We start from the raw sequence: 56,367 nt of genomic DNA on the forward strand, positions 1-56,367 counted from the left end.
GGAACAGCCCGCGGCACTCCAACTCCGGCTCCTGCAAACGGTGGTGGCGGTCGCGGCCGAGAAGAACTCGACCCTCGTGCTGCCCTTCCCGGTGGAGCTGCTGCGGTTCCTGGAGCGAGCCGCCCCGGCCGCGCCCGCGGCGCCCGTGGCACCGGTGGCCCCTGTGGCACCGCAACCGGTGCAGGAGCAACTCCCGCCCGCCGAGCCCCACTCGGATCCGGAACCCGAGGGGTCGATTTCCGGACAGGACTAGTCCTCACCGGTTGCTGGCCGTTGCTCGCACGCGGTGTTTGCAGTGCGAACGGGCCTGGGATGACCGTGGACATTCAAAGCGAGGGGGCGTGCGACCCCGTTACCCGCACGACCTGAAGTCGACCTTGTGCGCTCCCTGTGAGATTCGGAAGAGTAGGCGCTCGTCAACCTACCTTTCGGCCTGTCGGGCGCTCATGACCCGCCGGGCCGACCCCCCACAGGAGGACACGAGTTGAAGCACCGACGCATACCCAGGCGACGGGCGGCCGTGGCGGGCGCGGGCATAGCCGCGCTGGTCGTCGCGGGAGTCACCTTGCAGAGTGCGAACGCCAGCGAGACCACGCAGGCCGCCGCACCCCGCACCCTCTCGGCCCTCGCGGCCGGAAAGCTCGCCTCGACGCTCGGCGAGGACCTCGGCACCGACGCGGCCGGCACGTTCTACGACGCGAAGACCAAGAGCCTCGTGGTCAACGTGCTCGACCGGGCCGCCGTCGGCACCGTCGAGGCGGCCGGCGCCAAGGCGAGAGTCGTCGAGCACTCCCTCGCCGAACTGACGAGCGCCCGTACGACCTTGAAGCAGGACGCCACCATCCCCGGCACCTCATGGGCGACCGACCCCACCACCAACAAGGTCGTCGTCACCGCCGACCGCACGGTCTCCGACGCCGAGTGGGCCAAGCTCACCAAGGTCGTCGACGGACTCGGAAGCAAGGCCGAACTCCAGCGCACCACCGGGGAGTTCAAGCCCTTCATCGCGGGCGGCGACGCCATCTCCGGCTCGGGCGGCCGCTGTTCGCTCGGCTTCAACGTGGTCAAGGGCGGCGCGCCCTACTTCATCACCGCCGGGCACTGCACCGAGGCCATCTCCACCTGGTCCGACTCCAGCGGCAACGAGATCGGCACGAACGAGCAGTCCAGCTTCCCGGACAACGACTTCGGCCTGGTCAAGTACACCTCGGACGTCGCCCACCCGAGCGCGGTCGACCTCTACAACGGCTCCTCGCAGGCCATCACCCACGCAGCCGACGCCACCGTCGGCGAGAAGGTGACCCGCAGCGGCTCGACGACCCAGGTGCACACCGGCACGGTCACCGGCCTGGACGCCACCGTGAACTACGGCAACGGCGACATCGTCAACGGCCTCATCCAGACCGACGTCTGCGCCGAGCCCGGCGACAGCGGCGGCTCGCTCTTCGACGGCGACGCGGCGATCGGCCTCACCTCGGGCGGCAGCGGCGACTGCACCTCGGGCGGCGAGACCTTCTTCCAGCCGGTCACCGAGGCGCTGTCGACGTTCGGGGCGCAGATCGGCTGACCTGTCGTACGACGCCGTTCGCGCGATGTCGTTCGCGCGACGTCGTGAAGTCCCGCCCCCGCGCGCGAGGGGGCGGGACTTCACCACGTCAACAGGCCTGCGACGAAGGGCGGTTACGGGCCGGCCGCCCCCGGCCGGTCCAGGAGGTCTTCGTGCTTCCGCCGCAGCGTCGCCGCCAGCAGGGTGACCAGGATCCCGGCGAGCGCCCACGCGGACAGCACCAGCAGCGGCCCGGTCACGGCGTTGCCCTTGAAGTAGGCGATCGAGCGCGCCACCCAGGTCCCGGCACCCGGCGGCAGCGCGGGCCCGATCGCGTTCCAGAACGGCGGCAGCAGCGGCAGCGGGAAGGCGCCGCCCGCGCTCGGGTTGCCCGCGATCACCACCAGCAGGATCGCCAGACCGATGCCCACGACCCCGAAGACCCCCTGCAGGGCGAGGGTCGCGGCCCCGACGGCGAAGGTGATCAGCGCGCCGAGCCCCCAGAACGCCATCACACTCCCCGGCAGCGCGCCCAGGATCGGCCCGACGATCACCGCGCCGCCGAGCCCGCCGACGATCGCGACCAGCGCCATCACGATCAGCCGGATCACCGCGCGGCGCGGGTTGGCGGGCCGGGCACCGGTGCTGATCGCCAGGATCGAGGCGCACAGATAGCCGCCGACGCACCAGCCCACGACCAGATAGAAGGACGACAGCCCGTCGAAGTCCTGGGACGAGGCCGGAGCCACGTCCACCACCCTGACCGTGCGCTGCTCGGCCCTCTCCAGAGTGGTGGTGATCGTCTCCAGGGTGGTGGCGAGGACCGTGCCGCCGCCGGTCGCGACCAGGAGCGTGTCCTTGATGCCGCGCGAGTCGATGACGAGAGCGCCGTCGATGTCCCGGTTCAGGATCTGCTTCCGCGCGCTCGCCGCGTCCGGCACCGTGCGCGGATCCAGCGGCGAGCCGGGCAGCTGCTTCAGCCGGGCCGCCGTCTGCTCGGCCGTGACTCCAGGCGCGACAACCCCGAAAGCCACATCCCTGGGCTTCGGGTTGTGGAGCGCGCCCACGTAGGAGGCGATGAAGAGCAGCTGAAGGGCGACCACACCGACGACGAGCAGAGTGGCCCGGAGGCTGACCGCGTCCTTCACCTCCCCGAGGAAGGACGTACGGGACGTACCGGCACCGGGGGGCTCTGTCATGTCCCCACGGTCCCGGTGGCCGGGTGTTCGCGCAGGCGGGAAGGGGCCGAACGGATGTCGTACATGCGTTCGGAAAAGTTTTTTTCCCAACTGCCCGGCCTGGGTGGGGAGGTGACGGAGTGGTGTCTGTTTCGGACGCCGGGCACCTCCCCAAGGAATCGCCAATGTGTTCGAATGTGGGTCGCCGACCGGGCTGACGTGGGTCGCTGACCGGGGCTGATGAGGTTAGGGTAATCGAACGGGCGTACGATGAACATATCGGACGGATGGCCGAAAAGGGGTGGAGTGATGGAGGTGCGGCATGGCGGGCTTCGCCCATCTGCACGTCGCGTCCGGTTACTCCGCCCGCTACGGCGCCTCCCATCCCGAGCGGCTCGCCGGCCGGGCGGCCGAGCACGGGATCGCGACCCTCGCGCTCACCGACCGGGACACGGTCACCGGTGCTGTCCGCTTCGCGCAGGCGTGCGCGAAGGAGGGGGTCCGGCCGGTCTTCGGCATCGACCTGGCGGTGGAGGCGCTGGCACCCCCGCCGCCCGCACAGCGCCCGCGCACCCCCGTACGCGGCGGCGCGCATGTGATCGAGCCGCCGCTGCGATTCGTGCTGCTCGCCCAGAACCGGGAGGGCTGGGCGCGGCTGTGCCGCATCACCTCGGCCGCCCACGCCGGCACCGCGTCCGGCGCGGCACCGGTGGTGGTGCCGTGGGAGGCGCTGCGCGAGTACGGCGGCCCCGGACTGGCCGTCCTGCTCGGGCCGCTCTCGGAGCCGGTGCGGGCGCTGTCGGTGGGTCGGGAGGACGTCGCGATGAAGCTGCTGGCGCCCTGGAAGGAGGTCTTCGGGAGGGGGGTCCGGCTGGAGGCCGTAGCGCAGAAACGTTTCGGCACAGGTCCTGGCTCCCTCCGTCTGGCCGCCCGCACCCTGGCGCTCGCCGACCGCACAGGGGTGGCTGCGGTGCTTTCCAACGCGGTCCGCTACGCCGACCCCGACCAGCACCGCCTCGCCGACGTCCTCGACGCGGCCCGGCTGCTGCGCCCGATCGACCGGCGCCGCCTGGACAGCGGGCAGCGCTGGCTCAAGGACGAGAAGGAGATGACGGTCGTGGCCCGGATGATCACCGAGTGCGCCGGAGCGGACGCCCGCCGGGCGCGCCGTCTGATGGCGGACACCGCGAGCACGGCGGAGGCGTGTGTCGTGGACCCCGTGGACCTCGGCCTCGGCAGACGGCACTTCCCGGAACCCTCGCTCTTCGGCGCCGGGCCGGAGACGGGCGGCGCGGCCGGGCTGCTGCGCCTGAGATCCGAGGAGGGCCTGGCCCGACGCGGCCTCGACCACGACCGAGCGGCACTCGACCGGCTGGAGGAGGAACTCGCCGTCATCTCCCACTGGAACTACGACGCGTACTTCCTCGCCGTCGGACAGGTCGTCGCCGACATCCGGGCCAAGGGCATCAGGGTCGCCGCCCGCGGTTCCGGCGCCGGCTCGCTGGTCTGCCACGCGCTGGACATCGCCACCGCCAACCCGCTCGACCACAGCCTGCTGTTCGAACGCTTCCTGAGCAGGCGCCGGGAGTCACTGCCCGACATCGACATCGACGTGGAGTCCGCCCGCCGCCTGGAGTGCTACGACACGATCTTCGAACGCTTCGGGAAGGAGCGCGTCGCGGTCACCGCGATGCCCGAGACCTACCGGGCCCGCAGGGCGCTGCGCGACACCGGTCTCGCACTGGGCATCGCCCCGGCCGACGTCGACCGGATCGCCAAGAGCTTCCCGCACCTGCGCGCCTCCGACATCACCAGCGCGCTCGCCGAACTGCCCGAACTACGCCAACTGGCCACCGAGGCACACCGGTTCGGCCCGCTGTGGGAACTCGCCGAAGGCCTCGACTCCCTGATCCACGGCATGGCCATGCACCCCTGCGGAGTCGTCATCAGCGACGCGACCCTCCTGGACCGGCTGCCCGTGCAGCCCACCCCGCAGGGCGACTACCCCATGGCCATGGCCGCCAAGGAGGAGATCGAGGCGCTCGGCAACATCAAACTCGACGTCCTGGGCGTCCGGATGCAGTCCGCGATGGCCCACGCCGTCACCGAGATCGAACGCACCACCGGCAACCGCATCGACCTCGACGACCCCGGGCAAGTGCCGCTCGACGACGTCTTCGCCTTCAAGCTCATCCAGGAGAGCCAGACGCTGGGCCTGTTCCAGCTGGAGTCGCCGGGCCAGCAGGACCTCCTGTCTCGGCTCCAACCCCGTGATGTGCAGGACGTCATCGCCGACATCAGCCTCTTCCGCCCCGGCCCGGTCGCCGGCGGCATGCCCGAGCGGTACATCGCGGCCCGCCACGGTGGTGCGCCCTCCTATGCCCACCCGGATTTGGAGCCGGTACTCGCCGACACCTACGGCGTGACCATCTGGCACGAGCAGATCATCGAGACCCTCCGGGTACTGACCGGCTGCGACCGGGCCTTCGCGGAGATCACCCGGCGGGCCCTCGGCGACAAGGACCAACTGCCCAGGATCAAGGACTGGTTCCACCAGAAGGCACGCGCGCGTGGCTACAGCGCGGCCGTCCGGGACGAGGTCTGGGAGACCGTCGAGGCCTTCGGGGCCTACGGCTTCTGCCGCGCCCACGCGGTCGCGTTCGCCGTACCGGCCCTGCAGAGCGCCTGGTTGAAGGCGCACTATCCGGCGTTCCTGCTGGCCGGCCTCCTCGAACACGACCCCGGGATGTGGCCCAAGCGTGTGCTGGTCTCCGACGCCCGGCGGCGCGGGGTACAGGTCCTGCCCGTCGACATCAACCGTTCGAAGGTGAAGCACGTCGTGGAGATGACCGAGCAGGAGGAGTGGGGTGTCCGGCTCGCGCTGTCCGGGGTGCGCGGTATCGGCGAGGAGGAGTGCGCGCGGATCGAGGAGGGGCAGCCGTACGGGTCGCTGTCGGACTTCTGGCAGCGGGCCCGGCCCAGCAGACCGGTGGCCGAACGGCTCGCGGAGATCGGCGCGTTGACCTCTCTGTACGACGGCCGGCTCACCCGGCGTGATCTCCTGCTCCAGATCACCGAGTTGCACCGGCAGTCCCGCAACCGGACCGCGGGGGCAGGTCAACTGCCCATGGACACAGGGGCTGTTGGGGGAGCGGAGCCGAGCGGGCTGCCGGAACTGACCGGACGCGAGGCACTGAGCGCCGAGTTGGAGACTCTCGGCATCGACGTCTCCCGGCATCTGATGGAGCATCACCACAGGCTGCTGCGCGAGATCGGCGCGACGGACGCGGCGCACCTGGCCGAACTGCGTGCCGGGCAGCAGGTGTTGGTCGCCGGGGTCCGCGCTTCCACCCAGACCCCGCCGATCGCGAGCGGCAAGCGGATCATCTTCGTCACCCTGGAGGACGGCTCGGGGCTGGTCGACCTCGCGTTCTTCGAGGACTCCCACCCGGCCTGCGCGTACACCGTCTTCCACAGCGGGTTGCTGCTGGTGCGCGGCACGGTCCAGGTGCGCGGCACCCGTCGTACCGTCGTCGGTTCCATGGCCTGGGACCTGGACGAGATCGCGGGCGCCCGCCGCGACAACGGCCCCGAGGCGGCACTCGCGCTCCTGGGCGCCGACCGCCCGCACCCGACCCCCGCCCAGCCGCACCGCACCCTCGCCAACGGCACCACCGGCGCCCGCCTGCATCCGTACGCCGACCTCCAGCCCGCCGGCACCCGCTCCGCCGACCTGAAGAAGTTCGGCCACCGCAGCCCGGGGAGCGCGGGATGACTGCGCGGCAGCGGCACATCGCCCACCTTCACCTGCACGACGTGCTGAGCGAGGCCCAGTACAACGACGCGATCGAGCGGATGTCCGGAGTCACGCCCCATGTCCAGGCCGTTCGGCCCGACGCCGTACAACTCGATCTGACGTCGGCGCTCAGGTACTTCGACCTGCGCCCGTACGACATGGTCCAGACAGCGATGATCAGACTGAAGCTCTTCTACGGCCTCGACAGCAGCGCCGGGCTCGCGGGCAACCGCATGCTGGCGGCCATGGCGGCTGATGAGTCCGCGCCCGGCGAGACCACCTGGGTCCCTGCCGAACGGGTCGCCGACTGGCTCTACCCCCGGCCGGTCACCGCGCTGCCCGGGATCGGCCGCGCCACGGCGGACACCCTGCACCGCTACGGCCTGCACACCATCGGCCAGCTCACCGACCTGCCACCGGCGACCCTGCAACGGCTCCTCGGTGCAGGCCAGGCACGGCTGTTGACCGAGCGCGCCCGCGGCCACGACCCCCGCCCGGCCGTCCCCGCGGAACCGGCAGCGCATCTGATCGCGGACCTGGCCCTGAGCCGGGACTGCCTGGACCCGGCCCAACACCACCGGGCCGTCCTGGGACTTGCCGACCGGATCGGCCAACGTCTGCGCGGGGAGCGGCAGTTCACGGGCCGGCTCACCCTCACGGTCCGCTACGCCGACCGCACCTCCACCACCCGCACCCGCGCCCTGCCGGAACCCACCGACCACTCACCCGCCCTCGCCGCCACCGCCCTGGGCCTGTTGACCTCCCTCGGACTGCAACGCGCCCGCGTCCGTGCCTTCGTGCTCCGCGCCGACGACCTGCGGCCGGCCGGGAGTGCCTACCGGCAGCTCTCCATGGATCCCGCGGACGCCCGCGCCCGCGCGGTCGAAGCCGCCGCGGACCGGGCCCGCCGACGTTTCGGACCGGGGGCCGTACGCCCGGCCGCCCTGGCCGACTGAGAACCGCCCATGGATTCAGGGGTGTTGGCGGCGGTCGTTGTTCCGCGCCCGCCAGGCCCGCACCAGCAGGAAGAGCCCGATCAGCGCGACCGCCACGCCCAGCACCGCGTACTGGCCGTGACCGGACATGGCCGAGCCGTTCATCGCGCCGGTGCCCTGCGCGATCCAGACCGCGCCGAGCGCGACGAGGATGATCCCGCCGATACCACGGACCAACATGGGCACTCCATTCCTCGTACCGGTACGTCCGCGGCGGTACCCGCCCGCGTCCACCGCTCAGCTTCGCCCCGATCGGTGCGGCCGGGGCGGTCGAAAACCTTACGGAACGGGAACGTCGTACCGACCGGGGTGCTGCCCGGACTGCTCCTGATGGGAACGAACTCCCTTTGAGCGCAGGTCAGTTGGCCCACGGCGGGACGATGCGTGTCCCGTCGGCCAGCTCCGCCTCCAGCCCGATGGACGTGGTGACCCAGGTGATCACGGCGCGGTCGGTGGGGTTCTCGGCGCCGAAGGTCGCGCCGGGGTTGATGATCAGCGTGTCGCCCGCGCCGACCCGGTCCGTGCGGCCGTCGAGCGTGATGACCAGCTCGCCCTCGAGGATGTGCAGGATCTCCTCGCGGCTGACGGTGTGCAGGGGCGCCTTGGTGCCGGCCGGGATCTCGCCGCGCCAGGCGCACAGCTCCTTGCTGCCGGTGCCGGGGCGGGCGTACGAGACGAAGCGGGCGCCGTGGATCTCGTGAGTGACGGCTTCGGTCGAGCGGATGACGGGCATGTGTGGGCCTCTCCCAAGATGGTCAAGCTGCTTGACTATATGGCTCTATGGTCAAGCTGCTTGACCGGTTCGTCAAGGGTGTTTCAATGCCTCCGTGCAGAACTCCGAGGCCATCGCCCTGTCCGCCGCCGTGCTCGCCGTCGCCGGTGAGCTCACGCAGCGCATCAATGAGGGCGTCGTCGCCCGTGGCTTCGAAGGGGTGCGGCCCGCGCACGGGTTCGCCTTCGTGCGTCTCGCCCCGGACGGCGCGACGGTCACCGATCTCGCCGCCCACCTCGGAGTGACCAAGCAGGCCGCGAGTCAGCTCGTCGAGGAGCTGGTGCGCAGGGGATATGTCGAGCGGCGTCCGCATCCCGTCGACGCGCGCGCCCGGCTGATCGTGCTCACCGAGCTGGGCTGGGCCTGCACGCGGGCGGCGGAGGAGGCCGCCGCCGACGCCGTGCGGCCGTGGGTCGAACTGCTGGGGGAGGGTGAAGTGCGCGTGTTGTGTGACCGTTTGTTGCGTATTGCGCCCTACGGTCCCATCAGGCCCACCTGGTGACTGGTTATCACTGGAAGTTTTTACTGACGCGTAACTTCACACTTCACCTACTCGCTCGTAACTTGACGAGTGAACAGCATTCTTGTGATCCGGATCACAGGGCGTAAGGCCGTCGCAACTCCCTTGAGCCGCAAGGAGATCACACGATGCTGCCCTGGAAACGAGTGCTCAGACCCCTGACCGCACTGCTCCTGACCGCCGCGGTCGCCGCTCTCCCCACCGCCGCACACGCGGCGAGCGCCCCGAGCACCGGCTGGAACGACTACACGTGTAAGCCCTCCGCCGCCCACCCCGACCCGGTCGTCCTCGTACACGGAACGTTCGCCAACAGCACCGACAACTGGCTGGTTCTCGCGCCGTACCTGGAGGCCCGCGGCTACTGCGTCTTCTCCCTCGACTACGGCCAGCTCCCCGGCATCCCCCTCATCTACGGCCTCGGCCCCATCGACAAGTCGGCAGAACAACTCCAGGCTTACGTCGACAAGGTGCTCGCCGCGACCGGCGCGACCAAGGTCGACCTCGTCGGCCACTCGCAGGGCGGCATGATGCCCCGCTACTACCTCAAGTTCCTCGGCGGAGCCGCCAAGGTGGACACCTTCGTCGGCATCGCGCCCGACAACCACGGCACCACCCTGGACGGCCTCACCAAACTCCTGCCGTACTTCCCGGGCGCCGAGGACGTGATCTCCGCGACCGCCCCCGGCCTCGCCGACCAGATCGCCGGCTCGGCCTTCCTCACCAAGCTGAACGCGGGCGGCGACACCGTCCCCGGCGTCCACTACACGGTCATCGCCACCCGGTACGACGAGGTGGTCACGCCGTACAGCAGTCAGTTCCTGAGCGGATCCGACGTGCACAACGTGCTGATCCAGAACCTGTGTTCAGTCGATCTCTCCGAGCACGCCCTGCTCGGGCTGTCGGACCGGATCGCCTTCCACGAGGTCGCCAACGCCCTCGATCCGGCGCACGCCACCACCACCAACTGCCTGTCGGCGCTGAGCTGATGGCACATCGCGGGGTCTGTCCGACCTGAGCCGCCGGACAGACCCCGCCCCCTGGACGGCCGTACTAACGGCCGTGCCGTCCACCGCCGTTGGTCGCACGGCGGCGGACCGAGGCGAACAGGGCCGCGGCGCCGAGCGCCAAAGAGGCCGCGCCGCCGATGACGAGATACGGCGAGCTGTCATTGCTGCCGGTCGCTGCGAGCTTCTGCGAACTGCCTGCGGGCTGCGGCTCGTTGACCTGGGTCGTGGCGGCGGCCGGCTCCGCCGAGGTACTCGCGTCCGTGTCCCCGTGACCGGCGTGTTCCACGGTCGACTTGTCGGCCCCGGCCGCGATCTGCTCGTCGGACGGGGCGGAGGCGGACGGCGCGGGAGTGGTCGGCGCGGGAGTGTTCGGGGCGGCCGGGGTGGGCGTCGAACTACTCGATGCCCCACCGCCGTTGGCGCCCGCACCGCTCCCGCCGAAGCTGACGTCCGAGCAGGAGTAGAACGCCTCCGGGCTGTCCGAGCGCTGCCAGATCGCGTACAGGAGCTGCCTGCCGGAGCGCTGGGGAAGGGTGCCGGAGAAGGTGTAGAAGCCGCCCGAGGCGACCGGGTCGGTGGCCGTCGCGACCGGGTGCTCCAGGTCCAGGTCGGCCCAGGCGAGCGGCTGCGAGGGGTCGTAGCCGGACTTGGTGAGGTACACCTTGAAGGTGCCCTTGTGCGGGGCGGTCACGCGGTACTTGAAGGTGTACGAGCCGCTGCTCACGCTCGTCGCCGGCCAGTCCGCGCGGGCCAGGTCGAGGCCCTTGAACTCGTCGTTGTTCGCGCTGCACAGCCTGCCGTCCGGGATCAGCGTCTGGTGCTGCCCGTTGGCGTCACCGATCCGGATGCCGTTCCAGTCGTAGAGCGCCTGCGTGCCACCGGCCGCGACCGCCGCCCTGCACGCGGCCGACTTCGGGTTCTCCGGCCCTTCCGCGTAGCACTGCGCGACCCGGCTGACCGGATCCCCCATCGAACCGTGGGCCGCCGCGGGCGCCGCGGCGAGCGCGGCCAGTACGAGGGGAGCCATACCGAGGACGGCGGCAGCGGCGGCCTTGCGGCGTGCGAGCATGGCGGAACTCCAACTCCTCGAACGGTTCGCGGCGCGGGGGACGGATCCCGTGGGGTGATCAGAAACTAGCCCCTGGAAACCGCGGAATCGCCTGCTGGAGACGGGGGAGGGAGATCCTTATGGTCGTGTTAAGGCGGGGCTAATCGGGGGCTCAGGGAGGCGGATGTCGTGAGGGTGGAGAGGTGTCGCAGATGAGCAGGCCGCAGTCCGAGTTTCATCGGTCCGAGGCGCCCTGGCGGCGGCCGGCCGGGGCGGCTGCCGGAGTGTGGGAGCAGGAGCTGGCCGTGGATCCGGTCTCCGGGGACTCCACCGTGCTCCAGCGGTACGAGCCGGGGACCGACACCAGCGCCCAGGGTGCCGTCCGGCACGACTACTTCGAGGAGGTGTACATCATCGAGGGCGACCTCACCGACCTGCGCCTCGGCGAGACCTTCACCGCGGGCATGTACGCGTACCGCCACCCGGACATGGAACACGGGCCGTGGAGGAGCGCGGAGGGTGTGCGGATGCTTGTGATCAGTACGCACACCGTCGCCGTCGGAGCCCGCCCATGACCGACGGCGTTCGCGCGGCCGTCCCCGCCGATGTACCTGCCGTGAAGGCCGTGACCGACATGGCGTACCACCACTACATCGCGCGCATCGGTGTGGTGCCGCAGCCCATGGAGGCGGACCACATGGCGAATGTGGTCGCCGGGCGGGTGTTCGTGACCGGCGACCCCGTGATCGGGCTCGTGGTGATCGAGGAGCGCGCCGACCACCTGTTCCTCGACAGCATCGCCGTCCACCCCGACGCGCACGGCACAGGGGTGGGACGGCGGCTGCTGGAGTTTGTGGACGCACGCGCGCGTGCGCTCGGGCTCCCCGAGGTCAGGCTCTACACGAACGCGCTGATGTGGGAGAACCAGCGGATCTACCCGAAGTTCGGCTACGAGGTCGTCGAGCGGCGCACGGACGGGCCGTACGACCGCATCCACTACCGCAAGCCGCTGGACTGACCGGGCTCAGCCGTCCGGCCACCAGGTGCGGGCGATGTCCTTTCGGACCTCGGGGCGCTCGACAGGGCGCTCGTCGGCCTCGTCCCGCACCCGGCGGGCGTCCGACTTCTTCAGGGGCTTCTGCACGGTTACGCGGCGCATGGCTGCCTCCTTGTGTCCACCCGGGTTCGTGTTCTCACGAGGTAGACCGTTCCCGGGAGGGTGACTCATCGACGCGGGTCTGTCTGTGGTGGCTGTCACGATGGGACTGTCAGTGGCGGGTGTCACGCTGGGCCCATGAGCGAACTTGAAGCGAACGTGGACTGGGACGCGGAGGCCCCGACCTTCGACGAAGAGGCTGATCACGGCCTGCGCGACCCGGAGATCCGGCGGGCCTGGGCGGACCGGCTGCGCGGCTGGCTGCCCGCCGCCGCGGCCGACGTCCTCGACCTCGGCTGCGGCACCGGCACCCTGTCGCTGCTCGCCGCCGAGCAGGGACACCGTGTCACCGGCGTCGACCTCTCCCCGGCGATGATCGACCTCGCCCGCGCGAAGCTGGCCGGCCGTGACGCGGCGTTCCTGGTCGGTGACGCGGCGGCACCTCCGGTGGGCGAGCAGCGCTACGACGTCGTCCTCGTACGGCATGTGCTGTGGACGCTGCCCGACCCCGCCCGGGTCCTGCGGCACTGGCGCGGGCTGCTGCGCCCCGGTGGACGGCTGGTGCTCATCGAGGGCCGCTGGGGGACGGTGAGCCCGGTCGGCATACCCGCCGACCGCCTCACCGAGCTCCTGGCACCCGTCGCCGGGCACGTGCGCGTGGAGCGGCTGTCGGAAGACCCGCTGCTGTGGGGGAAGACCGTGGCCGACGAGCGGTACGCGGTGGTCGCCATGGACTGAGCGGGCCTCACCGCAGCAGCGCGTCGAACCCGCCCGCACGGGCCAGCCCCTCCAACTCGTCGAGCGCCCCCACGGCCGCCGCCGCGGCCGTGGGGTCCGAGGCTGCCAGCCCGCTCTCCTCGAACTCGTCCTCGTCCAGGCGCAGTACGTCCGTGCCGTCGGCGGACACCCACAGGTCCAGATCGAGGTCCTCTACGACGAGTTCGGCGCCGGAGCGTGTCGCGGGGCGGGTGATGTCGCAGTACCAGCCCTTCAACTCCCCGGTGCCGTCCCGGACTTCCTTCACCGCGAACCAGCGGTCCCGCCAGTAGTACTCGGTGAACACGTCGCCGGGCTCGAAGCGCACGAAGCCGAAGTCGCGGACGCCGTCACCGGCCCACGGGGCGCGGACGGCGAGGCGGACGCCGTCGTCGGAGAGCAGCTCGGCCGGGTAACGGATCTTCGTACGGCCCGCCTTGACGAGGACGATGTCCAACTGGCCTGCGGAATCAGGTGAGTTCACGGACATGGCGCACCTCCGTGGCGCAGATCTCGTAGCCGAACCATTTGTTGATCGCGAGCATCGGGCCGTTGTCGGCGTCGTTGCCCGTGAACGCCGCCGTGCAGCCGGCGGCACGGGCGCGGTGCAGGGAGTCGTTCTTGGCGAGCTTGGCGAGGCCCCGGCCGCGGTGTGCGCGGGCGGTGCCGGTCATCGCCGAGCCGTAGCGGGCGGCACCGTCCGTGCGGGCGGCGCTGAAGGCGGCCGGGCGTCCGTCGACGAGGGCGACGGAGGTCAACTCGGCACTGAACAGGGGGTGTCGCCAGGTCTCGTCCAGCCAGGCCTCGAAGTCCGTGAGCTGGGCGTCGATGTCGCCGGGTTCGTCCAGCGTCACCTCCGTGTCCAGCTCGAACAGGGGACGCGGGTCCGCGGAGAAGTCCGAGCCCGGGCGGATCTCGACCCCGGGCGGTGGGGCCTGGAGCGAGGGCAGGACGCCGTGCGCCAGGTCCAGACGGAGGAGATGCGCGGGGCGGCTCGCGGTGTAGCCGCAGCGCTCGGCGAAGGCGCGGTTTCCCGGCTCGTCCAGGACCCAGGAGTAGAGCCTGGTCGCGCCGTGGGCGACGAGGTGGTCCTCGGCCGCGCGGACCAGCAGCGAGCCCGCCCCGAGGCGCGTCCGCCCCGGGTCCACGAAGACGTTGAGCATGCCCTGGCCGGGTTCCGGGCTGTCGTGGGCGATGTCGATCTGGGCGGTGCCGATGATCTCGCCGTTCTCCTCCGCGATCAGCTTGCGCGAGTGCGCGTCCGGGTGGGCATGCGCGAGGTCGTGGGCGATGGACTCCGGGGTGGCCAGCATGAACGGGAAGGCACGGTCGCGGACCCGGACGAAGCCCTCCAGGTCGGCTCGGACGTCGGGACGCAGGTCGCGCACGCTCACTGTCATGTCGCCGCACGCTACGGCCGAGCCGTGCCGTAGTGCCTCTCATTTTCCGGCCGGTGCGGGACAATCGGGCCGTGACCTTGAAGATCCACATCGATGACAGTGCCGCGCCCTACGAGCAGATCCGCGCCCAGATCTCGGAGCAGGCCCGGTCCGGAGCGCTGCCGGTCGGCCACCGGCTGCCCACGGTACGGGGACTGGCCGAGTCGCTCGGCCTCGCCGCGAACACCGTCGCCAAGGCGTACCGGGCCCTGGAGACGGACGGCGTGATCGAGACGCGGGGGCGCAACGGCACGCTGATCGCTGCCGCGGGCTCGGCGGCGGAGCGGGAAGCGGCGTCGGCCGCGCAGGCTTATGCGGAGCGGGTACGACGGCTCGGCCTCACGGAGTCCGACGCGCTGGCCGCCGTAGGGGATGCCCTGCGGGCGGCCTACACGGCGGGCTGAGGAGAGTTCGGCACCGCCGGGACGCGCCGTCGGGGCTGAGCGCCGTTGCGGGGGAAACAAGTGCCGGCCAGATGGAGGCGTTGGACTGCTTACAAGTACAACCCGGCGTCCGCCCCCTCCCGTTGGTCCGGTACCGACGTCGGCTGGGTGCCCCGGCGCAGCGCGTACAGTTCCGCCAGCGTCGCGCCCTCGCGGCCGATGCCCTCCTCCGTGCCGAGCCAGGCGATCGCCTCGCGGCGGGTGAGTGCGCCGACCTCGATGCGGGCGAGGCAGCGGCCGGGGCGGACGACGGCGGGGTGGAGACGCTCCAGGTCCTCGTTCGTCGTCACGCCCACCAGGACGTTGCGGCCCTGGCCGAGGAGGCCGTCCGTGAGGTTCAGGAGACGGGAGAGGGCCTGGCCCGCCGTGTGCTTGGCCTCGCCGCGGATCAGTTCGTCGCAGTCCTCAAGGAGGAGGAGCCGCCAACGGCCCTTGCCCGTCGTGTCGTCCTCGCCGATCGCGATGTCCATCAGATAGCCGACGTCGGAGAAGAGGCGCTCGGGGTCCAGCACGCAGTCCACCTGGCACCAGTCCCGCCAGGAACGGGCGAGCGTGCGCAGCGCCGAGGTCTTGCCGGTGCCCGGCGGCCCGTGCAGCAACAGCAGCCGGCCCGCGATGTCCTCCGGGGTCGTCTTCATCAGGGTGTCCATCGCATTGGCCACCGGACCCGTGTAGTTGGGGCGCACCTCGTCCCACGTGCCCGCCGAGATCTGCCGGGTCGTGCGGTGCGGGCCGCGCCTGGGGGAGACGTACCAGAACCCCATCGTCACGTTCTCCGGCTGGGGTTCGGGCTCGTCCGCCGCGCCGTCGGTCGCCTGGCCGAGGACCTTCTCGGCGAGCTCCTCGCTGGTCGCCGTGACCGTGACGTCGGCGCCCCGGTTCCAGCGGGAGATCAGCAGCGTCCAGCCCTCGCCCTCCGCGAGCGTCGCGCTGCGGTCGTCGTCGCGGGCGGCGCGCAGCACGCGGGCGCCCGGCGGGAGCAGGGTCGCCCCGGACCGTACGCGGTCGATGTTCGCCGCGTGCGAGTACGGCTGCTCGCCCGTCGCGAAGCGGCCGAGGAACAGCGCGTCGACGACATCGGACGGGGAGTCGGAGTCGTCGACGTTGAGCCGGATCGGCAGTGCGTCGTGTGGGTTAGCGGACATGGGGCCATGATCCGGCACGGGGAGGCCGTGTGCACCCGCTTTCCGCAGTGCGCCCCCGAGTGTCGCCTGCGTCCGGTGCATCCGATGTGTCCGCTCCGTGTCGGCGGTGTATCCCCTCGGTCCTGTTACAAGCCTGTGCATGTGGAGCCCTGCCCCAGCATGGGGCACCGACGTTACTGTTGCCCTTGATGGGACGTCATGGGTGGAATTCGGGGGCACGACGGTGGCGGCTCACCGCGCTGCTCGGCGTGGGTGTGGCCGCACTGGCTCTGATCGTGACCCTGATCAACACGCTTCCCGGCGGCGGAAGCACCGCGGGCACCTCGCGCGACGGCGACAAGGTGCACGGCACCCCGGCGAGCCCGCCCGACGAGGACCGGCCGGAGGTCGGCTGGGGCTTCACCCACACCCAGTACAGCGCCGACGAGGGCAGCGACACCGCGACCGAGCGCGTCGAGGGGCTGCTTGAGAAGTCCCAACTCCCGCAGGACCAGGCCATCATGGGCTGGGGCGCCGACAACCCCGAGCCGGTGAAGGGGCGTTACGACTTCGGCGCCCTCGATCGCCGGATCGACTTCGTCCGCAAGTCGGGCGGTACCCCGGTGATCACGCTGTGCTGCTCGCCGGACTGGATGAAGGGCGGCAAGTCGGGCGTCGACAACACCGATTGGAGTCAGGCGTCGCTGGAGACGGCCCCGCAGCCGGACCACTACGCGGACTTCGCCGCGCTCGCCGCGACCGTCGCCAAGCGGTACCCGGACGTCACCCACTTCATCGTGTGGAACGAGTTCAAGGGTTTCTGGAACAACGCCAAGCAGCGCTGGGACTACGAGGGTTACACCCAGCTCTACAACCTGGTCTACAAGGCGCTGAAGAAGGTCAACCCGAAGATCATGGTCGGCGGTCCCTATCTGGTGATGGACAGCGTCGACCCGCGCGACGCGAACGCCTCCGGCACCTTCAAGGGCAGTTGGGGCGCGATGGACCAGCGGATCATCGACGCCTTCGACTACTGGAACAAGAACAAGGCCGGCGCCGACTTCGTGGTCGTGGACGGCTCCAGCTACACCAACGACGACGAGCTGCTGCCCAACGAGTTCGCCGCCACCGACAAACTCACCGCCGTGAGCGAGTGGGTACGGCAGCAGACGCACGACCTGCCGCTGTGGTGGGCCGAGTACTACGTCGAGCCCGCCGACGGCAACGACGACCGCAAGGGCTGGTCCGAGACCCACCGCGTCGCCGTCCAGGCCGCCGGCATGATCGCCATGGCCAAGGGCGGCGCCACCTCCGGCTTCTACTGGAACCCGGAGACCGAGAAGGGCGCGAACTGCGCGGGCTGTCTGTGGACGCCGACCGACAGCTCCGACGGCGGGAAGCAGCTGCCGATGTACGACCTGGTCTCCCGCTTCGACGCGGCCTTCGGGCCCGGCACGAAGTTCGAGACCGTGTCGATCGCGGCGGACGACGTGCCCAACGTGAAGGTGCTCGCCACCGACAAGACGGTCCTGGTCGTGAACACCCTGGACCGGCAGATCAGCGCGAAGGTCGACGGTCAGGACTTCGACCTGGCGGCCTACGGGGTCAAGTGGCTGACGCGATGAGCCACTTGACCCCGTAAGACCTGCTACTTCATCGTCAGGAACCGCTGCACCAGCGAGGCCAGCAGCACCGCCAGCAGGGGCAGCGAGAACCAGAAACTGCTCTGCAGCCACCGCAGTTGACGCACGCTCGGCCGCACCGCGACCCGGACGATCTCGCGGGCCGTCAGCATCAGGATCAGCGCGAGGGCGGCGAGCGCGCCCACCACCGACCACGGGGTCCAGGTGATCTGCGGTCCGATCGGCCCGGGGTCGGGCTTGGGGACCGCGCCGGCCGGCTGCTTGCGCAGCGCGTACATGGTCACGTCGTCGTTGACGAGGACCTTCTTCAACTCCTGGCGGTTGTCCAGGTTCTGGATGAGCCGGGACTCCCAGGTCGCCGAGTAGCCCGCGTCCAGCTGGAGCGAGACGACCTGGCTCTTGTTGAGCATCAGATACGAGTTCGGGCCCGCGTCCTTGAGCGCCTTGACGAGGCCGGACACCAGCACCGGGTCCGAAGGGGCCAGCGTGGGAACGTAGTTGACCCGCTCCATGTCCTTCGCGCCCCACGGCATCGCCGGAGTCACGTCGTTGACCGTGTCGTTGCTCAGCCACAGCAGCCGTACGGTCGGCTTGTCGTGGGCGTACACGTAGTTCATGGCGGCGACCTCGCCGGGCCGCACCCGCTCGAAGCCCTCGTTGCCCCAACGGGCCACCAGGAAGCCGCCCATGAGCACCAGGCCCGCGACCAGCGCGGCCAGCGGGGCGAGGCTCATGCGGTCCTTCTCGCGCTCCTTGGCGGTGACGCCGGTGCGCGGGAAGAGGGCGAGGCCCGCGAGCAGGGCCGCGCCCGGCACCGCGAACATGAAGACGCGCAGCGCCATTTCGCCGCCGTAGGACTGCATGCCGAAGCCCAGGAACGGGACGAAGGTGAGGACGAGGAGGGAGCGTTCGCGGTACTTGTGGTCGCGGCGGCGCCACCAGCCCCAGCAGGCGAAGGCCATGACGCCGCCGGCCAGCAGGACGCGGGTGTAGAGGACCAGCTTGTGGGTCGAACTGCCGCCTTGGATACGGCCGGAGACGGACGTCGAGACGTTGCTGCCGACGCCGCCGACCCCGCCGAAGAGGTCGTTGAAGTGCCCGGACCAGTACGGCTCGGCCATGAAGCCGATCCATACCGCGACCAGCACCGCGAACAGGATGGGCAGGCCGCGCAGTTCGGAGCGGCCGATCAGGACGAGGACCGTGAGGACGCCCAGCATCACGAACGGGGTGAGCTGGTGGGCCGGGACGCTCGCCGCGAACAGGCCGATCAACACCAGGAGCAGGACGGCCTGTTGGCGCCGGTCGGTGGGTTCGACCTCGGCCTCGCCGGGGCGCATCTTCGTCCACAGGACCCCGGGCGCCCGGAACCAGACCAGGAGGATCGCCACGAAGGCCAGATAGAGCAGGAAGGTGAAGCCCTGCGGGGAGAAGTAGTCCTGGCCGACCCAGCCGCTGAGCACGAAGATCCAGACGCCGGTCCACTTCGCCCGCCAGCTCGCCCGCAGCGAGCGGACCAGGAGGAACAGCGGGGCCAGATAGGCGAGTTGGATGGCGGTGGGCCACCAGCGGATGACCTCGGTCCAGTCGGTGATCCCGCACGCCCTGCCGATGAACGCCGCCGCGGCGAAGAAGCCCGGCCAGCTCCAGCGGGCGTCGAGGTCGGGTACGGCGGACCCGGTGCGGTCGATGTAGTCGATGAACCCGAGGTGCTGCCAGGCCGTCGGGAAGCGCGGCTCGGGCTCGATCACCGCGGGCAGCGCGTGCAGCGAGACCACGGTCGCGAGCAGCGTGATCAGCAGCAGCACCTTGTGCTCGCGGCCCAGCCACAGCAGCGCGGCGAAGACCGTGACCAGCAGCGCGGCCCCGGCCAGCGTGGGCAGCGGCAGTACCGAGATCAGGCCGAGCCCGCCCATGCGGTCGAGGTCGGACTCGCCGAGCCGCAGCGCGGGCACCCAGTACAGGAGCAGCGCGGCGACCAGCAGACAGCCGATGACGACACCGGGTCGGGTGGGCACCAGGCGCTCGCGCAGGGACAACGGCCGTGCGGGCGGCGGCACTTCGGCTTCCCGGGACTCCGTCTCCCGTGCTTCCGCCGCCACCAGTGCCGCCTCCGATACGACCAGCCGGTCGGAGCCGTTGGCGGGTTCGAAGGGGGCGTCCACCTCGGGTTCCGCGACCGGGCTCACCGAGGACTCCGAGCCGGGTTCGCGTTCCTCCACCGGCAGTCCCACGACCTCGGACCGCTTGATGCCGAGCGCCCAGGTCGGCCGCTGCTCGCCGGACACGATGGGCGTGCCGGCGGGCGGGGTGCCGGGACCCGGGCGTACGTCGGGCCGGCGTTCCAGGTGGTCGAAGTCCACGTGGATGCCGAGCGCGAGGGTGTCGGAGTCGAGCGCCCAGGCCGGGCCGCGACGGCGCGTGGCGGCCGGGACCTCGCGGGCCCCCAGGTCGGCGAGGTCGCCGTCCGGTGCCGCGTCCGCGGGCAGTTCCACGGGCGCGGCCCTGAGCGTCCTGAAGAGTTTGGGCGCGGCGATCGTCACGATCACCGCGAGGCTGGAGATCTCGGCGACGCCCGCGCCGGTCAGGCCCATGCGGGGGAGCAGCAGCAGCGTCAGACCGAGCACCAGGACGCACAACAGGCCCTGCAGCCAGGCGAGTCCACTGGTCCGGCTCTGCGCGCGCAGCACCGCGAAGTACGTCTCCATGACGACCCGCAGCAGCGCGCCCACCGCGAACCAGCGCAGCAGCGGGGTCGCCGCGTCCGCGTACCCCGCGCCGAACACGCCCAGGATGTACGGCGCCCCGATGAACAGCAGCCCGCAGATCGGCAGCATGATGCGGGCCATGCGCTTGAGCGCGGCCCGGGTGTTGGCGGCGATGCGCGCCGGGTCGTGGGAGCCCTCGACGGTCAGCGAGGCGCCCATGTTGATGGCGAGCAGGTTGACCGTGCCGCCTATCGTCGTGGTGATGTAGAAGTACGCGTTGTCCTCGGAGCTGACCTGCGAGGCGATGATCACCGGCACGAGATAGACCACGGCGAGCGAGAACAGCGAGCCGGTGTAGTCCCCGGCGAGGAAGCGTCCGATCTCCCGCAGCGTCGGCGGCTTCGCGTGCTCCTCGGTCGCCTTGATGTGCCGGGGCACCAGCCGCCGGAACACCAGCCAGCCGAGCGGCACCACGGAGAACGCGATCGCGGCGACCCACGACACGAAGACACCGCTCATGGTGAAGATCGACGCGAGCCCGACCAGCAGCCCCAGCTTCACCGCCGAGAACACGGTGTTGCCCACCGGCACCCAGGGCGCGCTGCGCAGCCCGGTCAGCACGCCGTCCTGGAGCGTGAGCAGGTTCCAGGCGACGACGGCGACGACGAAGCCGAGCGCGGGGAGCGGCCCGTGCAGGAAGCGGTACGAGGGTCCCCAGTCGCTCAGGGTCAGCAGGAAGATCCCGGCGCCGAGCGCGACGACCAGCGAACTGCCCGCGTACGTACGGAAGATGAGGCGTCCGGTGGCGCGTCCGGCGACCGGGATGAAGCGGGCCAGGGCGCCCGTCAGGGTCACCGCGGTGAGTCCGGCGAGCAGCTTCATCGCGGCGATCGCCGCCGAACCCTGTCCGACGGCGGAGGCCGAGTAGTAGTGGGCCGCGATCAACCAGTAGCCCAGGCCGAGCACCGCGGAGATCCCGGTGTTCAGCATCAGGGCGTAGGCGTTGCGGAACAGCGGGCTGCCGCCGGGGGACTTGCGCCTCCCCGGCAGGCGCAGACGGCGCCCCGACTGCGGGGGCGCTTGGGTCTCGGGCACTGCGTCCTGGGTGGTGGTCGTCGTGTCAGACACGGGAACGGCTGGCCTTCCGGCGGACCTGTCGGGCTCTGCGGACCATGGCGTACCCCTGCGTGAGGGCCCGGTCCCTGGCGAAGTTGCGGGCGATCGCACGGCCCTCGACGAGCCGCTCGAACTCCTCGACACCCGTACTGCGGCGCACAGTCACCCGTCGCAGGGCGTACGGCCCCTGGCGGCGGCGGGCGAGGTCGTTGCCGACGGCGAGCGCCTGCGCGAACCCCGTCTCCCGTACCGCGACGCGCACCCGGCGGCTGGAGTAGCCGTACGGATAGGCGAACGAGACGGGTACCGTGCCGAGTTCGTCGGCGACGATCTCCTTGCAGCGGACCAGCTCCGCGCGCAGGGTCTCGTCGTCGAGCTGGTCGAGCTGCGGGTGGGTGTGGCTGTGGCCGCCGATCTCGACGTCGGCGTCGGCGAGTCGGCGCACCTGGTCCCAGTCGAGCATGGTGTCGAGGCCGCCCCCGGTGTCGTACGAGCCCCGGATCCAGCCGGTGGAGACGAACAGGGTGGACGCGAAGCCGTGTTGGGCGAGTGCGGGCAGCGCGTGGCGGTGCACGCCCTCGTAGCCGTCGTCGAAGGTGATCAGGACCGGGCGCTCCGGCAGTGGTTTGCCCGAACGCCAACTGGCCGCCAGATCGGCGGTGTTGATCGGCGTGAAGTGCAAGTCGCCGAGCAGGGCCATCTGTTCGGCGAACGCCTCCGGCGCGACGGACAGGGCGCGGGTGGCGTCGTTCGGGGCGGCGGCGATCGAGTGGTACATGAGGATCGGCACCGGTGTGTCACTCATGGGTGTCCCCCCGCTCGATCCCGGCCACCTCGAACGTGGCCCCGCCCCGTCGTGCCCGCACGCTCCCGACGACATACCCGCCCGCCGCCGTGAACACCCCGGCGACGATCGCGCCCGCCCGGCCCGCGCCGCCCGGCCGGGCGAACACGAAGTCCCGCAGGCCGCGCGCCACCCCGGCTGGCAGGACCCGGGTCGTGTAGCGGCGCTCCGACTCAAGTCCCTTGCCGGCGCCGACACTTCGGGCCACCAGCGCCTTGGACAGGCCCTCGGCGTAGGCGCGGGTACGGAAGTACCCGAAGTGCTCGCGCGCCTCGGGCACCCGGTGGTGGATCACCGCCCGGTCGTCGATCAGCAGCACCGCGTCCGGTCTGGCCCGCGTGAGCCGGATGCACAACTCCGTCTCCTCGCAGCCCAGCGGACGCTTGTCGCCGTCCCGCCCGATGCCGGTCGCGAAACCCCCCGCCGCGTCGAACGCCGTACGCCGGAACGAGGCGTTGCCGCCGAGGACGTTGCGCACCCGGACCAGGCCCGGCGGCAGGCCCTTGTACGTGCAGCCCACCACCCAGTCGAACTCCTCGGGGAACCAGGCCGGTCGGCGGCCCGACGCCCAGATCGGCATCGTACGGCCGCCTACGGCCATCACCTTCGGGTCGGCGTACGCCTCGGCGAAGTGCCGCAGCCACTCCCGCTCGGCCACGGCGTCGTCGTCGAGGAAGGCGACGACCTCGCCGCGCGAGACGGCGATGCCGGTGTTGCGGCCCGCGGACAGCCCGCGCGGGCCCGCGTTCGCCAGCACGCGGACCTCGCCGCTCTCCTCGAAGTCCTTGTACTCCCTGGTGAGTCGGTCCAGGAGAGCCGGGTTGTGGTCGACGACCAGCAACGTCTCCAGCGCGGGCCGTGACTGCGCCCGCACCGAGGAGACCGCCGCGAGGATGTCCTCCCAGCGGTCCTCGGTGTAGACGCAGATCACGACAGAGATGTCGGGACTGCTCAAGACACCTCTCCCCGGACCGAGTCGATCACCCTCGCGTGCGAACGGCTGCGCAGCGCACGCCGGTTGGAGCGCTCCTTGAGGATCACCTTGAGCACCCGGATCCCGTCCCGCACGGCGCGCAGATTGCTCGTGCCGTGGATACGGAGGTACTCGTGGCTGGGGATCTCCTGCACCTTGAGGCCGGCCTTGACCACCCGGATGTTGATGAGGGTCTCGATCTCGAAGCCGGTGCAGTCGAGGTCGATCTTGTCGAGGCAGTGCCGCCAGAATGCGTTGTATCCGTAGCAGAGATCGGTGTAGCGGGCGCCGAACTTGCGGTTGACGATCGTGCACAGCGCCCAGTTGCCGAGCTTGCGGATGAACGTCATGTCGTCCGTGCCGCCGCCGTTGGCGAAGCGGGAGCCCTTGGCGAAGTCCGCGCCCGAGACGAGGGCGGAGACATAGCTGACGATCTCGTGGCCGTCGGCCGAGCCGTCCGCGTCGACCATCACGATGATGTCGCCGCTGCACGCCTCGAACCCGGTGATCAGGGCATCCCCCTTGCCCTTTCCCTGCTGTTCGACGACCTTCACCCCGGGCCACAGTTCGCGGGCCACTTCCACGGTGTTGTCGGTGGAATTGCCGTCCACAAGAACCACTTCGTGTATCCACGCGGGCAGTGTCTTGAAGACGTAGGGGAGATTCTCCGCCTCATTCATGGCGGGAATCACCACGCTCACCGGCGGTGTGATCGCCAGGTGAGAGGAGATCGGCCGGTATTTGGCCGACATTAATGGATCTTGGCCCGATGTCGCTGGGCGCAGAACAGAACTCACGAGTCTGGTCCCTCTCGTCCGGCGGACCGCCCGCCCCTGGGCGGCCCGGCTCTGTGCTCCGGTTCGAAAGGGGGGTTCTCACAGGCGCCACGGACAAATGGATCTCCGTGCGCGCGTGGTGAGCTGGCAAAGCTGGTCGACCCCCGAAAGGCGTGAAAGCCGGCCGCGCGGCACGACTCGGTCACACGTACGGTCACCGAGCACGGCACCCCCCTACCGCGCCCCGCGCCGGTTCATCGCGGTCCTTGAGCCCTCCCCTAGAGCCGCTCGATGATGGACCAGTGCGGGTGAGATTACGACGGTATTGATGATTGAACCCGTATGGCAAGGCCTGAAACGGGGCCTCACGTTTTTGTTGGTTTGACCGTTACACTCCTTTGTCAGCCGTTGTACGGCGGCGCATATGCCGCACGAATACCGATAGTGCTGTCAGGCCACTGATCACCGCCACCGCGACGATTCCCCCGTCGATCGACCACCGGTGCACGGCCAGCATTCCCTGGGCGACCAGCATGTCGACGACCACCGCGCCCGCGACCGACGCGAGAACACGGCCGTAGGGATCAAGTCCGCGCAGCGCCGCCGCAATTGCCGAGGCCGGCGCGGAGAAAAGGAAGAACAGCGCGAACGGTCCGCGCAGCGGTGATCCGGAGCCGGTGAGCGCGAGAAACGCGCCGACCACCCCGATGGTCACGGCCGCACCGGCGAAAAGCGCCGACAGGTCCCTCCCCGGTCCTGGTCGCGCCCGCTCGGTGTCGGCGGTGGATGTTCTCTTGATACCTAAGGTCTGCATTGGCGACTTTGCCCCCCAGCGCGCCGGATGCCGGGTTTCAATGTGGCGCAGCCCGACGGGGCACGTCAAGGTGCGGAAGGCGCTTGCACCGGTTCTCGTGCATCTCCGAATAGATGTTCCCCGGAGGCGCCTGCTGCCTCCGGGGAACACTGATGCGGCTGGGGCGGTCGGGCCTTACGGCACGATCTTCAGCAGCTTGTTCGGCGAACCGGTGCCCGCGCTGGTCACGACATTCGAGGTGGCGCCGTTCACCAGGGCCGTGGCGACCTGGGCCGGAGTGGACGAGGTGTGGCCCGCGAGATAGACGGCGGCTGCGCCCGCCACGTGCGGGGTCGCCATCGAGGTGCCGGACAGGGTCGCGGTGGCGGTGTCACTCGTGTTGTAGCCCGCCAGGATCGACGAGCCGGGCGCGAAGATGTCCAGCACCGAACCGTAGTTGGAGTAACTGGCCTTGGCGTCCGTGCTGGTGGTCGCGCCGACCGTGATCGCGGTGGCGACCCGGGCGGGCGAGTACGAGGAGGCGTTGGCGCTGCTGTTGCCCGCCGCGATGGCGTAAGTCACGCCGCTGGATATGGAGTTGGCGACCGCGGTGTCGAGCGTGGTCGAAGCGCCGCCGCCGAGCGACATGTTGGCGACCGCCGGCGTGGTGTGGTTCGAGGTCACCCAGTCGATGCCCGCGATCACACCGGCCGTCGTACCCGAGCCGCTGTTGTCGAGCACCCGGACCGCCACGATGTTCGCCTTCTTGGCGACGCCGTACGTCGAGCCCGCGATGGTCGTGGCCACATGGGTGCCGTGGCCGTTGCCGTCGGAGGCGGTGGTGTCGCCGTCGACCGCGTCGTAGCCGTAGGAGGCACGGCCGCTGATCTGGGTGTGGGTGATCCGCACGCCGGTGTCGATGACGTACACGGTCACCCCGCTGCCCGCGCTGTCCGGGTAGGTGTACGTCCCCGAGAGCGGCAGCGCGGCCTGGTCGATGCGGTCCAGGCCCCAGGGCGCGCTGGACTGCGTGGTGTCGGTCAGGTGGACGCGCTGGTTCTGCTCCACCGCGGCGACGGCCGGGTCGGCGGCGAGTCTCGCGGCCTCGGTCGCGGAGAGGCTGGCCGTGTAGCCGTTCAGTACGGTGCCGAACGTCTTCGTGACCGTGCCGCCGTACTCCTTGACCAGGCCCTTGCCCGCGGCCGAGGACGCCTTGAGGCCGGCGCTCTTCTTGAGGGTGACGATGTAGCTGCCGTCGACGGCTGTGGGGGAGCCGGCGGCCAGGACGGTGCCCGTGGCCGGGGCGGCCTGGGCGGGGAGTGCGGTGAGCCCGCCGACGAGGGCGGCGGTGGCGGCGCCGGTCATCGCGGCGAGCCGGAGCTTCTTGCTACGCAGGAGTGCCATTACGAGGGAGTCCTCCTCCAGGCGGCGCGCGCCCGGGTCGGCGCGCGACTGTGTGGGGGTGCGCACGCCGTCGCGCGCACAACCATGGAGCGTTGCGTTCCGCACCAAGGCTGAGTAAAGCGTGGGTCATGTACCGGTGTGGTTCAAGGGAGTTGACGGCCTGTCACAGAGCTGTCATGAACACGCAATCAATGACCCCGGCGGCCTCTTCATTGGCATGGACACTTCCCGGCAATGCGCCTGGTTGGTACGACAGTTGTGGCAGAGATCCTGCTAAGGGAGGTTCCATGAGACGTTCCCGATTTACGGCATACGTGACCTCGCTCCTCCTCGCCGCCGGACTCGCCCTCACCGGGGCGATGACGGCGCAGGCGTCCCAACTCGCCGCCACCGGCGGCTATGTGGCCCTCGGCGACTCCTACTCCTCGGGCGTCGGCGCGGGCAGCTACCTCAGCTCAAGCGGCTCCTGCGATCGCAGCACCAAGGCCTACCCCTACCTCTGGGCGGCCGCCCACTCACCCTCGACGTTCGACTTCACCGCTTGCTCCGGCGCCCGAACGGGTGATGTTCTGGCGAGTCAACTCGGCCCGCTCACCTCGGCCACGTCCCTCGTCTCGATCTCCATCGGAGGCAATGACGCCGGCTTCGCCGACGTCATGACGACCTGTGTCCTGCAGTCCGACAGCTCCTGCCTGACCCGGATCGCCACCGCGAAGGCGTACGTCGACTCGACGCTCCCCGCCCAACTCGACAAGGTCTACTCGGCGATCAGCGCCAAGGCCCCCGCCGCGCACGTGGTCGTGCTCGGCTACCCGCGCTTCTACAAGCTCGGCACCACCTGCCTCGGCCTCTCCGCGACCAAGCGCAGCGCCATCAACGGCGCGGCCGACTACCTCGACGCCGCCCTCGCCAAGCGCGCCGCCGACCACGGCTTCACCTTCGGCGACGTACGCACCACGTTCACCGGCCACGAGATCTGCTCAGGCAGCTCCTGGCTGCACAGCCTCAACCTGCTGAGCATCACCGAGTCGTACCACCCGACCGCGGCCGGCCAGTCCGGCGGCTACCTGCCCGTGTTCACCAGTGCCGCCTGACGGCTCACCCGTCAGAAGGTGACGCGGAGTCCGACGCGGAGGCCCCGTCCGACGGGGTCTCCGTCAGGCAAGTCACCGAGAACGGAACGGAGTTGGACGTCGTCTTCACGGGCGTGCGGACCTCGACACTGATCTCGTTCCTGAACGTCCCGCTGTTCGAGTACGTCGTCAGGAACACCCGGTCCTGCTTGGTCTTCCCGCCGCCCGCCGGGAACGAGAGCGTCTTCCAGCCGGGGTCCGAGACCGAACCGCTCTTCAGCACCCACCGGTAGGACACCTCCGCGGGCAGCTTCCCCACCGTGAAACTCGCCGTGAAGGTCGGCGCGTTCGTGTTCGACGGCGGACAGCTCCCGGAGTAGTCGGTGTTGGCGCCCGCCACGGACACCTGCACCGACTGCGGCGCCGACGAGGACTTGCTCGCGCTCGGACTCGGCGTCTCGCTGGCGGCCGTGGTCTCGCTGCTCGCGCTGGGCGAAGTCCCGTCCGAGGGCTGGCTCTTGGGGGTGCTGGTGCCCTTGCCCGCGTTGGCGTCGTTCCCGTTGTCCCGGTTCAGCAGCGCGTACGTCAGTCCACCGATCGCCAGGGCCAGCGCGATCACACCCGCGACGATCACGACGGCCGCCCGCCGGTTGCCGTGCGGTTCGTCCGCCGCCGTCGGCGTCGAGTAGGAGGTGGGCGGCGGCCCGAAGCCCTGCGGGGGTGTCCGTGAGTCCTGCTGCCCGTAGGCGTCCTGCGGGGAGCCCGCCATCGTCGGCGTGTACGGCGTCGTGGGCGCGGTGGCCGCGCGAGGAGTACCGCCCGCCGCGACCAACCGCAGGTCCCGCTCCGCCTGTTCGGCCGTCAGCCGCTCGGCCGGATCCTTGCGCAGCAGCCCTTCGATCACCGGGGTGAGCGGTCCCGCCCGGTGCGGCGTCGGCAACTCCTCGTCGACGATCGCGCGCAGCGTGCTCAGCGGGGTGTTCTGGCGGAACGGCGAACTGCCCTCGACCGCCGCGTACAACAGCACACCCAGCGCCCACAGATCGGACTCGGGCCCGGGCGTACGGCCCAACGCCCGCTCCGGAGCGAGGAATTCGGGCGAACCGATGACCTCACCGGTCATGGTGAGCGCCGAACTGCCCTCGACCATCGCGATACCGAAGTCCGTCAGCACCACCCGGCCGTCGTTCGACATCAGCACATTGGCCGGTTTCACATCGCGGTGCAGCACCCCGGCGTCGTGCGCGGCCCGCAGCGCGGCGAGCACCTCGGCACCGATGTGCGCGGCCCGCTGCGGTGTCAACGGGCCCTCGGCGTCCAGGAGATCGGCCAGGGACACGCCCCGCACCAGCTCCATGACGATCCAGGGGCGGCCGTCCTCCATTGCCACGTCGTACACCGTCACCACATTGCGGTTGGCGACCCGGGCCGCCGCCCACGCCTCGCGCTCCAGCCGGGCGTACATCCGCTCCACGTCACCGGAGGCCAGTCCGGCCGGCGCGCGCACCTCCTTGACGGCGACCTCGCGCTGCAACACCTCGTCGCGGGCCCGCCACACCGTTCCCATACCGCCCTCACCGAGGGGGGACAGGAGCCGGTAGCGGCCCGCGATCACACGTTCAGTGCCCGGTTCTTCGGGCATGGGCGCTCCCCATTCGCATCCGGGCCAATCCTCCACAAACGTAGCTCAGCCGAGTGCGGATGCCGCCCCCTTGAGCACCAAACCCACCCCAAGGGCCACGACGACGAACGCCGATGCCAACGGCAGGGTCCGGCGGACCAGGACTGCCATGGGGCTGGTGGTCCAGCGGGGGCGCCGGTCCAGCACCCGGTTCATCCCTGTACCCAGCTTGACGACCGCGAATCCGGCGGCCGTGAGGGTGAGGGCGAGCCCGACGCCGTACGCGACGACCAGCAGCAGCCCGAACCAGGCCTGGCCGAGCGCCGCGGCCCCCACGAGGACGACCACGGCGGACGGGCTCGGCACCAGCCCGCCGGCGAAGCCGAGCAGGATCGTGCCGCGCAGGGTGGGAGCGGTGGAATGGGTGTGCGTGAAGCCGCCGTGCGTGTGTTCCACGGCGTGGTCGTGGTCGTGCGTGTGGCCGTGGTCGTGCTCATGGGGGTGGGGGTGTTCGTGGCCGTGATCGTGACCGTGGGAATGGTCGTCGTCGTGGCTGTGGGGGTGCGGGTGGGCCTCGGTGAGCGTGTGCGTGGCACCGGCTTCGGTGTGCGCGGACGCGAGGACCAGCGAGCGCTGGGGGGACTTGGCGGTCTCGTGACTGTGATCGTGACCGTGGGGATGGGGGTGCGGGTGCTCGTGTGAAGTGGCCTGTGGGCGTGGGCGGTTGCGCCAGGCGCGGCGGAGGAGGTTGCCGCCCGCGAAGAGGACCAGGACGCCGCTCGCGATGCCCAGCCAGGCGATCACCGAGGGCGTCGCTGCCGATCCGGCCGTGACCAGCAGGCCCAGGGCGATCACGCCGAGGGTGTGGGTGACCGTGACCGAGGCGGCGAGCGGGAGCACGTCCTTGAGACGGGCGCGACCGCCCCGGGCCGCCGCCGTGGCCGCCATCAGCGTCTTGCCGTGACCGGGGGCGAGCGCGTGCATCGCGCCCAGGGCGATCGCGATGAGCAGGGACAGGGCCGCGAAGCCGACACTGAGGTGGTGGCGGGCGACCATGTTGGTCAAGGCCTCCGTCCAACGGTCCACGCCGCGCGGCAGGATGTTGGACGCGGTCGAGTCCGCCTGCGACTGGTCGTCGTCGGTGAGGGCCGGGCCGCCGGGACGCGCGCGCAGCGACGCCTTCGTGATGTCGGCCGGTGAGGAGAGCAAGTCCTTGGGATAGCTGGTCAGTTCGTGCGAAACCGACTTCTTCGGTACGTCCGTGCCGGTGAGCGTCATCCGGTCGGCGCGCGCGGTGATCTCCCGCCAGCCGGGCCCGGTGGTCAGGCCCGCGCTGTGGAAGCCCAGGGCGACCGTGCTGCCCTTGGGGAGCGGCGCCGTCGAACTGCACTCCAGCCGCAGGGTGTTGAGCCCTGCCTGCCCGGGCCGCAGCCGTGCGGTGCTGGTGCCGGGCGTGAGCGCGACCGAACGTCCGTCGACGGTGACCTTGCTGCCCTCGGCGGCCTTGTCGCACCGCTCCCGGGCCCACTCGGTCATGCCGAGCCGCTTGATGTCCGGCTTGGCCTGGGTCGCCGGGATCTCCGCGAGGTCCTCGATGTGCGTGACGCGCAGGACGCCCGGGGCGACGACGAGACCGTCGTAGCGGTTGACCGTGAAGTTGCCCAGCGGGTGCGCGCTCGCTGTCGCCGTGGGGACGAGCAGGAGTGCGCCGGCGGCCGTGAGGACCGCCGCGGTGGACGCCAACAGGCGGCGGACGGGCCTCACTTGGTCGCCTCCAGCGCCTTGCGGGCCTTGCTCGCACCCAGCGGCGAGAAGCCCGGGTTGAGCTTCAGGGCCTTGGCGAGGTGGGCGCGGCCGTCCGCCTTGTGGCCGGTCGCGAGCTCGATCATGCCGAGGTGGTAGATGAACGAGGCGTTGTGGTAGCCGGTGGCCGTGGCCTGACGGGCGTACTGAAGAGCCTCTGCGTCGCGGCCGTTGACGTGCAGGGCCCAGGCCAGGGCGTCCGCCGTGTGCACGGTGTGCCGGCGGGCCCACTCGGCGCGGGCGGCCTTCAGGGCCGACTTGATGTCGCCGTGGTCGGCGGCGGCGAGCGCGGTGTCGAGGTCGGCGTTGACGCCGTTGGCGCGGGCCAGGGCGATCCAGGCGTCGACGAGGGCGTACTGGTCGTCGGCCTTCGCCTTGTCGCCCGCGGCGCCCCGGCTCTCGTACAACTCGCCGAGTTCCACGAGGGGTTGGGGCAGCGGGTAGCGGGAGACGACCAGCTCCAGGCCCTTGATGGCGTCGGCGTGGTCACCCAGGGCGGCCTGGGCGCGGGCGCGGCCCTCCAGGGCGGGGAGGTAGTTCTCGTCGGCGGCGAGCGCGCGGCCGTAGTAGTCCAGCGCGGTCTTGTAGTCGCCCTGGTTCCAGGCGAGTTGACCGAGCGTGCCGGCCACGTACGAGATGTCGCCCGGTGAGGTGGCGGCGGCGAGCGCCTGCTCCAGCACGGTGCGGGCCGTCTTGACGTCGCCGCGCAGCTCGTGGACGTAGGCGTAGCGGGTGAACACCGGGACGCCGGGCTTGCGGGCGTCGGCCAGGTCGGCGGCCTTCGACGCCTCGTCGTAGCGGCCGAGTTCGACGAGCGCGTCGATACGGGAGCACAGTGCGCGCTCGCTGTACGGGTTCTCCTTGAGGACCTTGTCCGCGTAGGTGAGGGCCTCCGCGAACTCGTGCCGGGCGGCGGCGAGCGCGGCCCGTCCCTCCAGGGCGTTCTCGTTGTCCGGCGAGATCTTCAGCGACCGCGTGAAGGCGGCCTGCGCCTGCGGGTACCGGGAGGGGTCGCCCTTGGTCCTGGCCTGCTCCACATAGGCCAGTCCGAGCGTCGCCCACCCGTCGAAGTCCTTGGGCTGGCCCCGGAGATGGGCCTGTAGCGCGGCGATGCTCGCGTCCAGGCTCCCGCTGGCCAGCAGGTCCGGCGACACGGCGCTGGAGACGTTCGTGACTCCGGTGGCACCGCTGTCCTTCGCCGCGCCGATCGCGATCGCCCCGGCGGTCATCGCCACGGCCAACAGAGCGGCGCAACCGGCGAGCTGAACGACCCGCCAGCGACGGCCCGCGGCGCCCAACCGGCGTACGGCGGCGACGCGTTCATCGGCGACCACGTCATCCGGGGTGCCGAGGTGGGGGGCGTGATCGTCGTGGTCGTGGTCGTGGTCGTGGTCGTGCGCGTGAGCGTGGTCGTGATCGTGGGAGTGAGGGTGCGGGTGGGGATGGGGGTGGGGGTAGTCGTGCCCAGGCGATGAGGCTGCGGCTTCGGTCGGTCCTGCTATGGGCTCGATCTCGGCCTCGGGCTCGATCTCGGGGTCGGCCTCGGCTTCAGGGGCGGTCGTGGCCTCGGCGCCGGCCCCGACTTTGGAGTCGGCCCCGGCTTCGGAACTGGCCTCGTAGCCTTCGTCGTCGGCCTCGACTTCGGAACTGGCCTTGACCTGCCCGGAGTTGGCCCTGGCGTTGGAACTGGTCGCGTTGCCTTCGGAGTCGGCCTTGGCTTCGGAACTGGCCTTTACCTGCCCGGAGTTGGCCTTGGCGTCGGAACTGGTCGCGTCGCCCTCGGAGTCGGCCTTGGCTTCGGAACTGGGCTTGACCTGCCCGGAGTTGGCCTTGGCTTCGGAACTGGCCTCGGCTTCGCCGGAGTCGGCCTCGGCATCGACTTCGCAACGGACCTCGGCTTCGCCGGAGTCGGCATCGGCATCGGAACTGACCTCGGCTGCCTGGGAGTTGGCCTCGTGCTCAGGGTCGGTCCCGGCCTCGGCGTCGGTCTCGTCCTCCGCCCACACGCGTTCCCACTCGCGTTCCCGCTCCGCCGCCACCGGCGTCTTGCCGGGCTCGCCCTCCGTCGGCTTGTTGTCGTGCTCGCGCGGGGCCATGCCGTTCCTCCATCGCCTGGGGTGGTTCAACTGCCGTATTGCCGAGAGGTGTTGTCACGCAGGGGTGGCGCGGCCCGCACCGTGGGGGAAGAAGCTGTGCGGGCCGCGCCAGTCAGTGGGATTTAGTACGGGCGGTGGGTCATCCGGCGGCGCCACCACGCGACACCCGCGCCGATCAGCAGGACGCCGGCCACACCCGAGGCCGCCGACGCGGTGATCAGCATCATGTTGTTGCTGGAGGACGAGCCGGCCGGCTGGAGCGCGTCGCCCAGCTGGTTCTTGACGTCACTGCCGCTGCTCGTGCCCTTGGCGAGCGGACCGCGCGAACCCGAGGTCGGCTCGGCGACGTAGGGGAAGTACTTCTCGAAGCCCTTGTCGTTCTTGTCGACCGCGTCGCCCAAGTCGTTCTTGGAACCGACGAGTTCACCCTCCATGACCTGGAGCGCCTCGTCGATCACGTCGTCGGTGAGCCGACGCCCGTTCGGGAAGCCCGCGTTGTCGCCGTCCAGCACACCGAGCCGCTTGGGGTGCGCGGTCGGCGGGATCGACGTGTTGAGGCGCAGCATCTCCGACGGCTTGGTGTACGGCTGAAGGGTGTTGAGGTCCTTGACGCCCGTGAGGAACACGCTGACGAGGTCGTTGCGCGGCTCCTTCGGCGCCTTGATCTTGTAGATCGACTCGATCAGCTTCGGCAGTTCCGGGTTGGTCACGTTCTTCAGGAACTGCGCGTCGTCCTTGGGCTCGGACGCGTTGAACTTGTCCTTGTCCTTCTGCGGGTTGACGACCTCGTTGACCAGCGGGTTGCCCAGGCGCGAGACCTGCGTGTAGTAGCCCTTGGCGTTCTTGCGCTGGGTCGTCGAGTAGATGCCGACGGTCGGGTGGTTCTTCGACTGGCGGATCAGGTCGTTGGGCACCTGGAGGGCGATCGTGTTGACGTTGTAGCCCTTGAGCGTGTCGTTGCCGACCTCGCTGAGGTTGCCGCCGTAGAGCAGGTCGAAGACGCGGAGGTCGGCGAAGAACGGGTCGTCGGCCTGACCGGCGAAGGTCGCGCCGCCGTTCGCCGTCTTGTAGATCGCCTGCGAACGCAGCTTGGCGTAGTCGGGCATCGACGCGTCGCCGACGTCCGAGGGCGCCGCCGGGATGTCGTCGGCGATCTTGGTCTTGTAGACCGCCTTGCCCTTCTTGAGCTTGATCAGCTCGACGTCGTAGGACTGCGTGACGTTGAGGTCGGGGTCGGTCAGGCTGGTGACCGCGCCCGTGTTGTACAGGAACGTCTTCTTGTTCTTGATCTGGGTGTTGAAGGTGTAGCGGAAGATGAAGTCGTCCAGCGCGTCACCGTTGTTGTCGACGTGGATGTCGTACTGGGCGTCGTCCGCGAACTGGTAGAAGTTCGGGCCGCCGGCGGGCTCCTCGAACGGTATCCAGTTCGCCACGATCGTCGTGGTGTCCGGCTTGTCCGGGCTGACGAACGCGTACAGGTCCGTGTTGTCGTACTGGGGGGTCCCCGAGATGAGGGGAGCCTCCCGGTGGGAGGAGGCCGAGGCCACTCCCGGTTCCAGCGCGGCCGTGCCCGCGGCAGCGAGCCCCCCGGCGGCCAGTGCGCCACATACGAGGGCCGCAAGCTTCTTGCGTCCCGCACCGCTCCTGGAGATAGGTGTCATGCCGTCCGTCCTCGTTGCCAACTTGCCTGACGCTCGGGGATTCGGAGCTGGTGCCGGGCCGGATTGGTCGAACCTGAAAAGTTTTTTTGGCGGACTCCAATCCGGCCGCCCGTGACCCGCGTTTCAAGTCCGCTGATCCGTAACCCATCCTTGGAGGCATCCGCTGCGAATGCCTCGTGTGACGGGATGCGAAGTGACTGACCGCGTGCGGTCGAGGAGGAGGGGCCGCGTGCGGTCGACGAGAGGGGGACGGGTGGGGGCGGACGAACTCCTGGTGCAGGTCGCCGGAGGGGATCAGCGGGCCTTCGAGGAGCTCTACGGACTGGTGTCCGGGCCCGTGTTCGGACTGGTGCGCCGGGTGGTGCGCGACCCCGCGCAGTCCGAGGAGGTGTCCCAGGAGGTGCTGCTCGAACTGTGGCGGTCCGCCGCCCGCTTCGATCCCGGCCGCGGCAGTGCCCTGTCCTGGGTCCTCACCCTCGCCCACCGCCGGGCCGTGGACCGCGTGCGCAGCGCCCGCGCGGCCGTCGACCGCGAGCAGCGCGAGGCCCGCCGCTCCCACAACCCGGCCTTCGACCAGGTGACCGAGGAGGTCGAGGCGGGCCTGGAGCGCCAGTTGGTGCGCCGCTGCCTGGACCGGCTCACCGCCCTGCAACGGCAGTCCGTGACCCTCGCCTATTACGACGGCTATACGTACCGTGAAGTGGCCGAGCGGCTCTCGCTGCCGCTGGGCACGGTCAAGACCCGTATGCGTGACGGACTCACCCGGCTGCGCGACTGCCTGGGAGGTGCCGCATGAGCGTCCTCGCCCGACTCTTCCGCCGGGGCGATCTCCACTCGCTCGCCGCCCCCTACGCCCTCGACGCCCTCGAACCCGGCGAGCGCGCCCAGTTCGAGAAGCACCTCAAGAAGTGCGAGCGGTGTGCCTTCGAGGTGCGCGGCCTGACCGAGGGCGCGGCCCGCCTCGCCAGGTCCATGGCCGCCCAGCCGCCGCCCGCGATGCGCGACCGGGTGCTGTCCGCGATCCGCAACACCCCGCAGGAGCCCGGGCCGCTGCGCGAGCGCGGGCGGGAGACGCGGGAGTACACGCCCCGGCTGCCGGCTCATGTGTGGGGCGCGGAGCCGCAGGCGTCACGCGCCCGCGTGCCCCAACGGCGGCCGTTCTTCGTGCCGTTCGCCACCGCCACGGCCGCCGCGGCCCTCGTCGTCGCCTCGCTGTTCGCCGTGCAGGCGAACAGGACACAGGACAAGCTGGACGCAGCGCAGGCGCAGTCGCGTGAGATCGCACACGTTCTCGCGGCTCCCGACGCCCGTGCGACCACCGGCGCGGACACCGCGGGCCGGAGCATCGGCGTGATCGCCTCCGCGTCGGAGGGGCGCGCGGTCGTCACCCTGAGCGGATACGGCGCACCGCCGAGCGGGCGCGTGCGTCAACTGTGGCTGATGCGCCCCAATGTGCAACCGCGCTCCCTCGGGCTCTTCAAGGACGACACGCCCTTGGTCACCACCGGACTCGACAAATCAGCAACATCACTCGCAGTGACCGTCGAGCCCGACGGGGGCTCACCACAGCCCACAACGCAGCCAGTTGTCCAACTCGCCCTGAAATCGGTTGGATTCGGAGAGTAATCAAGGAGGGGTCGTCAACGCCCTTACGGGGAAGGTGAATCCTGAGACCTCGATACACGAGTGCCCGGTTGGGGCGATAGGGTTACCCTGCCCGGGCCGGGTGGACTCGTACGGGTGGGGAGTGACATGGAACAGATAGTGCGCAGCAGGGCAAGGGTCCCTGCGATCACGTGCGGGAGCAGCGCGACGAGTTCGCGCCTCGACCGCCATCTCTCGGTGCTGGGCGGCCCTGTCGTCCCGCAGCGCGAGACGGCAGAGGCGACCTCGCTGATGCGCGAGCTCACCTCGCGCGACACCACGCAGGAACGCAGCGCCAGGGGCGCGCGAGTGAGCAGGGTCTCGCTCTTCGCACCGCTGCGCAGGCTGCGCCGTTCGCTGTTCGGCGGGCGCTGAGCAAGTCCTCGGCGTCCCCGGGGAGTTCCCGGGGGCCCGCGCTCAGGACGCCACACCGTCCCGGCGCAGTGCTGCGATCTCTTGGTCCGCCATCCCCACGGCACGCAGCAGCGCCACGGTGTGCTCCCCGAGCGCGGGCACGTCACCCATCCGCGCCTCGCCTCCGCCCGGCAAGGTGATCGGCGGCAGCAGCGCCCGCAACGGCCCGACCGGCGAACCCACTTCCCGCCACCGCTCCCGGGCCGCCAACTGCGGGTGCTCCGCCACCTCTTGTACGTTCCTGAGGCGCGCGCAGGCCACACCCGCGCGCTCCAGCCGCAGTACGGCCTCGTCGGTGGCCAGCCCACCCAGCACCGCACCGACGAGGGCGTCCGTGCGCTCCCGGTTCACCACCCGCTCCGCGTTGGTCGCGAAGTCCGGATCGGTCCCCAACTCCGGTCTTTGGACGACCTGTTCGGCCAGCCGCCGCCACTCCCGGTCGTTCTGCACCGCGAGCAGCACCTGTCCGCCGTCCGCCGTGGGATAGACGTCGTACGGCGCGATGACGGCGTGCGCAAGACCCGTGCGCGCCGGGGGAGTTCCGCCGTGCATCGCGTGATGCAGCGGATGCCCCATCCACTCCACCACCGCGTCCAGCATCGAGACCTCGACGGGCCCGCCCCGCCCGGTGGTGCCGCGCCGCACCAGCGCCGCGAGCACACCCGAGAACGCGTACATCCCCGCCGCGATGTCGGCCACCGGGATCCCCGCCTTCACCGGCCGCTCCGGCGTCCCGGTCACCGACACCAGCCCCGCCTCGCACTGCACGAGCATGTCGTAGGCCCGCTTGTCCGCGTACGGCCCCGACGCCCCGTACCCCGAGATGTCCACCGCGACCAGCCGGGGATACGCCGCACACAGCGTCGCCGCGTCCAGCCCGAGCCGGGCCGCCGCCCCGTGCGCGAGGTTCTGCACGAACACGTCCGCGTCCGCGACCAGCCGCCGTACGACGTCAAGACCGCGCTGGTCCTTCAGATCCAGCGCGATCGACTCCTTGCCCCGGTTGCACCACACGAAGTGCGAGGCCAGACCGCCGGCCGCGGTGTCGTAGCCGCGCGCGAAGTCACCGCCGTCGACCCGCTCGACCTTGATCACCCGGGCGCCCAGATCGGCGAGCTGACGGGTGGCGAAGGGGGCGGCGACGGCCTGTTCGACGGCGACGACGGTGACGCCCTCAAGGGGCAGCGGCATGGGCTCCATGCCGGGGATCATGTCCCGCGCCCGGCACCTTTGTCATGCGGGGAGTTCACCCCTCGCCGCGCGCGTACCGCCGTACCGCGAGCGGCGCGAACACGGCGATCAGCGCCGCGCACCACGCCAGCGACCCGGCGAGCGGATGGGCCACCGGCCAGGCGGCGCCCTCGGGCACGGGCGAGTTGCCGAACAGATGTCGCAGGGCCGTGGTCACCGCGCTGATCGGGTTCCACTCGGCCAGGGTGCGCAGCCAGCCCGGCAGCCGGTCCGTCGGGATGTACGCGTTGGACAGCAGCGGCAGCATGAAGGTCGCGCTGCCCAGCTGACCGGCCGCCTCCTCGCTGCGCGAGGCCAGCCCGAGCAGGATGCCGACCCAGGCGCAGGCGAACCGGAACAGCAGCAACAGGCCCACAGCGGCGGCGGCTTGGGCCACCGACCCCTCGACCCGCCACCCCACCGCGAGACCGACCAGCAGGAACGGCACGGTCCCGACCGCCGTGACGACCAGATCGGCACTCGCCTGCCCGAGCGGTACGGCCGCCCTGCTCATCGGCAGGGTGCGGAAGCGGTCCGTCACACCCCGGTGCGAGTCCTGGGCGGCCTGGAACATGCCGGTCATGATGCCGTTCGCGGCGGTCGCGACCAGCAACCCCGGCACCAGGTAGGAGCGGTAGGCGTCGCCCGGCATCGCCAGCGCGCTGCCGAAGACGTACCCGAAGAACAGCAGCATCGTGATCGGCATGGTCTGGGTGAGGATCGCCAGCGCCGGATTGTTCCGCACCCGCCGCAACTGCCGGCCGAGCATCGCGGTGCCGTCGTACGCCAACGCGCTCATGCCGCTTGCTCCTTACGGTCCGTCAGGCGGAGGAACACGTCGTCGAGGGTCGGCGGCCGCATGCTCGCGTCGAGCAACGGCACGCCCGCCGCGTCGAGTTCGCGGACCAGCCGGGGCAGGGTGAGAGTCGGATCGCCGGTGACCGCGCCGACGGCGTTCCGCTCGTGGTCGAACGACGGCTCGGCGCCCGTGAGTCGGTCGAGGACACCGGCCGCCTTCGCCAGCGCGTCCGGGTGCGCGACGACGACCTCGGCGTACGTGCCGATGAGCGCCTTGAGTTGGGACGGCGACCCGCTGTGCGCGACCCGCCCCCGGTCCACCAGGGCGATGTCGTCGGCCAGTTGGTCGGCCTCCTCCAGGTACTGCGTGGTCAGCAGCACGGTCGTACCCTCCCTCTTCAAGTCCCTTACGGCGTCCCAGATTTGATTCCGGCTGGCCGGGTCGAGGCCGGTCGTCGGTTCGTCCAGGAACAGCACGTCGGGGCGGCGTATGAGACTCGCCGCCAGGTCGAGGCGGCGGCGCATCCCGCCGGAGTAGGTGGACGCGGGCCGGTCGGCGGCCTCGGTCAGACCGAAGCGGTCCAGCAGCTCACCGGCCCGCTCGGCCGGCCCCCGCACCCGGTGCAGCCGCGCGAACAGCCGCAGGTTCTGCCGGCCGGTGAGGTCGCCGTCGACCGACGCGTACTGCCCGGTCACACCGATCCGGCGCCGTACGGCCGAAGCCTCCCGGACCAGATCGTGCCCGGCGATCCGCGCGGAGCCCGCGTCGGGCCGCAGCAGGGTGGTGAGCAGCCGGACAGCCGTGGTCTTGCCCGCGCCGTTGGGCCCGAGCACCCCGCAGACCGTGCCCCGCGCCACCGCCAGGTCCAGCCCGCGCACGGCGTGCACGGTGCCGAAGCGCTTCTCCAGACCTTCACTAAGTACAGCGTACGTAGTAGTCATGGGTCGACCATAGCGCACTACGTACGGTGTACGTAACTAGGATGGTGGCCGAGGTGATGATCAATGGCGGACCGAGCGGCCGTACCCGAAGTGATCTGGGCGCGTCCCGAGCGGGCGGGGCGCGGGCCCAGGCCCGCGTACAGCCGCGCGGACATCGCGGCGGCGGCGGTGCGGATCGCCGACGGCGGGGGGCTGGACGCCGTGTCCATGCGGCATGTCGCGGCCGAGTTGGGGTGCGGCACGATGTCGCTCTACAACTACGTTCCCCGCAAGGAGGATCTGTACGAGCTGATGGTCGACGCGGTCAGCGGGGAGCACGAGGAGTGGGAGCCGTCGGGGGACTGGCGGGCGGACATGGTCCGGGTCGCCCATCAGACGCGGACGCTGATGCACCGGCATCCCTGGCTGCCGCGGCTGATGTCACCGGTGTACGGCTTCAGCCCGAACGCGCTGAAGTATCTGGAGCACTGCCTCGCCTGTCTTGATCCGGTCGAGGCGACGTACGGCACGAAGATGCAACTCGTGGGGCTGCTCAATGGGGTTGTGACGATGTACGTGAGCAATGAGTTGGCTACTGCTGAGCGGTCTCGGTCGTTGCCGTGGTCCGAGGAGCAGGAGAACGCGGTGCGGATCGCGTATCTCGGGAGTCAGATCGCCGGCGGGGCGTATCCGCGGATGGCGGCGGCGTTCACGGAGGACCCGGGGCCCATCGACCTGGACGCGGTGTTCGACATGGCGTTGCGGAAGGTCCTGGACGCCTTCGATCCCGAACGGGGTCAGAGCAGCGCGAACTGACCCTCCGGGCCCTCCTCGTGGTGGTCCAGAACCGATGCCGGGTGGCGAGACCACTCCGGTGCCGGGAGGATGCCCGCCTTGCGCAGCTCGGCGGAGGTGACGGGGTCCGTCACCGTCAACTCCTCCTGCCGCGGCCGCAGTTCCGTCAGCAACGCCAACACCGTGATCAGCTCCAGCAGTTCCGACGTCCAGGTCTGCTGCCATGCCGCCGGGCGGATCGCGGCCAGGGTGCCCGGGGTGGCGGTCTCCGACGTGCGGGACGTGAACCACTCCTCCAGGACGCGTACCCCGCTGACCTCGAAGTCCCAGGACTCGGGCGGGACCGGGGAGATGCGGCCCTCGTCGAGGTGGAGGGTCTCCTCGTCGCGGTCGTAGTGGAGGGTCAGGGGGAGGGGAGGCAGCGGGGCGCGGACGTAGGGGCGTCGGCCGCCGGGGAGTTTGGGGCGGTCGCCGTTGCGGCGCGTCAGCCAGAGGATGCGATGGCCCAACTCGACTCCGCGTGCCCAGAGTTCGGCGTCCGCCGTCAGGGGTACGGCCGGACCGGGGCGTACCGTCGCCACCGTCCAGGCGAGGAGGTCCGCCGGGGCGGGGGAGTGGCCGAGGCGATCGGCGAGGTGTTCCAGCAGGCCCGGTGCCAGGTTCGGTTCCGCGCCGCCGGGTCGGCGGTACAGGGGGCGGACGCGGCCGGGGCGGAGGACCGGCAGGAGCGATGACGTGAGAACAGGTGGCCCGGCGGTGTTCGGGGATGTCTCCACCACGAAGACCTGGTGTTCGTCCGCCACCCGCCACAACTCCGGCCGGGCCACGTCGATCAGGCGGTGGTCGGGGATCAGCCACTGCTCGTCGAAGGGGGCGTGCAGGACACGGACCGGTTCGGGGCAGGGGCCGGTGGCGCGGACCAGTTTCTCCGTGCCGCTGGACTGGCCCGGGAGCTGGGTCACCGCGGAGTGCAGGGTGCGGGAGCGGGTCGGCTCGAACAGGGTTTCCCGGTCCGGGACTTCGGCCTTCATCAGGGTGTCCCAGCGGGCCCTCAGTGTTGCCGCGTCGGGAGCCGTCGGCCACCCCCGGCCGAGCCGGATCGGTGCGACGGACCACGGCATGAGGTCCGCGAGCAACGGAGCGTCGTCGTGCGTCACGCTCGGCATCGTACGACGACCTCAGTTCGCGACGTCGAGCGTCACCGAGAAGGAGAAACGGTCCCCCCGGTAGTGGATGACGGCCACGTCCAGCACCCTCCCCTGTGTGTCATAGGTGATGCCGGTGTAGTGCAGGATCGGGCTGAGGAGCGGGACCTGGAGGAGGCGGGCGGTCTCCGGGTCGGCGAGGCGGGCCTCCACGGTGTCGGTGATGCGGCTGATGTCCGCGCCGACGACGTCCCGCAGCACCTTGGTCATCGGCCAGCGGATCAGGTCGTCCGGGTCGAGGCGGGCGGCCAGTTCGGGGCGGATGTGGTTGCGGGCGTGGTTCGTGGGTTCGCCGGTCTTCTCGTCGCCGCGGAGACGGTGGTACGCCGCCACCTCCGACAAGTCCGGGAAGTGCTCGGCCAGTTCGGGCGGAACCTTCACCGCACCGTGCTCCAGGAGCTCGGTCGTCATGCCGGACTGCTGCGCCACGATCGCGTCGACCGAGCCCAACAGCCGTACCGGCGTGGCCCGTCGGACATCCGGCTCGATGAACGTGCCCCGGCGGCGGTGGCGGGTGATCAGGCCCTCGTCCTCCAGTTCCTTCAGCGCCTGCCGCATCGTGAGCACACTCACGCCGTAGTGCCCCGCGAGCTGTTCCTCCGTGGGCAGCCGCAGCGGGTCCTGGGGCGAGCGGCCGAGTATCGAGGCGCGCAGGGACTGCGACACCTGGTACCAGAGCGGCAGCTTGCGGTTCAGGACGATCGAATCCGGGGCGAAGGAGGTCACGGGGCCATCCGTACCGGTAGGGAGGGATCGGTGCAAGGGCCGTAGGGCGGTGGGGAGTTGTCAGTGCGTGGGGTGGAAGTGGCGCTGGAGGCCCCGCCAGACGTCGTCGTAGCCCTGCTGGAGGTGGTCGGCGTGGGCCGCCTGGGCCGTGGCCGCCACCGGCCAGCGGGTCTCGAACATGAACGCCAGGCCGTCGTCGATCTTCTGCGGGCGCAGTTCGGCGGCGCTGGCGCGGTCGAAGGTCTCCCGGTCGGGGCCGTGCGCCGACATCATGTTGTGCAGCGAACCGCCCCCGGGCACGAAGCCCTCGGCCTTCGCGTCGTAGGCGCCCTCGATGAGCCCCATGTACTCGCTCATCACGTTCCGGTGGAAGTACGGCGGCCGGAAGGTGTCCTCGCCCACCAGCCAGCGCGGGGCGAACACCACGAAGTCCACGCCGGCCAGGCCCGGGGTGTCCGACGGGGACGTCAGCACGGTGAAGATCGACGGGTCGGGGTGGTCGTAGGAGATGGAGCCGAGCACATTGAAGCGGCGCAGGTCGTAGGCGTACGGCACATGGTTGCCGTGCCAGGCGACCACGTCGAGGGGCGAGTGGTCGTAGGTCGCGGTCCAGAGGTTGCCGCAGAACTTGTTCACCACCTCGACCGGGCCCTCGACGTCCTCGTAGGCGGCGACCGGCGCGTGGAAGTCCCGGGCGTTGGCGAGGCCGTTGGCGCCGATCGGGCCGAGGTCGGGGAGTTGGAAGGGCGCACCGTAGTTCTCGCACACATATCCGCGGGCTGAAGCATCCAGCAGCTCCACACGGAAGCGCACCCCACGGGGGATCAACGCCACATGTCCCGGCTCCGCGCGGAGGAGCCCGAACTCCGTGCGCAGCAGCAGCCCGCCGCGTTCCGGGACGATCAGCAGCTCGCCGTCCGCGTCGCTGAAGACGCGGTCCATGGAGGAGTCGGCGTGGTACAGGTGCACGGCCATGCCGGTGCGCTGGGTCGCGTCGCCGTTGCCGCCCAGGGTCCACAGGCCGGCCAGGAAGTCGGTGCCGGGCGTCGGCGCGGGCAGCGGGTTCCAGCGCAGCCGGTTCGGGTCGGGTACCGACTCCGTGAAGGGCGCCGTACGGATCGCGCCGTTGTCGGCGCGGGTGAAGGGCGGGTGCGCGGCCGAGGGGCGGATGCGGTACAGCCACGAGCGGCGGTTGTGCGCCCTCGGCTCGGTGAAGGCCGAACCGCTGAGCTGCTCGGCGTAGAGGCCGAGCGGTGCGCGCTGCGGGGCGTTGCGCCCCTCGGGCAGGGCGCCGGGCACCGCCTCCGAGCTGTGTTCATTGCCGAAACCGGTGAGGTGGGTCAGCCCCTCGGCGGTCTTCCGCGCGTCCCCGCTCATCTCTGCTCCTCGCCCTCCGAGCCGCCTGATTCCTATGTATCACCGTAGGATTGCGGTTTCGCGGGCGCAAGAGGACGACGAAGGTCCAGGGAAAATCCGACTTCCGGGGGCGAAGAACCAGCCTCAAGGGGGATCCGGCTGTCAGACCGGTGTTCTAGTCTCCCCGGCATGTCGTGGTCGCGCGCACTTCTCACCGCGCTCGCGGTCTGTGCCCTGCTGCTGGCCGGATCGGCGGGCTGCGGTTCCGGTGATGCCCGGGCGCACAAGGGCGACCGGGTGTCGCCGTCCCCGGTGGGCAAGGTGCTCGACAACACGGACGAGCAGGGCCGGCACTACCGCGAGGTGGGCAAGAAGGGCGCCCCGGAGGTCGGTATCGAGGTGGAGCCCGACGCCTCCGACGACAGCTGGGACGTCCGGCTGACCGTCCACGACTTCCGCTTCTCGCCCGCCGGCGTGAAGCCGGTCGCGGTCGCGGGCCGCGGCACCGTCCGCCTCCTGGTGGACGGCCGCACCGTCGCCCGGCTCCGCGTCCCCGAGTACCGGCTCGCGGCCGACCTCGTCCCGCACGGCACCCACCACGTCACCGCGCGCCTGTACGCCGACGACGGCACCGTGTGGGCCGTACACGGCAAGCCGGTGGAGAGTACGGCGGACATCACGGAGTCGGCGGTGCAGGCCACGCCCGACGGCAGCAAGACACCCGGTTCCGCATCGATCCGGGGGCCGGAATGAGTGTTATGGGCACCCAGTTCCGTACTGAGGTGCGAGCTTCTCCTGACCGCTGCGGAAAGGCATCATGAAGCCCGTGCCCCACACGACATCGCTCCGTCGTGCGCCCGTGCAGCGGCGCAGCGCCGAACGGCTGACCAGGATCCTCGACGCCTGCGCCGACCTCCTCGACGAGGTCGGCTACGACGCGCTGAGCACCCGGGCCGTGGCCGTGCGCGCCGGCGTCCCCATCGGCTCGGTCTACCGCTTCTTCGGGAACAAGCGCGCGATGGCCGACGCCCTCGCCCAGCGGAACCTGGAGCGCTACACGGAGCGTGTCACCGAGCGCCTCAAGGAGGCCGGTGACGGGGAAGGGTGGCGGGCGGCGGTGGACGCCGTCCTGGACGAGTACATCGCCATGAAGCGCACCGCGCCCGGCTTCTCCCTCGTCGACTTCGGCAACCAGATCCCGGTCGGCTCGGGCCACGCGGAACCCAACCACCGCGTCGCCGACCGCCTCACCGACCTGCTCTCCGGCTATCTCTCGCGCGAACCCGACGAGGACCTCCGCCGCACCTTCCTCATCGCGGTGGAGACCGCCGACTCCCTCGTCCATCTCGCCTTCCGGGTCGCTCCGGAGGGCGACGAGAAGGTCATCGAGGAGACACGGGCGCTGCTGCGGGCGTATCTGGCGCGGGTGCTGGACTGACCGGCGCCCGCTCTTCCGCGGGCACGGGACCGGTGTCCGTCCGGGCGCCTGCCCCTCCGCGGGTTTCCGACCTCACCCCGCCACCCCCTCGCCACCGTCCATACCGGTCGGTATGCTCACCGCCAAGAGGCAACGTCGCACTTGGGAGGCCCCGTGTCCCGCACCGCTCTGCGTATCTGCCCCCTGTGCGAAGCCACCTGCGGGCTGACCCTCACCATCGAGGGCACCCGGGTGACCGGCGCCCGGGGCGACCGCGAGGACGTGTTCAGCCGGGGGTTCATCTGCCCCAAGGGCGCCTCCTTCGGCGCCGTCGACGGCGATCCCGACCGGCTGCGCACCCCGCTCGTCCGCCGCGACGGCGAGCTGCGCGAGGCCACCTGGGAGGAGGCGTTCGACGCGGTCGCGGCCGGACTGCGCCCGGTCGTCGAGCGATACGGCCCGCACGCCGTCGGTGTCGTCCTCGGCAACCCCAACGTGCACACCATGGCCGGCGCCCTCTACCCGCAGGTCCTGCTCGGCGCCCTCGGCACCCGCAGCGTCTTCACCGCCTCCACGGTCGACCAGATGCCCAAACACGTCTCCTGCGGCCTGCTCTACGGCGACGCCAACGCGATCCCGGTGCCCGACCTCGACCACACCGACCATCTGCTCCTCATCGGCGCCAACCCCCTTGAGTCCAACGGGAGTCTGTGCACCGCCGCCGACTTCCCCGGCAAGCTCAAGGCGCTCAGGGCCCGCGGCGGCACCCTCACCGTCATCGACCCGCGCCGCACCCGCACCGCCAAGCTCGCCGACCGGCACATCGCGGTCCGCCCCGGCACCGACGCCCTGCTGCTCGCGGCGATGACGTATGTGCTCTTCGACGAACGCCTCGTGGACCTGGGGGAGTTGGCCCCGCACGTCCAGGGTGTCGACGAAGTCCGAGCGCAGGTACGGGACTTCACACCGGAGGCCGTGGCCGAAGCGTGCGACGTGACCGCCGACGAGATCCGCGCCCTCGCCCGCGAACTGGCCGCCGCCCCAACTGCCGCCGTCTACGGCCGTATCGGCAGCTGCACCGTCCCGCACGGCACCCTCGCCAGCTGGCTCGTCGACGTCCTCAACATCCTCACCGGCAACCTCGACCGGCCCGGCGGCGCCCTCTTCCCGCAGGCCGCCACCGACCGGACACCCCGGCCCGCAGGACCGGGACGCGGCTTCGCGCTCGGGCGCTGGCACTCACGGGTGAGTCAATACCCGGAAGCGAAGGGCGAGTTGCCGCTCTCCGCGCTCGCCGAGGAGATCGACACCGCGACCGCCGAGGGCGAACCGATCCGCGCGCTGATCGCCGTAGCCTCCAATCCGGTGCTCTCCGCACCGGACGGCGCCCGCCTCGACAAGGCCCTCGACTCGCTCGACTTCATGGTGAGCGTCGACCCGTACCTCAACGAGACCGCCCGCCACGCCGACGTAGTACTGCCGCCGCCCCCGCCCTCCCAAAGCCCGCACCACGACTTCGCGTTCAACACCCTCGCCGTCCGCAACCAGGTCCGCTACTCCCGTCCCGCGATCCCGCTGGAGCCCGGCAGGATGGCCGAGACCGAGATCCTGGCCCGGCTGATCCTCGCCGCGACCGGCATGCACGGCGCCGACCCCGCCGCCGTCGACACGATGGTCATCGACCAGACCCTCGCCAAGGCCGTCAAGGACCCCAACTCGCCGGTCCACGGCCGCGATCCGGGCGAGGTCGCCGATCGGCTCACCGGCGACACCGGCCCCGAGCGCCGGCTCGACATGATGCTGCGCCTGGGCCCCTACGGCGACGGCTTCGGCGTACGACCGGGCGGGCTGACCCTCCAGCAGCTGCTCGCGCACCCGCACGGCATCGACCTGGGTCCGCTGACCTCTCGGCTGCCACAGCCGTTGAAGACCCGGAGCGGGAAGGTCGAACTGCTGCCGCAGCCGATCGCCGACGACCTGCCCCGGCTCCGGCAGGCCATGGGCGAGCGCGCGGACGGTCTCGTCCTCGTCGGCCGCCGGCACCTCCGCTCCAACAACAGCTGGATGCACAACGTGCCCGCCCTCACCGGCGGCACCAACCGCTGCACCCTGCACATCCACCCCGAGGACGCGGAACGCCTCGGCGTGGTCGACGGAGCGCCGGTCCGGGTGAAGGGCGCCGGGGGAGAGGTGACCGCTCCGGCCGAGATCACGGACGGTCTGCGGCGGGGCGTGGTGAGCCTCCCGCACGGCTGGGGACACGACCGTCCCGGCACCCGGCTCAACCACGCGTCCGCCGATCCGGGCGTCAACGTGAACCAGCTGCTCGACGGCAGTCTCCTCGACCCGCTGTCGGGCAATGCGGTGCTCAACGGAGTGCCCGTGGAGGTCACCGCACTCAGCGCACCGCTGTGACCTGGAGTTTTGCGCTTATTGCTCGCGCGTCAACATCTTGTTAACGCAGCTTTGCGCGACCTAACGTCATCGCACTGCCGTCCCTGGTGGGAGTTCAAAGGCGAACGTTAGGTGTTCCACTCATGCTGACCATCCTCGGCTTCACCATGATCGCGACCTTCCTGGTCCTGATCATGCTGAAGAAGATGTCGCCGATCGCGGCGCTCGTCCTGATACCGGCGCTGTTCTGCGTCTTCGTCGGAAAGGGCGCCAAGCTCGGCGACTACGTCATCGACGGCGTCACCAGCCTCGCGCCCACCGCGGCGATGCTCATGTTCGCGATCGTCTACTTCGGTGTGATGATCGACGTCGGCCTCTTCGACCCGATCGTCCGGGGGATCCTCAAGTTCTGCAAGGCAGACCCCCTGCGCATCGTGGTCGGTACGGCGGTCCTCGCCGCGATCGTCTCGCTGGACGGCGACGGCTCGACCACCTTCATGATCACCGTCTCGGCGATGTACCCGCTCTACAAACGCCTGAAGATGAGCCTGGTCGTGATGACCGGTGTCGCCGCGATGGCCAACGGCGTGATGAACACGCTCCCTTGGGGCGGCCCGACCGCCCGCGCCGCGACCGCCCTCAAGCTCAACGCCAGCGACATCTTCGTCCCCATGATCCCGGCGCTCGCCGTGGGCCTGCTGGGTGTCTTCTTCCTCGCGTACGTCCTCGGCCGCCGCGAGCGCAAGCGGCTCGGGGTGCTGACGCTGGACGAGGTGCTCGTCGAGGAGCCCGCCGAGTCGGAGACGGTGCTCGTGGGAGCCGGCACGGGCAAAGGCGTCAAGGGCACCGGCGGTTCCGGCTCCGGCGTGGATCTCCCCGAGGAGCCCGAGGACGACGGTTTCCGGGGCCTCGACCCCGACCGCCCGACCCTGCGCCCCAAGCTCTACTGGTTCAACGCGCTGCTCACGGTCACCCTGCTCACCGCCATGATCATGGAGTGGCTGCCGATCCCGGTGCTGTTCCTGCTCGGCGCCGCGCTCGCCCTGACCGTCAACTTCCCCCACATGCCCGACCAGAAGGCCCGCCTCGGCGCCCACGCGGAGAACGTCCTCAACGTCTCCGGCATGGTCTTCGCCGCCGCCGTCTTCACCGGCGTCCTCCAGGGCACCGGCATGGTCGACCACATGGCGACCTGGCTGGTCGACAACATCCCCGACGGCATGGGCCCGCACATGGCCTTCGTCACCGGCGTGCTCAGCATCCCGCTCACGTACTTCATGTCGAACGACGGCTTCTACTTCGGCATCCTCCCGGTGCTCGCCGAGGCGGGCCAGGCACACGGCGTCTCCTCCCTGGAGATCGCCCGCGCCTCCCTCGTCGGCCAGCCCCTGCACATGTCGAGCCCGCTGGTGCCCGCCGTGTACGTCCTGGTCGGCATGGCCAAGGTGGAGTTCGGCGACCACACACGGTTCGTGGTCAAGTGGGCGGCCCTGACATCGCTCGTCGTCCTCGGGGCAGGAATCCTGTTCGGCATCATCTGACCCACACGACAAGGGACTTGACCATGACGCCCGGCAGGAACCGCGGCTGGCTGCTCCGCCTCGTCGTCGCCTTCAGCTTCGCGCAGGGGGCGGTGTCGATGGCCCGCCCCGCGGTGTCCTACCGGGCCCTCGCGCTCGGCGCCGACGAGCGGGCGATCGGTGTCATCGCGGGTGTGTACGCGCTGCTTCCGCTCTTCGCCGCCGTACCGCTCGGCCGCCGCACCGACCACGGCCGCTGCGCACCCCTGCTGCCCGTCGGCGTGGTCCTCATCTCCGGCGGCTGCGCACTGAGCGGACTCGCCAACTCCCTCTGGGCGATGGCGATGTGGAGCGGCGTGATGGGCCTGGGCCACCTCTGCTTCGTGATCGGCGCCCAGTCGCTCGTCGCCCGCCAGTCCGCCCCGCACGAACAGGACCGCAACTTCGGCCACTTCACCATCGGCGCCTCCCTCGGCCAACTCGTCGGCCCCATCGCCGCGGGCGCCCTGATCGGCGGCTCCGACATGGCCGGCACCAGCGCCCTCGCCCTGCTCGTCGCGGGCGCCGGCGCCGCCGTGTCGTTCACGTCCCTGTGGCGCATCGAGGACCGTACGGCCGTCAAGTCCCGTACGGAACAAGGCGATCGGGTGCCCATGCGGAGCATCCTCGGCGCTCGGGGCGTGCCCGCGGGCATCTTCGTCAGCCTCTCCGTGCTGTCCGCGACCGACATCCTCACCGCCTACCTGCCGGTGGTCGGCGAGCACCGGGGCATCGCGCCCTCGGTGATCGGCGTGCTGCTCAGCATCCGAGCGGCGGCCACCATCGCGTGCCGCCTGATCCTCACCCCGCTCCTCCAACTGCTCGGCCGGGCCGCCCTGTTGACCGCGACCTGCCTCCTCGCGGGCGTCCTGTGCGCGGGCATCGCGCTGCCGGTTCCGGTGTGGGCGATCGGCCTGATGCTCGCCGTCCTCGGCTTCTGTCTCGGCGTCGGCCAGCCGCTCTCCATGACGACGGTCGTCCAGGCCGCCCCCGACGGCGCCCGCTCCACCGCCCTCGCGCTACGGCTCACCGGCAACCGCCTCGGCCAGGTCGCCGCGCCCGCCGGTGCCGGGCTCGTCGCCGGGGTCGCGGGCGTGGCCGCGCCGTTCGTGATGCTCGGCGCGCTGCTGGTGCTCTCGGCGGGGGCCGCGCTGCGTTCGCCGGGTGGTGCCGCCCGGGAGCGGACGGCGTCCGGCGGTGCGCGGCGTGGGCGGCCGTCCTTGAGCCGGAAGGGCGATATCTAGCGATATCTGACGGTGTGTACGGCGCTGCGCACACGTTCGGCGGGCCGGATGTGAAAGGGAATCAGGTTAAAGAGCGATTCGTACGATAATCACCTGATTCGGAGGGCTGTTCATGCCGACCTCATTCCTGCCCCGTCGAGCCGCCGCCTGGACGGTTCTCGCCGCCGCGGCAACCGTCGTCTGCGGCGCGCCCGCCGCCGTCGCCGCTCCCGGTGACAACGGAGACGTCAAGATCCACGAGGTGGGTACGCCCTTCGACGACCAGCGCAACCAGCCGAAGGTCTGCGACTTCTACCTCGACGCGTTCAACTTCGACACGATCCAGCAGGTCACGTGGTCCATCGAGACCCAGCCGCCGGTCCTGGGCGGCGCGACCCGTAACGGCTCCATCACGCTCACCAGTGGCACCGGCCACACCATGCCCATCGCGACGCTCCCGAACGGCATGTACAAGCTGACCTGGAACTTCGTCGGCGAGCACGGCGCGGGCAAGCACAAGGTCTTCAAGGTCGACTGCCCGACGCCACCGCCCGGCGGCGGTCCCGGTGGCCCCGGCGGCGGACCGGGCGGTCCCAACGGCGGTCCGCCCGCCGGTGGTGGCGGCCTGGCCCGGGAAGCGGCCCTGACCCCGCTCGCGGGTGCCGCCGCGGTGGGCCTGACCGCCGTCGGCGGGGTGGTCTGGTTCCGGCTGCGCCGCCGTCCCCACGGTGCGTCCTGAGCGGATGCGATGAGCTACAGCGCCGCCCCGCGCCCCACCGGGGTGCGGGGCGCTGACACCATGCGCCTGCGCCAGGCCTCGCCCCCGGCCGACCGCGCGACACCGGGCCACGCGAGTCATCGGGGTGTGCTATGACCGGCGGTTCGTCGGCCGGTGCCGCCTCGCGCGGTCCGTCGGGTCGCGCCGCTCCGCGCGAGACACCGGGGCGCGCTATGACCGGTGGTTCGTCGGGTGGTACCGCCTTTCGTGGGTCGTCGGGCGGCGCCGCTCCGCGCGAGTCGTCGGGCGGTACTGTCCCGCTCGGGTCATCGGGTCGCGCCGCCTCGCGCGGGTCGTCGGGCCGCCCCGCCCCGCGCGGGACACCGGGCCGCTCCACCACCCGCGTGGTGCGTCGTCGTCGGCCCTGGTACCGGACGCGGGCCTACCGGCTCGCGCGGACCGTCGTGCTGGCTGTCTTCCTGATGGTCGGCGGCGTCCGGTGCGCCGGGGGCGCGGGCCCCACCGGCCCGGCCCGGGCGACGCAGTCGGCCACCGATGCCTCCGGCCCGGCAGGGGCGGCTGCGCCGGCCACAGGCGCCTCCGGCCCGACCCGGGCGGCTGCGTCGGCCTCGGGCGCCCGCACGGACGCGCGCGGTGGCCAACACCCGCCCCCGGCGCACCCCGTGACCCGCTCCGGCCGCCCGGCGCCGCCGCCGCGCCCCCTCCCGCGCTCCCCAGCGACCGGTCTCGTCATCCCCTACCTCAGCGTCGACGCCCCGGTCGTCCCGCTTCGGCTCGGCAGCGGACGGCGCATGTCCGCGCCGCCGGACGACGACCCCAAGCGGGTGGGCTGGTACGCGGACGGGCCCGCCCCCGGCGAACAGGGCACCGCCGTCGCCGTGGGCCACCTCGACACCATGACCGGCCCCGCCGTCTTCGCGGGCCTCGGCGTACTCAAGCCCGGCCGCCTGATCGAGGCACGCCGCGCCGACGGCCGGACCGCCGTCTACACGGTGGACGCGGTGAAGACGTACGAGAAGGCGCACTTCCCCGACCGGGAGGTGTACGGCGCCCGCGGCCGGCCCGAGCTCCGCCTGATCACCTGCGGCGGCAGCTTCGACCACCGGACCGGCTACTCGGGCAACACCGTCGTGTTCGCCCACCTCACCGCGACCCGCGAACGCGGCCGCACGCGCTGAACGCGATCGTCCGTTTTCTCACCACCCGGACCGACCCGCCCGATCCCGTCCGGTCTCTTCCCCCGGGCGCGCACATTCCGTTAACTTCCGTGACTCACAAGCCCCGTACGACCCGTACGGGGCGGTCCGATCGCGGAGCCCCCGGGGGCACTCGTCATGACACGCGCCATCTCCCTGCACGACGTGAGCAAGGCCTACCCGCGAGGCGCCCGCGTGGTGGACCGGTTGTCGCTGGACATCGCGCCGGGGGAGTTCCTCGTGCTGCTCGGGCCGTCCGGGTGCGGCAAGTCGACCGTGCTGCGCATGATCGCGGGCCTGGAGGAGATCACCGAGGGCGAGTTAAGACTCGACGGCGAGTACGCCAACGAACTCGCCCCCTCCGAACGGGACATGGCGATGGTCTTCCAGAACTTCGCCCTCTACCCGAGCATGACCAGCCGCGACAACATCGGCTTCCCGCTGCGCATCGAGGCCCCCGGCGCCGACCCCCGCCCGCGCGTGGACGCCACCGCCCGCATGCTCGGCATCGAGGAACTCCTCGACCGCTTCCCCAGCCAGCTCTCCGGCGGCGAACGCCAGCGCGTCGCCATGGGCCGGGCCATCGCCCGCCACCCCTCCGCGTTCCTGATGGACGAACCGCTCTCCAACCTCGACGCCAAGCTCCGCAACCACCTGCGCGCCGAAATCTCCTCCCTCACCCGCGAGTTGGGCGTCACCACGGTCTACGTCACCCACGACCAGGCCGAGGCCATGTCGCTGGGCGACCGGGTCGCCGTCCTGCGCGGCGGGGTCCTCCAGCAGGTCGGCAGCCCCCGCTCGGTGTACGCGCTGCCCCGCAACGTCTTCGTCGCCGCCTTCATCGGCACCCCGCGCATCAACCTCCTGCGCGGCCTGGTCCGGGCCCCGTTGGACGGCGCGATGACCATCAGCCTCGGCAAGCAGTACCTCCGGCTGCCCGAACCCCTGTGCCTGGACCACCAGTTGCTCCGCGTCCAGCAGGGCCGCGAGGTCATCGTCGGCCTGCGCTCCGAGGCCATCCGCATCGCCAAGCCCGCCGCCGCCCGCCCCGGCGAAGTGGCGATCAGCGGCCTGGTCGAGCACGTGGAGTTCCAGGGCCACGAGGTCCTCGTCCACTTCAACACCGGCTCCCGGCCCGCGGTGGTACCGGAGTTGGAGGCCCCGCGCCCCACCCGCCCCGCCAGGCGCCGCCGACGCGAGGGCGGTGTCCTGGGCCGGCTGCGGGAGCGCGCGGGCGTACTGCGCGCCGGCCCGGTCGTCGTACTCGACCACCCCACGGACCCGGAACCCGACCTCGTGCCGCCCGAGGGCCGCCTCCCCGGCGACCTCGTCGTCCGCACCACCCCAGACATCCAGCTCCGCCACGGCATGCAGGTCCCGCTCCTCGTCGACATCGCCCACCTGTTCGTCTTCGACCAGCACGGCGAACGGATCTCGCCCGCCCCGGCGCGGCTGCCCGACCTGGACGAGTGACGGCCGGTACGGATAGGTGCATGAACGTGCACCTCACCCGAAACCGGGCGGCCCTCGCGATCGCCGGCCTCCTCCTGACCGCGGCGGCCCCGACCGCCTACGCGAGCCTCGACACGGAGACCGCCCCCGCTCCGGCGCGCGGAACGCCGTACGTCGAGACGCAGCTCTTCTTCGGCACCGAGCGGCCGGACGGCGGACCGGCCGTCACCGACCGGCAGTTCATGGCCTTCGTCGACAAGGAGGTCACGCCGGACTTCCCGGACGGGCTCACCGTGCAGAGCGGGCGCGGGCAGTGGCGGGACGCGAACGGGAGGATCGAGAAGGAGCGGTCGTACGAGGTGATCCTGCTGTATCCGGTGACGGCGGCGGGGGCGAGCGACCGGAAGATCGAGGAGATCCGGCGGGCGTACGAGAAGGCCTTCGCGCAGGAGTCGGTGGGGAGGGTGGACGACCGGACCCGGGCCGATTTCTGACCCGGCCGCGCACCCGTGACCGGGGGTCTCTGGCGCCGGAAAACTAACACCGCTAGTTTGTGAGGCGGACGACGCAGTCACGCCCGGGAGGCAGCACGATGAAGGCACACGACGGCATGTACATCGACGGCGCCTGGCGCCCCGCCGCGAGCGGGGAGACCATCGGCGTGGTGAACCCGGTCGACGAGCAGGTGATCGACCGCGTCCCGGCCGGCACCGCCGCCGACATCGACACCGCCGTACGAGCCGCCCGTGCCGCCCTCCCGGGCTGGGCAGCCACCTCTCCCGCCGAACGGGCCGCGCGTTTGGGGGCGTTGAGGGACGTACTCGCCGCCCGCAAGGACGAGATCGCCGAGACGGTCACCGCCGAACTCGGCTCCCCGCTCGCCTTCTCGCAGGCCGTCCACGCGAGCGTGCCGATCGCGGTCGCGGGCTCCTACGCCGAACTCGCCGCGACCCACGCCTTCGAGGAGAAGGTCGGCAACTCGACCGTCTACCAGGAGCCGATCGGCGTGGTCGGCGCGATCACCCCCTGGAACTACCCCCTCCACCAGATCGTCGCCAAGGTCGCCCCGGCGCTCGCGGCAGGCTGCACGGTGGTGCTGAAACCCGCCGAAGACACCCCGCTCACCGCCCAGTTGTTCGCCGAAGCGGTCGACGAGGCGGGCATCCCGGCCGGCGTCTTCAACCTCGTCACCGGCCTCGGTCCGGTCGCGGGCCAGGCCCTCGCCGAGCACCCGGGCGTCGATCTGGTCTCCTTCACCGGCTCCACGGCGGTGGGCCGTCAGATCGGTGCCACGGCCGGTGCCGCTATCAAGAAGGTCGCCCTCGAACTCGGCGGCAAGTCCGCCAACGTCATCCTCCCGAGCGCCGACCTCGCCAAGGCCGTCAACGTCGGCGTCGCCAACGTGATGTCCAACTCCGGCCAGACCTGCAGCGCCTGGACGCGCATGCTGGTCCACCGCGACCAGTACGACGAGGCCGTGCAGCTGGCCGCCACCGCCGCCGCCAAGTACGGCGACCGCATCGGCCCGGTCGTGAACGCCAAACAGCGGGCCAGAGTGCGGAGTTACATCGAGAAGGGAGTGGAGGAGGGCGCGCGCCTGGTGGCGGGCGGGCCGGAACACCCGTCCCCGCAGGGCTACTTCATCGCCCCGACCGTCTTCGCCGACGTGACCCCCGACATGACGATCGCCCAGGAGGAGATCTTCGGCCCGGTCCTCTCCGTCCTCCGCTACGACGACGAGGACGACGCCGCGCGCATCGCCAACGGCACGGTCTACGGCCTGGCCGGTGCGGTGTGGGCCGGCGACGAGGCGGAAGCGGTCGCGTTCGCACGGAGGCTGGAGACCGGGCAGGTCGACATCAACGGGGGGCGCTTCAACCCCCGTGCCCCGTTCGGGGGTTACAAGCAGTCGGGGGTGGGCCGGGAACTCGGCGCGCACGGGCTGTCCGAGTACCTCCAGACCAAGTCCCTCCAGTTCTAGATCTCTCAGGAGTCCTCGCATGGTCCGCGCAGCCGTACTGCCCGCCGTGGGCGCTCCGTTGGAGATCGCCGAGATCGACCTCCCGGACCCCGGCCCCGGCCAGGTCCGCATCCGCCTCGCCGCCGCCGGGGTCTGCCACTCCGACCTGTCCCTGACCAACGGCACCATGCGCGTCCCGGTCCCGGCGGTCCTCGGCCACGAGGGCGCGGGCACGGTGCTGGCCGTGGGGGAGGGGGTCACCCACATCGCTCCCGGCGACTCGGTCGTCCTCAACTGGGCCCCGTCCTGCGGCACTTGCCACGCCTGCACCCTCGGCGAGGTCTGGCTCTGCGCCAACGCGCTCAACGGCGCCGCCGACGTCTACGCCCACCGCGCCTCCGACGGCAGCGACCTCCACCCCGGCCTGAACGTGGCGGCCTTCGCCGAGGAGACGGTCGTATCCGCGGCCTGTGTCCTGCCCCTCCCGGACGGAATCCCATTGACGGACGCGGCACTTCTGGGCTGCGCGGTCCTCACCGGCTACGGCGCGGTGCATCACTCGGCGCAGGTGCGGGAGGGCGAGACGGTCGCGGTCTTCGGCGTCGGCGGAGTGGGTCTTTCGACGCTCCAGGCGGCCCGGATCGCGGGCGCCACGAAGATCGTCGCGGTCGATGTCTCCCCGGAGAAGGAGGAGTTGGCGCGCGCGGCCGGAGCGACGGACTACGTGATCGCCTCCGAGAACGCGGCCCGCGAGATCCGCGCCCTGACCGGAAAACAGGGTGTCGACGTCGCCGTGGAGTGCGTCGGCCGGGCGGTCACCATCCGCACCGCCTGGGAGTCCACCCGCCGGGGCGGCCGCACCACGGTCGTCGGCATCGGCGGCAAGGACCAGCAGGTCACCTTCAACGCCCTCGAACTCTTCCACTGGGGACGGACGTTGAGCGGCTGCGTCTACGGCAACTCCGACCCGGCGAAGGACCTGCCGGTACTCGCCGAACACGTACGGGCCGGACGCCTGGACCTGGGCGCGCTGGTGACGGAACGGAT

The 56,367-nt window shown here is 70.9% G+C and carries 50 protein-coding genes and 1 pseudogene (1 of these 51 only partly in view); 27 read left to right on the forward strand and 24 right to left on the reverse strand.

The window, feature by feature from the left end:
- Positions 1-253, forward strand: a pseudogene (locus SSP08S_RS54765) (slipin family protein); the annotation flags it as partial.
- 231 nt (positions 254-484) lie between these two features.
- The gene (locus SSP08S_RS03540) at positions 485-1,567 is read left to right on the forward strand and encodes a S1 family peptidase (RefSeq protein ID WP_078532325.1); all 1,083 of its coding nucleotides are present in this window, start codon (positions 485-487) and stop codon (positions 1,565-1,567) included.
- A 113-nt stretch (positions 1,568-1,680) separates the two neighbouring features.
- Here the strand turns inward: SSP08S_RS03540 and SSP08S_RS03545 are convergent, their stop codons facing one another.
- Positions 1,681-2,745, reverse strand: a complete 1,065-nt coding sequence (locus SSP08S_RS03545; protein ID WP_019066197.1) for an ABC-2 transporter permease — start codon at positions 2,743-2,745, stop codon at positions 1,681-1,683.
- Positions 2,746-3,046: 301 nt separating this feature from the next.
- Between SSP08S_RS03545 and SSP08S_RS03550 the strand changes: the two genes are divergently transcribed.
- Both SSP08S_RS03550 and SSP08S_RS03555 read left to right on the forward strand, forming a co-directional pair.
- On the forward strand, positions 3,047-6,499 hold the full coding sequence (locus SSP08S_RS03550) for a DNA polymerase III subunit alpha (RefSeq protein WP_019066198.1): 3,453 nt from the start codon (positions 3,047-3,049) through the stop codon (positions 6,497-6,499).
- Positions 6,496-7,476 carry a DNA polymerase Y family protein gene (locus SSP08S_RS03555; RefSeq protein WP_019066199.1) on the forward strand — a complete coding sequence of 327 codons (981 nt, stop codon included), beginning with the start codon at positions 6,496-6,498 and terminating at the stop codon, positions 7,474-7,476. The genes SSP08S_RS03550 and SSP08S_RS03555 overlap by 4 nt, the downstream gene beginning before the upstream one ends.
- 15 nt (positions 7,477-7,491) lie before the next feature.
- Here SSP08S_RS03555 and SSP08S_RS03560 read toward each other — a convergent pair whose 3' ends face one another.
- A complete protein-coding gene (locus SSP08S_RS03560; protein ID WP_019066200.1) occupies positions 7,492-7,695 on the reverse strand; it encodes a hypothetical protein in 204 nt (67 codons plus the stop codon).
- A gap of 178 nt (positions 7,696-7,873) precedes the next feature.
- The gene (locus SSP08S_RS03565) at positions 7,874-8,248 is read right to left on the reverse strand and encodes a cupin domain-containing protein (RefSeq protein WP_019066201.1); all 375 of its coding nucleotides are present in this window, start codon (positions 8,246-8,248) and stop codon (positions 7,874-7,876) included.
- A 94-nt stretch (positions 8,249-8,342) separates the two neighbouring features.
- Between SSP08S_RS03565 and SSP08S_RS03570 the strand changes: the two genes are divergently transcribed.
- The gene (locus SSP08S_RS03570) at positions 8,343-8,789 is read left to right on the forward strand and encodes a MarR family winged helix-turn-helix transcriptional regulator (protein ID WP_019066202.1); all 447 of its coding nucleotides are present in this window, start codon (positions 8,343-8,345) and stop codon (positions 8,787-8,789) included.
- Positions 8,790-8,935: 146 nt separating this feature from the next.
- The gene (locus tag SSP08S_RS03575; protein ID WP_019066203.1) at positions 8,936-9,793 is read left to right on the forward strand and encodes an esterase/lipase family protein; all 858 of its coding nucleotides are present in this window, start codon (positions 8,936-8,938) and stop codon (positions 9,791-9,793) included.
- 64 nt (positions 9,794-9,857) lie between these two features.
- Here SSP08S_RS03575 and SSP08S_RS03580 read toward each other — a convergent pair whose 3' ends face one another.
- Positions 9,858-10,883, reverse strand: a complete 1,026-nt coding sequence (locus SSP08S_RS03580) for a lytic polysaccharide monooxygenase auxiliary activity family 9 protein (RefSeq protein ID WP_019066204.1) — start codon at positions 10,881-10,883, stop codon at positions 9,858-9,860.
- Between the two features lie 191 nt (positions 10,884-11,074).
- Between SSP08S_RS03580 and SSP08S_RS03585 the strand changes: the two genes are divergently transcribed.
- Positions 11,075-11,437 (forward strand): cupin domain-containing protein, encoded by a 363-nt coding sequence (locus SSP08S_RS03585; protein ID WP_043259256.1) that lies wholly within the window; start codon positions 11,075-11,077, stop codon positions 11,435-11,437.
- A complete protein-coding gene (locus tag SSP08S_RS03590; RefSeq protein WP_019066206.1) occupies positions 11,434-11,880 on the forward strand; it encodes a GNAT family N-acetyltransferase in 447 nt (148 codons plus the stop codon). The genes SSP08S_RS03585 and SSP08S_RS03590 overlap by 4 nt, the downstream gene beginning before the upstream one ends.
- Positions 11,881-11,886: 6 nt before the next feature.
- Here SSP08S_RS03590 and SSP08S_RS64135 read toward each other — a convergent pair whose 3' ends face one another.
- The gene (locus SSP08S_RS64135; RefSeq protein ID WP_019066207.1) at positions 11,887-12,021 is read right to left on the reverse strand and encodes a hypothetical protein; all 135 of its coding nucleotides are present in this window, start codon (positions 12,019-12,021) and stop codon (positions 11,887-11,889) included.
- A gap of 135 nt (positions 12,022-12,156) precedes the next feature.
- Here SSP08S_RS64135 and SSP08S_RS03600 point away from each other — a divergent pair, with 135 nt between their 5' ends.
- A complete protein-coding gene (locus SSP08S_RS03600; RefSeq protein ID WP_019066208.1) occupies positions 12,157-12,756 on the forward strand; it encodes a class I SAM-dependent methyltransferase in 600 nt (199 codons plus the stop codon).
- A gap of 7 nt (positions 12,757-12,763) precedes the next feature.
- On the opposite strand, the gene SSP08S_RS03605 is transcribed toward SSP08S_RS03600, so the two are convergent.
- Entirely contained in the window at positions 12,764-13,264 is a 501-nt protein-coding gene (locus tag SSP08S_RS03605) for a ribonuclease FAU-1 family protein (protein ID WP_026178147.1), read from the reverse strand.
- The gene (locus tag SSP08S_RS03610) at positions 13,245-14,174 is read right to left on the reverse strand and encodes a GNAT family N-acetyltransferase (protein ID WP_026178148.1); all 930 of its coding nucleotides are present in this window, start codon (positions 14,172-14,174) and stop codon (positions 13,245-13,247) included. Before SSP08S_RS03610 ends, SSP08S_RS03605 begins: the two co-directional genes overlap by 20 nt.
- A 71-nt stretch (positions 14,175-14,245) precedes the next feature.
- On the opposite strand from SSP08S_RS03610, the gene SSP08S_RS03615 reads away from it, so the two are divergent.
- Complete coding sequence (locus SSP08S_RS03615) at positions 14,246-14,617, forward strand: GntR family transcriptional regulator (RefSeq protein WP_019066211.1); 372 nt, start codon at positions 14,246-14,248, stop codon at positions 14,615-14,617.
- Between the two features lie 89 nt (positions 14,618-14,706).
- Here SSP08S_RS03615 and SSP08S_RS03620 read toward each other — a convergent pair whose 3' ends face one another.
- Positions 14,707-15,801, reverse strand: coding sequence for a DUF5925 domain-containing protein (locus SSP08S_RS03620; protein WP_019066212.1), 1,095 nt, complete (start codon positions 15,799-15,801; stop codon positions 14,707-14,709).
- A gap of 188 nt (positions 15,802-15,989) precedes the next feature.
- On the opposite strand from SSP08S_RS03620, the gene SSP08S_RS03625 reads away from it, so the two are divergent.
- Positions 15,990-17,405, forward strand: a complete 1,416-nt coding sequence (locus tag SSP08S_RS03625; RefSeq protein ID WP_026178149.1) for a GH39 family glycosyl hydrolase — start codon at positions 15,990-15,992, stop codon at positions 17,403-17,405.
- Between the two features lie 23 nt (positions 17,406-17,428).
- On the opposite strand, the gene SSP08S_RS03630 is transcribed toward SSP08S_RS03625, so the two are convergent.
- The 6 genes from SSP08S_RS03630 to SSP08S_RS03655 all read right to left on the reverse strand — a co-directional run bounded on the left by SSP08S_RS03630 (position 17,429) and on the right by SSP08S_RS03655 (position 26,037).
- On the reverse strand, positions 17,429-21,259 hold the full coding sequence (locus SSP08S_RS03630) for a hypothetical protein (protein WP_019066214.1): 3,831 nt from the start codon (positions 21,257-21,259) through the stop codon (positions 17,429-17,431).
- Positions 21,252-22,052 (reverse strand): polysaccharide deacetylase family protein, encoded by an 801-nt coding sequence (locus tag SSP08S_RS03635; protein ID WP_026178150.1) that lies wholly within the window; start codon positions 22,050-22,052, stop codon positions 21,252-21,254. The genes SSP08S_RS03630 and SSP08S_RS03635 overlap by 8 nt, the downstream gene beginning before the upstream one ends.
- Entirely contained in the window at positions 22,045-23,046 is a 1,002-nt protein-coding gene (locus tag SSP08S_RS03640) for a glycosyltransferase family 2 protein (RefSeq protein ID WP_019066216.1), read from the reverse strand. The genes SSP08S_RS03635 and SSP08S_RS03640 overlap by 8 nt, the downstream gene beginning before the upstream one ends.
- Complete coding sequence (locus tag SSP08S_RS03645) at positions 23,043-23,861, reverse strand: glycosyltransferase family 2 protein (RefSeq protein ID WP_026178151.1); 819 nt, start codon at positions 23,859-23,861, stop codon at positions 23,043-23,045. The genes SSP08S_RS03640 and SSP08S_RS03645 overlap by 4 nt, the downstream gene beginning before the upstream one ends.
- Positions 23,862-24,228: 367 nt before the next feature.
- The gene (locus tag SSP08S_RS03650) at positions 24,229-24,555 is read right to left on the reverse strand and encodes a hypothetical protein (protein WP_019066218.1); all 327 of its coding nucleotides are present in this window, start codon (positions 24,553-24,555) and stop codon (positions 24,229-24,231) included.
- A 273-nt stretch (positions 24,556-24,828) separates the two neighbouring features.
- Positions 24,829-26,037 (reverse strand): S8 family peptidase, encoded by a 1,209-nt coding sequence (locus tag SSP08S_RS03655; RefSeq protein ID WP_019066219.1) that lies wholly within the window; start codon positions 26,035-26,037, stop codon positions 24,829-24,831.
- A 287-nt stretch (positions 26,038-26,324) separates the two neighbouring features.
- Here SSP08S_RS03655 and SSP08S_RS03660 point away from each other — a divergent pair, with 287 nt between their 5' ends.
- Complete coding sequence (locus tag SSP08S_RS03660) at positions 26,325-27,131, forward strand: SGNH/GDSL hydrolase family protein (RefSeq protein ID WP_026178152.1); 807 nt, start codon at positions 26,325-26,327, stop codon at positions 27,129-27,131.
- A gap of 4 nt (positions 27,132-27,135) precedes the next feature.
- On the opposite strand, the gene SSP08S_RS03665 is transcribed toward SSP08S_RS03660, so the two are convergent.
- The 4 genes from SSP08S_RS03665 to SSP08S_RS03680 all read right to left on the reverse strand — a co-directional run bounded on the left by SSP08S_RS03665 (position 27,136) and on the right by SSP08S_RS03680 (position 34,291).
- Positions 27,136-28,752 carry a serine/threonine-protein kinase gene (locus tag SSP08S_RS03665; protein WP_019066221.1) on the reverse strand — a complete coding sequence of 539 codons (1,617 nt, stop codon included), beginning with the start codon at positions 28,750-28,752 and terminating at the stop codon, positions 27,136-27,138.
- 45 nt (positions 28,753-28,797) lie between these two features.
- A complete protein-coding gene (locus SSP08S_RS03670) occupies positions 28,798-30,495 on the reverse strand; it encodes an urease accessory protein UreH domain-containing protein (protein ID WP_019066222.1) in 1,698 nt (565 codons plus the stop codon).
- Positions 30,492-32,630, reverse strand: a complete 2,139-nt coding sequence (locus tag SSP08S_RS59005) for a tetratricopeptide repeat protein (RefSeq protein WP_019066223.1) — start codon at positions 32,628-32,630, stop codon at positions 30,492-30,494. Before SSP08S_RS59005 ends, SSP08S_RS03670 begins: the two co-directional genes overlap by 4 nt.
- 122 nt (positions 32,631-32,752) lie before the next feature.
- Positions 32,753-34,291 (reverse strand): DUF4331 domain-containing protein, encoded by a 1,539-nt coding sequence (locus SSP08S_RS03680; protein ID WP_026178153.1) that lies wholly within the window; start codon positions 34,289-34,291, stop codon positions 32,753-32,755.
- A gap of 253 nt (positions 34,292-34,544) precedes the next feature.
- Between SSP08S_RS03680 and SSP08S_RS03685 the strand changes: the two genes are divergently transcribed.
- The 3 genes from SSP08S_RS03685 (at position 34,545) to SSP08S_RS03695 (ending at position 36,310) form a co-directional block, all read left to right on the forward strand.
- Positions 34,545-35,087 (forward strand): sigma-70 family RNA polymerase sigma factor, encoded by a 543-nt coding sequence (locus tag SSP08S_RS03685; protein WP_019066225.1) that lies wholly within the window; start codon positions 34,545-34,547, stop codon positions 35,085-35,087.
- Complete coding sequence (locus tag SSP08S_RS03690; protein ID WP_019066226.1) at positions 35,084-35,917, forward strand: anti-sigma factor; 834 nt, start codon at positions 35,084-35,086, stop codon at positions 35,915-35,917. Before SSP08S_RS03685 ends, SSP08S_RS03690 begins: the two co-directional genes overlap by 4 nt.
- A gap of 126 nt (positions 35,918-36,043) precedes the next feature.
- Positions 36,044-36,310: a hypothetical protein gene (locus SSP08S_RS03695; RefSeq protein ID WP_019066227.1), complete on the forward strand. Its 267-nt coding sequence runs from the start codon at positions 36,044-36,046 to the stop codon at positions 36,308-36,310.
- A gap of 42 nt (positions 36,311-36,352) precedes the next feature.
- Here the strand turns inward: SSP08S_RS03695 and SSP08S_RS03700 are convergent, their stop codons facing one another.
- The 3 genes from SSP08S_RS03700 to SSP08S_RS03710 are packed head-to-tail and all read right to left on the reverse strand — an operon-like array spanning position 36,353 to position 39,319.
- Positions 36,353-37,561, reverse strand: a complete 1,209-nt coding sequence (locus SSP08S_RS03700; RefSeq protein ID WP_019066228.1) for a CaiB/BaiF CoA transferase family protein — start codon at positions 37,559-37,561, stop codon at positions 36,353-36,355.
- Positions 37,562-37,595: 34 nt separating this feature from the next.
- Positions 37,596-38,378 carry an ABC transporter permease gene (locus tag SSP08S_RS03705; RefSeq protein WP_019066229.1) on the reverse strand — a complete coding sequence of 261 codons (783 nt, stop codon included), beginning with the start codon at positions 38,376-38,378 and terminating at the stop codon, positions 37,596-37,598.
- Positions 38,375-39,319, reverse strand: a complete 945-nt coding sequence (locus SSP08S_RS03710; RefSeq protein ID WP_026178154.1) for a daunorubicin resistance protein DrrA family ABC transporter ATP-binding protein — start codon at positions 39,317-39,319, stop codon at positions 38,375-38,377. The genes SSP08S_RS03705 and SSP08S_RS03710 overlap by 4 nt, the downstream gene beginning before the upstream one ends.
- A gap of 63 nt (positions 39,320-39,382) precedes the next feature.
- Between SSP08S_RS03710 and SSP08S_RS03715 the strand changes: the two genes are divergently transcribed.
- Positions 39,383-40,114, forward strand: coding sequence for a TetR/AcrR family transcriptional regulator (locus SSP08S_RS03715; protein ID WP_019066231.1), 732 nt, complete (start codon positions 39,383-39,385; stop codon positions 40,112-40,114).
- Here the strand turns inward: SSP08S_RS03715 and SSP08S_RS03720 are convergent.
- The 3 genes from SSP08S_RS03720 to hmgA are packed head-to-tail and all read right to left on the reverse strand — an operon-like array spanning position 40,096 to position 43,401.
- On the reverse strand, positions 40,096-41,259 hold the full coding sequence (locus SSP08S_RS03720; RefSeq protein WP_019066232.1) for a type ISP restriction/modification enzyme: 1,164 nt from the start codon (positions 41,257-41,259) through the stop codon (positions 40,096-40,098). The genes SSP08S_RS03715 and SSP08S_RS03720 overlap by 19 nt on opposite strands.
- A 12-nt stretch (positions 41,260-41,271) precedes the next feature.
- On the reverse strand, positions 41,272-42,024 hold the full coding sequence (locus tag SSP08S_RS03725; RefSeq protein ID WP_019066233.1) for a GntR family transcriptional regulator: 753 nt from the start codon (positions 42,022-42,024) through the stop codon (positions 41,272-41,274).
- Between the two features lie 60 nt (positions 42,025-42,084).
- Positions 42,085-43,401 carry a homogentisate 1,2-dioxygenase gene (gene hmgA / locus SSP08S_RS03730; RefSeq protein WP_019066234.1) on the reverse strand — a complete coding sequence of 439 codons (1,317 nt, stop codon included), beginning with the start codon at positions 43,399-43,401 and terminating at the stop codon, positions 42,085-42,087.
- A gap of 168 nt (positions 43,402-43,569) precedes the next feature.
- On the opposite strand from hmgA, the gene SSP08S_RS03735 reads away from it, so the two are divergent.
- From SSP08S_RS03735 to SSP08S_RS03785, 11 genes are all read left to right on the forward strand, one after another.
- The gene (locus SSP08S_RS03735) at positions 43,570-44,133 is read left to right on the forward strand and encodes a hypothetical protein (RefSeq protein WP_019066235.1); all 564 of its coding nucleotides are present in this window, start codon (positions 43,570-43,572) and stop codon (positions 44,131-44,133) included.
- A gap of 64 nt (positions 44,134-44,197) precedes the next feature.
- Positions 44,198-44,818, forward strand: coding sequence for a TetR/AcrR family transcriptional regulator (locus SSP08S_RS03740; RefSeq protein WP_019066236.1), 621 nt, complete (start codon positions 44,198-44,200; stop codon positions 44,816-44,818).
- Positions 44,819-44,971: 153 nt separating this feature from the next.
- A complete protein-coding gene (locus SSP08S_RS03745) occupies positions 44,972-47,212 on the forward strand; it encodes a molybdopterin oxidoreductase family protein (protein ID WP_019066237.1) in 2,241 nt (746 codons plus the stop codon).
- A 122-nt stretch (positions 47,213-47,334) separates the two neighbouring features.
- A complete protein-coding gene (locus SSP08S_RS03750; RefSeq protein ID WP_019066238.1) occupies positions 47,335-48,732 on the forward strand; it encodes a CitMHS family transporter in 1,398 nt (465 codons plus the stop codon).
- 23 nt (positions 48,733-48,755) lie between these two features.
- Positions 48,756-49,994, forward strand: a complete 1,239-nt coding sequence (locus tag SSP08S_RS03755; protein ID WP_019066239.1) for an MFS transporter — start codon at positions 48,756-48,758, stop codon at positions 49,992-49,994.
- A gap of 112 nt (positions 49,995-50,106) precedes the next feature.
- A complete protein-coding gene (locus SSP08S_RS61580) occupies positions 50,107-50,712 on the forward strand; it encodes a hypothetical protein (RefSeq protein ID WP_019066240.1) in 606 nt (201 codons plus the stop codon).
- Positions 50,713-51,173: 461 nt separating this feature from the next.
- Positions 51,174-51,890 carry a class F sortase gene (locus tag SSP08S_RS54775; RefSeq protein WP_500809279.1) on the forward strand — a complete coding sequence of 239 codons (717 nt, stop codon included), beginning with the start codon at positions 51,174-51,176 and terminating at the stop codon, positions 51,888-51,890.
- 156 nt (positions 51,891-52,046) lie between these two features.
- Complete coding sequence (locus SSP08S_RS03770; RefSeq protein ID WP_019066242.1) at positions 52,047-53,381, forward strand: ABC transporter ATP-binding protein; 1,335 nt, start codon at positions 52,047-52,049, stop codon at positions 53,379-53,381.
- A 20-nt stretch (positions 53,382-53,401) separates the two neighbouring features.
- On the forward strand, positions 53,402-53,854 hold the full coding sequence (locus SSP08S_RS03775) for a DUF3574 domain-containing protein (protein WP_019066243.1): 453 nt from the start codon (positions 53,402-53,404) through the stop codon (positions 53,852-53,854).
- A 98-nt stretch (positions 53,855-53,952) separates the two neighbouring features.
- Positions 53,953-55,341, forward strand: a complete 1,389-nt coding sequence (locus SSP08S_RS03780) for an aldehyde dehydrogenase family protein (RefSeq protein ID WP_019066244.1) — start codon at positions 53,953-53,955, stop codon at positions 55,339-55,341.
- 19 nt (positions 55,342-55,360) lie between these two features.
- Positions 55,361-56,367: the 5' portion of a Zn-dependent alcohol dehydrogenase gene (locus tag SSP08S_RS03785; RefSeq protein ID WP_019066245.1), read on the forward strand. The gene runs 76 nt beyond the window's last position; the window shows 1,007 of its 1,083 coding nt (coding positions 1-1,007); its start codon is at positions 55,361-55,363; its stop codon lies off the right edge, out of view.

The organism is Streptomyces hokutonensis (assembly GCF_000376565.1).
GTDB classification, from domain to species: Bacteria; Actinomycetota; Actinomycetes; order Streptomycetales; family Streptomycetaceae; genus Streptomyces; species Streptomyces hokutonensis.

Bases quoted from the DNA above. Each gene is read 5' to 3' on its own strand.
- SSP08S_RS03780 (WP_019066244.1), top strand. From the start codon at position 53,953: ATGAAGGCACACGACGGCATGTACATCGACGGCGCCTGGCGCCCCGCC.
- SSP08S_RS03605 (WP_026178147.1), bottom strand. From the start codon at position 13,264: ATGTCCGTGAACTCACCTGATTCCGCAGGCCAGTTGGACATCGTCCTC.
- SSP08S_RS03625 (WP_026178149.1), top strand. From the start codon at position 15,990: ATGGGACGTCATGGGTGGAATTCGGGGGCACGACGGTGGCGGCTCACC.
- SSP08S_RS03715 (WP_019066231.1), top strand. From the start codon at position 39,383: ATGGCGGACCGAGCGGCCGTACCCGAAGTGATCTGGGCGCGTCCCGAG.
- SSP08S_RS03580 (WP_019066204.1), bottom strand. From the start codon at position 10,883: ATGCTCGCACGCCGCAAGGCCGCCGCTGCCGCCGTCCTCGGTATGGCT.
- SSP08S_RS03690 (WP_019066226.1), top strand. From the start codon at position 35,084: ATGAGCGTCCTCGCCCGACTCTTCCGCCGGGGCGATCTCCACTCGCTC.
- SSP08S_RS03620 (WP_019066212.1), bottom strand. From the start codon at position 15,801: ATGTCCGCTAACCCACACGACGCACTGCCGATCCGGCTCAACGTCGAC.
- SSP08S_RS61580 (WP_019066240.1), top strand. From the start codon at position 50,107: ATGCCGACCTCATTCCTGCCCCGTCGAGCCGCCGCCTGGACGGTTCTC.
- SSP08S_RS03610 (WP_026178148.1), bottom strand. From the start codon at position 14,174: ATGACAGTGAGCGTGCGCGACCTGCGTCCCGACGTCCGAGCCGACCTG.
- SSP08S_RS03700 (WP_019066228.1), bottom strand. From the start codon at position 37,561: ATGATCCCCGGCATGGAGCCCATGCCGCTGCCCCTTGAGGGCGTCACC.
- SSP08S_RS59005 (WP_019066223.1), bottom strand. From the start codon at position 32,630: ATGGCCCCGCGCGAGCACGACAACAAGCCGACGGAGGGCGAGCCCGGC.
- SSP08S_RS03565 (WP_019066201.1), bottom strand. From the start codon at position 8,248: ATGCCCGTCATCCGCTCGACCGAAGCCGTCACTCACGAGATCCACGGC.
- SSP08S_RS03545 (WP_019066197.1), bottom strand. From the start codon at position 2,745: ATGACAGAGCCCCCCGGTGCCGGTACGTCCCGTACGTCCTTCCTCGGG.
- SSP08S_RS03555 (WP_019066199.1), top strand. From the start codon at position 6,496: ATGACTGCGCGGCAGCGGCACATCGCCCACCTTCACCTGCACGACGTG.
- SSP08S_RS03590 (WP_019066206.1), top strand. From the start codon at position 11,434: ATGACCGACGGCGTTCGCGCGGCCGTCCCCGCCGATGTACCTGCCGTG.
- SSP08S_RS03655 (WP_019066219.1), bottom strand. From the start codon at position 26,037: ATGGCACTCCTGCGTAGCAAGAAGCTCCGGCTCGCCGCGATGACCGGC.
- SSP08S_RS03710 (WP_026178154.1), bottom strand. From the start codon at position 39,319: ATGACTACTACGTACGCTGTACTTAGTGAAGGTCTGGAGAAGCGCTTC.
- SSP08S_RS03755 (WP_019066239.1), top strand. From the start codon at position 48,756: ATGACGCCCGGCAGGAACCGCGGCTGGCTGCTCCGCCTCGTCGTCGCC.
- SSP08S_RS03705 (WP_019066229.1), bottom strand. From the start codon at position 38,378: ATGAGCGCGTTGGCGTACGACGGCACCGCGATGCTCGGCCGGCAGTTG.
- SSP08S_RS54775 (WP_500809279.1), top strand. From the start codon at position 51,174: ATGGTCGGCGGCGTCCGGTGCGCCGGGGGCGCGGGCCCCACCGGCCCG.
- SSP08S_RS03600 (WP_019066208.1), top strand. From the start codon at position 12,157: ATGAGCGAACTTGAAGCGAACGTGGACTGGGACGCGGAGGCCCCGACC.
- SSP08S_RS03635 (WP_026178150.1), bottom strand. From the start codon at position 22,052: ATGAGTGACACACCGGTGCCGATCCTCATGTACCACTCGATCGCCGCC.
- SSP08S_RS03680 (WP_026178153.1), bottom strand. From the start codon at position 34,291: ATGACACCTATCTCCAGGAGCGGTGCGGGACGCAAGAAGCTTGCGGCC.
- SSP08S_RS03775 (WP_019066243.1), top strand. From the start codon at position 53,402: ATGAACGTGCACCTCACCCGAAACCGGGCGGCCCTCGCGATCGCCGGC.
- SSP08S_RS03560 (WP_019066200.1), bottom strand. From the start codon at position 7,695: ATGTTGGTCCGTGGTATCGGCGGGATCATCCTCGTCGCGCTCGGCGCG.
- SSP08S_RS03750 (WP_019066238.1), top strand. From the start codon at position 47,335: ATGCTGACCATCCTCGGCTTCACCATGATCGCGACCTTCCTGGTCCTG.
- hmgA (WP_019066234.1), bottom strand. From the start codon at position 43,401: ATGAGCGGGGACGCGCGGAAGACCGCCGAGGGGCTGACCCACCTCACC.
- SSP08S_RS03550 (WP_019066198.1), top strand. From the start codon at position 3,047: ATGGCGGGCTTCGCCCATCTGCACGTCGCGTCCGGTTACTCCGCCCGC.
- SSP08S_RS64135 (WP_019066207.1), bottom strand. From the start codon at position 12,021: ATGCGCCGCGTAACCGTGCAGAAGCCCCTGAAGAAGTCGGACGCCCGC.
- SSP08S_RS03770 (WP_019066242.1), top strand. From the start codon at position 52,047: ATGACACGCGCCATCTCCCTGCACGACGTGAGCAAGGCCTACCCGCGA.
- SSP08S_RS03740 (WP_019066236.1), top strand. From the start codon at position 44,198: ATGAAGCCCGTGCCCCACACGACATCGCTCCGTCGTGCGCCCGTGCAG.
- SSP08S_RS03665 (WP_019066221.1), bottom strand. From the start codon at position 28,752: ATGCCCGAAGAACCGGGCACTGAACGTGTGATCGCGGGCCGCTACCGG.
- SSP08S_RS03585 (WP_043259256.1), top strand. From the start codon at position 11,075: ATGAGCAGGCCGCAGTCCGAGTTTCATCGGTCCGAGGCGCCCTGGCGG.
- SSP08S_RS03720 (WP_019066232.1), bottom strand. From the start codon at position 41,259: ATGCCGAGCGTGACGCACGACGACGCTCCGTTGCTCGCGGACCTCATG.
- SSP08S_RS03735 (WP_019066235.1), top strand. From the start codon at position 43,570: ATGTCGTGGTCGCGCGCACTTCTCACCGCGCTCGCGGTCTGTGCCCTG.
- SSP08S_RS03695 (WP_019066227.1), top strand. From the start codon at position 36,044: ATGGAACAGATAGTGCGCAGCAGGGCAAGGGTCCCTGCGATCACGTGC.
- SSP08S_RS03660 (WP_026178152.1), top strand. From the start codon at position 26,325: ATGAGACGTTCCCGATTTACGGCATACGTGACCTCGCTCCTCCTCGCC.
- SSP08S_RS03575 (WP_019066203.1), top strand. From the start codon at position 8,936: ATGCTGCCCTGGAAACGAGTGCTCAGACCCCTGACCGCACTGCTCCTG.